Source organism: Spirosoma arboris (assembly GCF_009754945.1).
Lineage (GTDB): Bacteria > Bacteroidota > Bacteroidia > Cytophagales > Spirosomataceae > Spirosoma > Spirosoma arboris.
On the sequence record NZ_WPIN01000030.1, the window covers coordinates 1 to 57,671 of the forward strand.

A 57,671-nucleotide genomic window follows, 5' to 3' on the forward strand; every position below is an offset into this window, starting at 1 on the left:
TGGGCTGGCTACAGCTGAGTACGGTAGTGCCACTGATGGCCACAGTGGGGGCTACGCCACTGCCGGTAACCGTCTTGGACGCTATGGCTTTACAGGTGCCCGACGTCATAGTCACTGAGTAGGTGCCCGCGGTGGTGACCGTTAGGGCAGCGGTGGTGGCCCCAGTACTCCACTTGTAGGTGGGTGCAGGGGCGGTGGTGCTGGCGGTGAGGGTCAGACTGGGCTGGCTACAACTGAGTACGGTAGTGCCACTGATAGCCACGGTGGGGGCTACGCCACTGCCGGTAATAGTTTTAGCCGCCGTGGTCTTGCATCCTCCCGACGTCATGGTCACCGAGTAGGTGCCTGCGGTGGTGACACTCAGGGCAGCGGTGGTGGCCCCAGTACTCCACTTGTAGGTGGGTGAGGGGGCGGTGGTACTGGCCGTGAGGGTCAGAGTGGGCTGGCTACAGCTGAGTACGGTAGTGCCACTGATGGCCACGGTGGGGGCTACGCCACTGCCGGTAACCGTCTTGGACGCGGTGGCTTTACAGGTGCCCGACGTCATGGTCACTGAGTAGGTGCCTGCGGTGGTGACACTCAGGGCAGCGGTGGTGGCCCCGGTACTCCACTTGTAGGTGGGGGAGGGGGCGGTGGTACTGGCGGTGAGGGTCAGAGTGGGCTGGCTACAACTCAGTACGGTAGTACCACTGATAGCCACGGTGCAGGATCCCCCATCAACTGTCAATGAGTAATCTTCTGCTTCGCCATAGTTATAAGTTCCGCAAGGGTTATCTGGAACATTCTTGTATGATACAATGACACGCATTGGTAGTGGCCCTGAAGCAATATTGGGGATAGTAATACTACCTGAAAATGATCCTGCAACATAAGAAGGGGTATAGAAAACTCGTTCGGTAGCTTCATAAGATCCATTTCGATTCGCATCAAGCCAGATAGCAACTCCTTCGGTCCATTGGGTACTTAGTAGGTTACCGGTGAAGGAATAGGTCTGGCCAGCAGCTACAGTCGTAGTGCCAGTGAAAGCACCATAGCCATTTGGCGAACAACCTGAATTGTCGCTAAGAGTGACTCCGTTAAGGACTAATTTATTCAATCCATCATTATCACTACATCCCGTAGAGAAGGTTGGATGGCAGGTAAATGTCGGGGTAGTAATAGAGATTATTGAACTGATATTACTGCTGCTGTTTGACGGTTTGACCCGGTAATAGTAAGTAGTAGTAGCTCCTGCTTTTGTATCTGCAAATGTTGTAACATTAGGCCCAACTCCGCCAATGGGAACAAAACCCGTTGTTGGTAAAGTAGAACGTTCAATGAAATAACCCATCTCATTGGACGCATTATCCTGCCAGGTCAGACTGACGGTATTTGTGGAGGAATTAAAGCTGGCAGCTAAATTACTGGCAACAGGAACGTTTGTAGATGGGTAAGTTAATGAATAAGCGGTATGGCTCTGACGAAGTGCTAATCCGCCCTGCATGCGATCGTACTGCCCTGCGGTGAAATCATGTATACAGGGGAAGTAATAAGACATTAGATTGGTAATGGAAGGATTGAACGGTACTCCAGTTGCATCTACTGCGGTACCATTATAGGTAGGACATCCGTTAATATTTATCGTAGAATTTCCCGACATACCATATGGGTCAGCAGGTGTATCGCAAAGTAAATCGCCTGCTATCGTACAGTTGGCACCAGCACCACGAGTAACTAGTTCACTTGTCGTACCAGAGCCATTATTATTGCCAAAAGTGTGAATCAAATTAAATGTATGCCCTAGTTCGTGAGGAACGACCCGATGGGCCAAGTCAAGCTCAGTTTCTGGGGCACCAACCAGAATAAAAGAACGGGTTGAATACTGGGCGTTAGCAGGATAGTAAGCATAGCCTCCCCAACCCTCAGACGAATGATTAACATAGTACTGATTGAGTGCATTGGAGACATCATGACCACTGGCAACACTCGATTCGATACTACTAGTGTAATTGGTGTACCAAGTGGTGTTATCAACATAATCAAAAGAGGTACCCGCAAAATAGTATTGAATACCGCTTCCGTTTTGCATATGGTAGCTGTTAGTTATAGCAATAATGTTATTAATGCTACTCAAGCTATAACCACCCGAGCCATCACTTTGGCGCAAAATATGGGGACGTATAGGTACATACGTAATCCCGCTAATGGCTTCACCTCGGGCTCGTTTGATTTGCAGCGCAAAAGCCATCTCACTTTCTACAGCCTTGCGTTGTGCATCGGGTATATCAAGTGTACCACAATTGAGGTTTCCGGGCTTATCTGACTTCAGAATTGGCGATGCTTTAACTTGCTCTTGCTTTTTGGTATTCTGTGCCAGAGACGGCGCTTGGAAGCAGAGCGAAAGCCCAACTAGGGCTGCCCATTTTAGAGAGAACTTGGTCATGAATAAATGTGTAAAAGTGTATGATAGAAGGCATTATTTGAATTCTCTTTGAAAGCTCCACCAGCGTTACCGTCCCAGCTAAAGGCTTGCTGCCAGGACTAATAATGTCGTATTGGTGCTAGATTCGTGCATTAATCTTCAGTCTTTGGGCGCCCTACTTAGATGATGGGTACCCAAGACTGAGGTATACTACTTATCTTCCTGAGGTTTGTAAATAGACCTACATTGATCGAACTTCTACGAAGTAACGTAGGGCTAATGCGACACGTTGAGTATCGAATAGTTTCCACGATTCAGATTCGTAGAAACTTGTCTATCCAGAAAAGTCGTTGAGTGGATTTACTCCAGATTGGCTGAAACCTATTATATCGCCAAGATGACGATTAGTTGTATTAGAAACCTAAACGGGTAAATGCAATACCAATCCAGGAAAACTCTAAATAGCTAACTTTATCTTAATAGGAAATAAGTATAAAAGTGCCTTTGTACTATTTAATAATGCCGAATAGGACATTTATTTATTTGCAAATAAAGTCGATTATTAATTAATAAGTTAATTATTGATTAAAAGGTATATACTACTATTTTACATAGTTTCATTTATTTATCTTCATAATATAACATAAGCCACTAAATTCCTAGTCTTAAATTGGAGAGTTGTATTGAAATGGGATTAATTCGTCATTTTTGCTTATAATGCTGCTAGCAAGTAACTAGCTAAGTTGGAGGAATGTAAGATCATACTGATCTTAAAGCGGTGACCTATAAGTGCGGTTACTTTAAACATAAAAAGACCTCCCTTCTGGCTTTGGGATTGTGGTGATGCCCAAAGCTAAGAAAGGAAGTCCTTTTTATAGTTCTTTAAAATTCAAGAAAACGCCTGTTTCTCGTAAAGCACAATTTATGATCAGGCAATTACAGCTCGCCTATGAATAATGGCTTCACGGTCGGGACTAGTCGAGATAAAATTGATGGGTAAACCTAGTGTATCTTCCAGGAAATAAACATAAGTAGCTAGTTCGGCAGGTACCTCATCGAATGATCGAATATTTGTCAGATCAGCTTGCCAGCCTTTAAATGATTGATAGATGGGTGTTACCGCCGTATCGCATAAATCATAGGGCATCTGCTCTGTCGTAGTGCCATCGGGTAGCTGATAGTGAGTACATACCTTAATTTCGTCGAAGATGTTTAGTACATCGACCTTCATCATGACCAATTGTGTAACACCATTAATCATAATGGCATATTTCAGGGCAGGAAGGTCGAGCCAGCCACATCGGCGCGGACGACCCGTTGTAGCACCAAACTCGCGACCTTCTGCCCGGATGCGCTCACCCGTTTCATCGGAGAGTTCCGTAGGGAAGGGACCACTACCTACCCGGGTACAGTAGGCTTTGAAAATACCGTATACTTCACCAATCTGACGGGGAGCAACGCCCAGACCTGTACAGGCCCCGGCAGTCATTGTACTGGAAGAGGTTACGAATGGATACGAGCCGAAGTCGATGTCGAGCAGTGAACCTTGTGCACCTTCTGCCAGGATTTTCTTGCCGCTTTGTATCGCATCATTTACCGCATATTCACTGTCAGTCAGTTGGAATTGTTTCATGAACTCCACTGCGCCAAAGAACTCGGCTTCGGCCTGAGGTAGTACCGATGCGTAATCGAAGTTGTTCTGTTCCAGAATAACTTTATGAATCGCAACTAATTTGTCGTATTTCGCCCGAAAGCTGGGTGACTCAACATCGCCAACACGCAGACCCAGTCGAGCAACTTTATCCTGATATGTTGGACCAATACCACGGAGCGTCGATCCAATTTTCGACTCACCTTTTGCCTGTTCGTAGGCTGCATCCAATAGGCGATGAGTTGGTATAATGATGGATGCTTTGCGGGAGATCTGTAGATTCTGCGTTAAGGAAAGGTTATACTTCGCCAGTCCGTCGATTTCTTTTTTAAACACAATCGGGTCGAGTACTACGCCATTGCCGATGATGTTGAGAATATCGTCGCGAAAAATACCAGACGGAATCTGGTGTAGTACGTGCTTTAAGCCATTGAATTCGAGTGTGTGTCCAGCATTTGGGCCACCCTGAAAGCGGGCTACTACCTGATACTGAGGAGCAAGCACGTCCACAATTTTACCTTTTCCTTCGTCGCCCCACTGGAGGCCTAATAAAACATCGATCATTCTGAATGAGCCGCAAATGCGGTTATAGTTATACTGATTCTCTACTCTGAGTGAAATTTACATCCGGCTTCGGCCATATCGTCCGAAATGTGAATGCCGTTGGCCCTGGCCCATGCGCGTTCAGATGCTCAAGTCGTTCTTTCGCTTCCTCAACCGTTGGCACATGACCAGTCGGAACCCACCACAGTACTGTCATCATCTGATTTGGTTTCTCAAACCACTTTCGGCGACCTTTCATCACCTCGATATGCATGCTTCTGAAAACAAAGTTCTGCAACGTTTCTGCTGATTCCCAAACCAACATATTGACAATAATCCGGTCATCCTCAAACGGACGTAGGCTGGTGGCGTTGTTCCCATCGCCTGTTAATCGCCATATAAACCCATTGCTTTGTTCGGCGAGTTGATTAATTGCATCGAGTTGCACCACAAAATCAACCATAATTGGGTGGTTGATATCGGGAGCCAGCATCCGAGAAATATTCAGTTGAGCCAGCGGCATAAGGAGTTACAAATTACGATGTATGAGTTACGATTTTTACTGACGCGTGAGTAATCATACTTCGTAACTAGTACATCGTAAATCAATTTATTCTTCCATTGTCACTGCTACACTCTGTGTTTCGTCTGTAGTTTCCTGCTTGTTTTCGCAGAAATCGCGGGCACAGGAGCCGTAAAAGATCAATGAGTGGTGCATCACGTTGAATTTCAGCATGTCCCCTACCATATTCTGAATGTTCTGAACACGGGGGTCACAGAATTCCATCACTTTGTGGCAGTCGGTACAAATCAGGTGGTCATGCTGACGGTAACCATACGATTTCTCGTATTGTGCCAGATTTCGGCCAAACTGATGCTTGGTCACTAAGTCACAATCAACCAGTACGTCTAAGGTATTATAGACCGTTGCCCGGCTAACCCGATACTTCTTATTTTTCATGGAGATATACAACTCATCCACATCGAAGTGGTCTTTCCGGTTGTAAATCTCTTCAAGAATGGCAAAACGTTCAGGCGTTTTTCTTAGGCCCTTTCGTTCGAGATAAGCCCGAAAAATCATCTGGGCAGCCTCTAAATTTGTTTGTGTCGGCGCAGGCATATCCGGTTCCGATTAGGTGAAAGTACAAAGGTAAGTAAGTTTCAGGTTCAAGGTTTCATGTTTACTGAATAGAACATGAAACCTTGAACCTGAAACGGATTAAGAGTCGAATCGAACCACTTCAAATACGCCCTGAACGCGCTCTAGTTTATGCATCAGGATTTCGAGGTGGCTGGTGTCATGGACGTAGAGTCGAATGTTGCCTTCAAAAATGCCGTCTTTCGAATCAATGGCTACGGAGCGCATATTAATGTGCAGTTCGTTACTGATGACCCGCGTAACATCATTAATCAAGCCTACCCGATCGGTACCGGTTATTCGAAGCCCAGCCAGAAATGCCAGTTCTTTCTGGGATGTCCATTTGGCCTTGATAATACGGTTACCATGATTCGACATCAATTCAACGGCATTGGGGCAGGTAACCCGGTGAATTTTAATGCCTTCATTGATGGTGACAAACCCAAAAACATCGTCGCCCGAAATAGGATTGCAGCACTTCGATAACGTATAGTCGATTTTATCCATGTCCTCACCAATGAGGAGCATATCGGCATCGGCTCGTTCGCCATGAATCTTTTTGAGTTCTTTGACAAACGCCTTTGCATCCGGAAGCGCATCCGTATTAAGTTTATTCGTGCGATTTTCTTTCGCTTCCTTATCTGACTTGAATTTCTTGAGTTCACCAACGTCGATATGGCCTTTTCCAATCCGGTAGAAGAAATCATCCGTTGTCTTCGAGCCAAAATAAGCCCGTAGCTGGTTGATCACCTCATTGGTCATTTCGATTCGAAGTAAGCGCAATTTTTTGTTGACCAGTTCGCGGCCATCGGTTATGTATCGCTTATTCTCTTCCTTGATTAAGTCTTTAATCTTGGTCTTCGCTTTCGACGTAACGACAAATCGTAGCCAGTCTTCGTTAGGTTTTTGCCGGTTCGACGTAATGACTTCCACCTGATCTCCATTTTGCAGGACGTAACTTAGGGGCACAAGCGTATTGTTGACTTTTGCCGCCATGCACCGTGCGCCAATCTGGGTATGGATATCGAAAGCAAAATCGAGAGCGGTTGCTCCACGTTGTAACACCTGAAGATCGCCTTTGGGCGTAAAGACAAAGACTTCTTCGCTATACAGATTGCTTCTGAAATCATCAACAAACTCAATGGCTGCTTTTTTATCGCCACTTCCCGCCGACTCAATCATATCGCGAACCTGGCTAATCCAGGCTTCTATACCAGCGCCTGTCTGCGTATCGTTCCCTTTGTATTTCCAGTGAGCCGCGTAGCCTTTTTCTGCAATTTCATTCATCCGCTCAGTACGGATCTGAACTTCTACCCACTGCCCTAAACGACTCATTACGGTTGTATGAAGCGATTCATATCCATTCGTACGCGGGGTGCTGATCCAGTCTTTCAACCGATCGGGATTCGGTTTGTAGTGATCCGTCACGATGGAATAAGCTCGCCAGCAGGCGGCCTTCTCTTCATCGGGCGGAACATCTAAAATAATGCGAACGGCAAACAAATCGTAAATTTCCTCGAATGGCTTTTTCGATTTGTTCAATTTCGTCCAGATCGAGTAGATGGACTTTGGTCGACCTTTAATTACATATTTAATGCCCGTTTCGGCGAGATCTTTTTCGATTGGCTCGATAAATCGACCAATAAACCGGTCGCGGGCGAGTCGGGTTTCGCGCAATTTCTTGGCGATGTCCTTATAAGCCTCTGGTTCAACGTGTTTAAGATACAGGTCTTCCAGCTCCGACTTAATCGAATACAAACCCAACCGGTGGGCTAGGGGCGCGTAAATGTAAATCGTTTCGGAGGCAATTTTCAATTGCTTATCGCGGGGCATCGATTCCAGCGTACGCATATTGTGAAGCCGGTCGGCAAGCTTAATCAGAATGACTCGTACATCATCTGATAGTGTTAGCAGCATCTTCCGGAAATTCTCGGCCTGCTGTGAGGAACCGTATTCAAAATAACCCGAAATCTTGGTCAGACCATCAATAATCCGGGCTACTTTAGGCCCGAAGGCCCGATCAATATCGGCAATTGTGGTGTCGGTATCTTCAACTACATCATGTAAAAGAGCAGCTACGATACTGGTAGTTCCTAAGCCAATTTCTTCAACAGCAATCTGTGCAACGGCCAGCGGATGGTAAATATAGGGCTCTCCCGACCGGCGACGCATGTTTTTATGAGCCTCGGCTGAAGTATTGAACGCCTTTTTAATCAGTTTAGCGTCATCCCCTTTGAGCATTGGCTTGGCCGCCCGTAGTAATCGCCGGTAGCGTTTCAGGATTTCCTGCCGTTCCAGTTCTAAATCAATTATGGGCTCGGTGTCGGATTGACGTTCGACTGCATTCATCATAGGGGGTGTCTTTGGTTGGGCATTGCCCATCAGTTGTACTCTACTACCAAGATAACAAAATAATAATCGAAAAATGAGCTAAGATTAGCTAAAAATAAAACCTTCTATAAATTTTCTTGGTGAGTTAAAAACTTTTCGTACTTTTGCACCCTCGAAAGGGAGTAAACAAGTTGTAATGTTGTCTAGTTAAGCGTTGAGGGTTCTGCCGGAAGGCTTTATAACTAGAGAACGTAAGAAGTTTATAACCCAAAAGCCCGCGGGCGTGGCGAAATTGGTAGACGTGCCAGACTTAGGATCTGGTGCCGCAAGGCATGGGGGTTCGAGTCCCTCCGCCCGTACAAAGTTTTGAATGAGTGATTGAGTGAATGAGTGAATTGTATTTTGTCGCATTGACTAACATTCGCTCAATTTCTCATTCGCTCATTCTCCATTTTAAACCGATACAAACGTGGATATTACGCTCGAAAAAGCCAGCGATACCAATGCTTCGCTGAAGATTACCCTGACTCCAGCCGACTACAAGCCAGAAGTAGATAAAAAACTCAAAGACTACGGTCGTAAGGTTCAGTTAAAGGGTTTCCGACCTGGCCACGTTCCGGCTTCTCTTGTGCAGAAAATGTACGGCAAGAGCATTCTGGTCGATGAGATCAACTCAATGCTGAGCAAGACCGTTAGTGACTATATCCGCGAAAACAAACTGCAGGTTGTAGGCGATCCAATTCCTGATCGTGATTCAGCTGATGCTATCGACTGGGATAACCAAACCGATTTTGCATTCAGCTATACGCTGGGCCTGGCCTCAGAATTTGATATTGATTTCGGTGATCTGCCATCTGTAAATCAGTATGAAATTCAGGCTGGCGAAGCGGAAATAGATTCAACGATTGCTGATTTGCAAGAGCGTTTTCACGCCCATGCCCATGGCGAAGAAGTTGGCGACGGTGATACCATTTATGGCGAACTGAAGCAGACAAATGGTGAATTCTCTGCCAAAACTGCCTTCCCGATGAACCAGATGGCTGAGGATGCCAAAGGTCAGTTTGTGGGTAAGAAAAAAGGAGAAGTCGTTACGTTCATTCTGGAACAGGCATTCCCTGACGAAAAATCTCGCGCCAATGCTACCGGCGTGAAAAAAGAAGAAGCCGCTGATTTGGCCGGTGAGTTCACTTTTGAAATTGACGACATCACCCGACATGAGCCGGCTGAATTGAATCAGGAATTTTTTGATAAAGTACTGGGTGTAGGTGCCGTTGAAAACGAAGAACAGTTCCGTACAAAAGTAGCCGAAATCATCCGGAGCAATTATAGCCGTGAGTCGGATCAGCTGTTGCGCTTAGACATTGAGAAGACACTAATTGAGAATACGCCGATTTTGCTGCCCGACGAGTTTCTGAAAAACTGGTTGATGGAAGTAAACGAAGGTAAGTTTACTCCCGAGCAGATCGAAGAGCAGTACGACGACTTCACAAAGTCGGTTAAACTGCAACTCATCAAAAACAAAATAGCTGATAAAGCTGACATTAAAGTTGACTTTGAAGAAGTACTGAACGCAACTCGCCAGATGGTGCGCGAGCAGTTTGGCTTCGCAGGTAGCGAAGATGAGGAGATGAACAAAACCATCGACCGCATCGCTCGTAACTACTTGATGGATGAAAAGAATAACGGCCAGAACTACACCAGTACGTTCAACCGGGTGTTTGACGATAAAGTGATTGGTTACGCTAAAACGCAACTAACTACAGTGTCGCAGGACATTACAGTAGATGAGTTTAAAGCGTTAGTTGAAAATCGGTAATTGATTTTCAGAGATAAAACAAATTGGCCCGGTCTAGCTAGACCGGGCCAATTTGTTTTTAATTGAGATGTGTTAAAAATGGCTCGGCTTCCTCAATAGCCCGGCCTAGCTGGCGCTTTAAATAAATTCGCTGATCATCAATGTACAGGGCAAGCTCGCCATCGAATTCGCCCGTAAAAAAATAGCCATTTGCAAAATAGCCTGTCCCCTGATTAAAGTAGCGATTTAAGCGTTGGGTAGTCAATTGATCCGATAAATCGGCAACCGACTTCGGCAGGCAAGCACGCATCCATTCTACCAGCGATGTGATGTCCTGAATCTTACCCGTAACGCCAACGCCCTCGTAAAAATCAATTCGGTGGCCCAGTTCCGACGATTGATTTAACAATTCGTCGCTGACCATAATCAATTCAGCGAAGGCTACTTTCCAGGAGTTATCATCGACCGACTTCAGATCAAACACAGGAGATTTTAGTAACTGATGCACCCGGTTTAGGCGCTGCTTAGTTTGATCTGCAGCGTATTGCATGGCTGAAGTTTTCATGGGAAAAGAGTCGGCCATTAGGGGCGTCTGTCTTGTATTAGACCTGTTCGGATTGATTTATCCGGCTTTTGGCCCTGAACGATGACTGGACGAAACGTCCGGTCGGATAGAGTGCCCCAACCAATCTGTTGGATCAGCCTAATGAGTTGACTAGTGAATATTTGAATCATTTTTTGTCGCTATTAGCAGGTTTATATAAGCGTGTATTTCTGTGGTAGGTTGATGAATACAAAAGTTCCAATCTGTAATTATTGGTTTGCTAATCCACTGATCGTATGGACGCCCTCCTGAATGTCAACGTCTAAGCTCTTGCCTACCCATTGATGAAGATCGATACCATTTAAATTGAGCGCATTCAGGCTTATACCTTTTTCCAGCAGTGTTCCTCGCTGAATACGGACTGGAACGCGGGTTATAAAGCCATCTCTGGTTTGGGTAAACAGATAATTAAAAATAATTGTCATGATGGGGTCAGTTAGCAGCGTATTATTAGATCATGACTGCTCTAAAGGCAATCGACCAAATTGAGGAATCAGGTCTGATCGTTTAGCTGCTTGCTCTTCGGTTAAGAATAAGATGGTTCTGGGCATACCCTTGGCAATGTAAGGCTTCTTACTAGCTTCGACTTGCTGATGTGCCGCGCGTTGACGTTCCTGGGCTGTTAACTTTGGCGTATAACTCATGGTGCTTATTTTTTACCTTTTGACGGAGATTTGGCTGGTAATGAGTCTAAAGTTGATGCTGATTCACGCTGTTCGTATTTAGGTACTTTAGGGGCGCCATGTACTTTGGGAGTTTTGGTTGCCACTTTTTTGTTCTGATTGTTAGCCATGATTAAACTGATTTAAGAGCGTGAAATTGCAAGTGACTGAATGGGTAAGGAGAAGGCGAATCAATGTAATTCGGCGTACCTCAATCTGATTGGAGAAGAAAGTAGAGGCTAGTAAAACTGCCAGATAGAGAAGGGGAGTGATACGCGCGACGGATTGCGTAAGTTGTTCCTTGTTCCAAAGTGCATTGGGATAATCATCCATTAGAATGGGCATTTTACTGCCTATAAGCAAGCACACAACAAGGGTTATTCTATCTCAACACGCTTTTCGGCAAAATGATTATAAATAGTTGAAATTCTTATTCTTACATCCATTATTCATCAGGTAGATGGGTCAGTGTGTTGGTGTAAGTCAGTGTAGTTTCAGCAAGGCCAGCTGTGCCTGTCAACGGAGCTGCACTCGCAGGAGTAGATGTACAAGCAAGTGGAATATGGCCTTCGGTAGCCAGCATGCCCGAAGTAGGGTCAAGGCCAATCCAGCCAGCACCGGGTATGTATACTTCTGCCCAGGCATGCAAGGCAAGTGAATTGCGTTCTTCTGGATTAGCTGCCTCCTCCTCTGTTTTCTCCATTCCTACCTGAGCCAGGTAGCCGGAAACAAAACGAGCTGCTAAACCCAGGTGGCGCAGAATCTGTACAACTAACCAGCCCGAATCACGACAGGAGCCTATGGCTAGTTCTAAAGTTTCTTCGGGTGTTTGAACACCGGGTTCCATTCGGATACTGTAAGCTATATCCTGATTAACGCGCTTGTTCAGCTTAATGAGAAAGTCAATGGTATTTTGTTTCGTCTGATCGATCTGTTGTAACCATTGGGTCAAATAGGGGCCTTGTTCTTCGACCTCCAAGTAGGGCATGAGGTCTTTTTTTAGCTGATCCTCATACACAAACGGGAAGGATTCAGCGTAGGTATCCAGAAAAAAATCGAAGGGGTTTACGGGTTCTAGTCTGGCAATAATCTCTACCTCAATGGACATCATCTGCATCGATTCGCCAAAATCGACTCGGGCAATAAAATTGCCGAACGGGTCCTGTTGCCAGTGCAATATATGATTCGCTGGTTGAATTGTCAGCGAATACGACTCAATGATAGCCGGGCAGTGCGCTGCCGGTTTAAGCCGAATAAAATGGGGAGATAAAAAAACCGGCCGATCGTAGTCGTACTGGGTATGATGATGAATAGCGACACGTACGGCCATGATGACTTGAGTAGTTAAGCAAATTCAGATCCTCTTGCACTGTGATTAATTCAATAGAATCCACGGAATCAAGAGGATCTAAATTTGCCTAATTACTTAGACTTTTTCAAACACTAGTCGGTAGTGTTCCATCGTTTCATTTTGAAAGCAAACCCGGTTCGGACTCACTCTGAATACGGCGATTAAGTCCTGAAAAGGTTTATTCGTTAATAATTTAGGGAGTAGCGATGCATAGAGCCAATACTTCTCTAGGTTGAATGCCCGGAACCGCTTGCGCCATTGACCAATGGTTTCGATATAATCGAGTCGTCCGCTACTTTGCGAGATGAGTTTAAAATACGGCTTGGCATTGCGGATGACCTGCTCAGGTCCGTAGGGTAGCCACGAACCTGGGAACTGAGCAATCATGAGTGCCAATGCGTATGAAGGAGAGTCTTTAGGGGCATCCAGACTGATTTCTTCGAAGGGAATCATGTTTTTCCCGAATACCATTGTCTGCATGTAGAAACGACCACCTACCGGAAGCAGATCGTTGAGTTTTGTAAAGAAATCAGCATATACCTGATCCTGCTGACCAGCCTGATATTGCTCAACTGAGCAGAAGTGCTCCATACCGCCAATACAACTAACTGCATCGAACGTGCCATAATCGGCAGGGGTAATCTGTCGGCAATCTTTAATATCAACTTCCAGGCCGTTTGCGCGGCAGGCTTCGGCCTGCCCTTTGGAAAGAGTCACGCCACGACCAATAGCGCCACGACCTTTAACGAAGGTCAGGAAAGGTCCCCAACCACAGCCCATATCGAGAATACGCGTTCCTTTGCCTACACGCAGACTGTCGGCAATAAATGTATGTTTCTGACGCTGTGCCTCTTCCAGTGTCATGGAGAAATCTCCGTTATACATGGCCCCGCTATAATCGCCGGTTTCTCCCACGCTTAGGCGAAAAATTTTATCGATTGTGGTGTATGTGAAATCGAGGTCTTGTTGTGAGGCCATAAATCAATGAGAAAATTTGGGTATAGGTAAGTTAAGAAATGGATTTACCGAAAGGCGTACCGCTTTAGCTAGATAGAATACGTTTGGGCGCGTGATTTGTGCGCGTTAAGGCTGGTACTGGTACTTGCACAGGTGCAACCTCACCCTGCCGACCCAGTTTTTGTAGGAGTCGAAAATGCGAAGAAAGAGCTGATCCAAAACTTTCGTTTTCCAGATAGGGCAGGCCAAATTCGTGAGCTGTCTCCTTAACAATGTTTGTAATGGCCGGGTAATGGATATGGCAAACTTTAGGGAACAAGTGGTGTTCAATCTGACGATTTAAGCCTCCGCAAAGAAAAGCGGCCATAGCACTACGAGGAGCAAAATTGGCCGTTGTATGCATTTGGTGAATAGCCCAGGCATTCTGGATATCTCCCTGCTCATTTGGTAGAGGAAAGTCAGTACCTTCAACAGCATGAGCTAGCTGAAAGACAAGTCCTAACACTAACCCCTCGGCCAGGTGCATCAGAACAAAGCCAATTAATATTTGCCACCAGGCCAAATCAAGTACCAGAAAAGGCAATACCAGAAAAAAGAAGTAATAGGTCGCTTTAGAAACAAATAGCTTGATATACTCGCTACGGGGATGGCATGAGTTGTCATGATGACCAATCTGACTCTTGAAAAATTTAACATAATCCTTCCGAAACACCCAAGAGAGTGACGCCAGAGCATACAATGGGAACGTATACCACTGCTGGTAACGATGCCAGGGGCGAAGCTCTTCCTGCGGATCTAAACGTACGAGTCCTGGAGCAAGATCAATATCTTCGTCGTGACCGGGTATATTGGTATAGGTATGATGGACGACGTTGTGCGTAATTTTCCAGATATACGGATTCGCTCCCAAGAGATAAAAGCTGTTGCCCAACAGTCGATTAACCCAACTATGAGATGAGAATGCACCGTGCAAACCATCGTGGGAAACGTTGAAGCCAATGAACGCAGCGAACATGCCTAGTACAATCGCCATACCAAGCATTGGCCATAGCGCAAATTGGTTTGACATAATCAAGCAGTAGAGTAATGCATAGCCGACTAAAAAGAAGCTGGCCTTTGCCCACATCGCTCCATTAGCATGTGGCGACAGTGCTCTATCGTGGAAATAGGCGTCAACTCGTTTACGGACCGTTGAATAGAACTGTGATCGATTTGTATCCTTAAACTTTAATGGGGTTCGCATTAATAAATCAATTAAATAGTTGACCGACTTCTTGAAGTTGATTCAGAATCGGTAAGGCTAGTCGGCCCTTTTTGGATAATTTATACTCTACACGCGGAGGCATTTCTGCATATGCCTTTCGTTTCATAACGCCCAGTGCTACCAGTGCTTTTAATTCGCCAGCCAGCACTTTTTCGCTGATGCCGGGCAGTAACTCACTGAGCTGAGTATACCGAAGCGTTTGCTCTCCCAAAAGCAGGATAATATACAATCTCCATTTTCCGCAAATCATGGCCAGGGCTTTGTTAATCAGGCGGAGGTCCGGGTTTTTGGATTGCTCATTGGGGTTAGTTGGCATAGCTGTCGCTAATCAATTGAACCGAATGGGCGTAATTGTCCAAGGCAATGATGTCGGGAAAACCGTAGATCTGTATGATAAGGGTAATAGATAAAAATGAAAAAGAAGACTGGACTATGAATTGAGAGAGGTTAACCTATCTGGAAAACCATGTTGAGTAGAGCAAACTTCTGCAAGATATACAATACTATCGTTCCTCAAACCAACTGTTAAAAACTTAACGAATAAAGAGGAAAGCAATTATAGTGTCCACTATACTATATTTTTGGTAACTGGCTTACAAACTGGTTAGTTTTTGTGCGATTTTATCTAACCCAAAGAAAATCAGTGCTAAACTATATATACATACGCTGAATTATTATTTTTAGATTCTTTCAAAAAGAGTAATGCTCTATCGGTTTTTCCGCTTGCGCAAGTGGAAAAACCGATAGAGCATTATCATAGTAGTAGTTGGCCATTGGAAACGCCTGGCCTATTGATACTGGATATACATTGGCTTGGGCGTTAGCGCCAGTACTTCTTCGGGGGTCATGATGCGAGAACCTGGTTTGCGAAAGTCATTGTCATAAAACAGCTTGAACCCGGTGTATTGTACTGGCTCCTTCTGGATGTAATCGTGGTAAGAGTCCTTTTTTAGGACTGGTGGTCCCCAGCCATCCATATCCATCACAATCTGGACATTAGGATCGAGTTTGATGTTCTTGTAATTTTTAATCATTCCCTGAGTGAAGCGGTGAACGACTAATATTTTAGGCGGCAAGTTGTTGTCCTTCACAACCTTGCTTAGAAATTGCACGGCCTGATTTACATCAGCAGCATCATAGGAACCAATCTTGGTGCCTGGTTTCGCACCGGTTACCATCGAAAATTCAGGGTCGATACCAAGATGCACAAAAGGCAGCTTGAGGTATTTTTTCAAAAATTCCATTTCAGGCCCTAGTGGAGCATGACCCCGCTGAATGTCAAGAAACACAATCGATTTATGGTCGTTGCCCCACTTTATAACCTTTTTGATGGTTTTGTCGGACATGCGCATTCGATAGCCACCATCTTTGCCTGGAGCACCCTGGGCCGATATAGAGACTAAATGTAAAGCTGACTGAATGGGGGTTACAGGGTCAGCTTTTTGCCAGTTTTTAATTTCATTGTCCAGCCGCTGCAACATTTCGTCTTTCGGGTATTTTCCCAGTATCCCCATTTTTTTGGAGTGTGGGTTTCCATAATAGGCGAAAATGCGGTATTTGGGCAGAAGTGGACCAGCAGGAGGAGCAAAGGTCAGCGAATCGAGGGTGGAGTCTCCTGTACTGACGGCACGAGTTGAAGCAATCGGCTCAGTTGAGGGTTTGCCGGAAGAATCGGATGTAGCTGTGGGTGATTTCGCACTGGCTTCGGTAGTAAGTTTTCCAGTTTTTGACGAATCGTCCTGCTTGGATTGCGAAGAACAGCCGGTAAGCTGACAAACCGCTAATAAAGAGAGCGCGGCTAAAGAAAAGCGCATACTATAAAGATGAGTTAAAAGATGATTCGCAAAAAAAGGGTTAGACTCCAGGGGAAGGAGTGTTAACCCTACGATGCAAGTATAGAATCTTATTATAACTTTTCAAAGTACTAATTCGCCCAGACCCTGACGAACAATAGAGAAATCGTCGTCGGTAGCGTCCACAATCGTCGACGGTATATTCCCCCCGTATCCCCCGTCTATCACCATATCAACCTGATTCTGGAATTTCTCGAAAATCAATTCTGGATCGGTCGAATACTCGATTATTTCATCCTCATCCCGAATTGATGTCGTGATAATCGGGTTGCCGAGTTGGTGTACAATCTGACGTGGAATGTCGTTGTCTGGTACACGAATACCCACCGTTTTCTTGTTGGTATTGAGTAACTTAGGTACATTGTTCGTGGCCTGAAGAATGAAGGTAAATGGGCCGGGGAGCAGGCTTTTCATCAGCTTAAATGCCTGATTGCTCACACGCGCATAATCGGCAATGTGGCTTAAGTCGTAGCATATAAACGAGAAATCGTTTTTCGTGGGTTTAATGCCTTTAATGCGTGCTACTCGCTCAACTGCCCGGGCATTATGAATATCGCAACCCATTCCATAAATGGTATCGGTTGGATAGATAATCACTGCTCCATCGCGCAGGGCTTTTACAATATGGTCAATCCGGCGTGGGTCAGGATTTTTCGGATAAAGCTTAATAAATTCAGCAGACATAGTAAACTATAAACAAAAAACTAGCCTAACCGGTTTCGGCGATTGCTGATTGTGCGCCATTTATGATAGCTTCGATATACACTATTGACCGGCACATGCAGACGGCATAGAACAAGAATAAACTGGGTTCGTACATTGGGCGGAGCAATTTGACGAAGAAGATGGCCGAATTGTGCAGCTAGTTTAAATTGCTCGGTGTAAAACGCTTTCCGAATAAACGTTTGGATTCGGAAAGCTAAGGCCTGGAATTCATCGGGAGTGGCACAAAGCTTAAATGCTTTCTGGCAGACAATCAGCGTCGAGGGCAATAGACTGTTGTTAGGCAACACTATTTGTGTTGATAGCGCGTTGGGCAGTTGCCGTTTTTGGGTGAGTACTTCGTCGAGATAGGCATATCGATAGTGCCGTGAGGACCGTACCCAGAAATCGAAATCTTCGTAGCTAAGCATTTCATCGTAACCGCCAAGTTCGTGCAGTACGTCCCGGCGCATCATCATGGTGGGTGTACAAATGAAGTAAGCTTCCAGAATATACTTAAAGACAGCTCCGGTTGGTACAGTAACGCAGGAATGACCTTTTCTGTCGATGGCATAATGATAGCCAGTTTCCTGACCATTTGCATCGATATAAGCCGCATTAGAAAATACAACTCCATAATCATCTGGCAATTGCTCAAAAGCCGCGACCTGCTTGGTTATACGACTGGGAAGTAGCACATCATCGGCAGAAAGATCAATGATATAACTGCCTCGAGCCAGCGCCAACCCTTGATTGAACGCCCGATTCAAACCCAGATTGACTTCATTTTGAATGAATCGAATAGTTGGGTAGAGTTGGATAAAGTCGTTAATACGCTCGACCGAGTGATCTGTACTCCCGTTATCAATTACGATTAATTCAATAGTTGGATAATCCTGCTCTATGACCGATTGGAGGGCCTTTACAACATAGTTTTGGTGGTTGTAACAAATAAATATGACGGTTACCCAGGGTTTTGATTGATTTTGGCAAGGATTTAGCGGTGATGGGTCCAACTTGGAGGCCAAAGAAGTCATAAAAAAAAAGTAACAATTGCTGCCGAAGTTGAATCTTGATTGAACGGTCTGATTGCTAGTATATTATGCGGCAGATGATAAGTTACCAAATTTATTAAGCGTTTAATTTAGTAGAATTATTTCACCTACGGTGTAAAATTGGCACGCTTTTGGAGATTTCTGCAACGAACGCGTTTCGACCGTGCCATTTTTGGTCTCTGGCTGAAGCGTGTGCTTTTACATTTATGGGTTAGGTTTTGCAAACGTCATCTCAAGTTTCTGAGGTGGCGTTTGTTGTTTTAGCTGCTACACTGGGGTGTTTATCTCCTTCGAGATTGTAGAGCGAAACATTCATTTCAAACCCAAGAATGAGTAGTAACGAGATCAGGTTGATCCAGATCATCAACGCAATCAACGTACCGATCGACCCATATACTTTATTATAAGACCCGAAATTGGAGACGTAAAACGAAAAACCGAAGGTAGTGAGTACAATCAGAACCGATGCCGTAATGGCTCCTGGCATGATAAATACCCATTTCATATTCACATTCGGCCCAAAACGGTAGATGATCGAAACGGTTCCTACAAACACGGCAAAAACAACTAGATACCGTCCGATGGCCAGCAAGTTGATGAAAACAACATTGTTTAGAATACCAAAATGAAGGAGGTAATCGCTCACAATACCACCGATAATTAAGACAACAATAGCCAGGATTAAGGCGAAGGCCAGCGTAAATGTCAAGCCAATGGCAATTGCGCGAATTTTTAAGAAACTACGCCTTTCTGCTGAATGGTATGAGGAGTTAAAAGCCTGCATAAGGGCTACTAGTCCACTTGTAGCAGAATATAAGGCCAGAAAAAAGCCGAAGGATAATACGCCACTCCGTGGTCGGCTGATGATGTCCTGAATCGTAGTATCTACTGAACTGAAGGTGTCGCCCGGTAATAGCTCCCGGAAAAACTTCATGATCTGCGCCTGAAGATCAGGAATGAAGCTGATGTAGGGAATTAAAGTGAAGAAGAAAATGACGGTTGGAAAAACGGCCAGAATAAGACTGTAGGATACTGAAGCGGCCCGTTCACTAGTGTCGTTGTCTGTAATCTGGAAAAGCATCCGCTTTAAAAACGAATACCATGTCGTTCTGGAATTGAACGGATGATTATCATGCAGCCAAACCCGAACACGTCTTAACGCTTTAAAACCTAATAGCTTGTCGAACATAGTGGTTGCATTCGTAGAAAAGTTGGTAATTCGTAAGTGAGTAAGTGAAGTGGCTGACGTATGACTAGTACCGTCGCCGGTTCTCTTGTGCGTTCAGCACTTATGCACTTACAACTTACTCACTTACTTACTTTTTAACCTACTGCTCAAAGAAAGGTTTGGCAGCTTCAACCAGTTCGGGCGGGGCCGCACAGGGACGACCTGTTTCTGTGCGAACAAATACGAGTGTTGTCTGGCCCGTGTTCAGTAGTTGTCCATCCTGATTGAAAATCTCATAATCGAACATCAGCCGGGTTTTGGGTAGCTGCGGAATGGTAACCCGAATGGTAAGCAGATCATCGTATTTAGCCGGGCGAATAAACCGGGAGTTGAGATCATAGACTGGCATCGAAATGCCATCGTCTTCCATTTTCTTATAGGTTAGTCCTAAGTGGCGAAGAGCCTCAACTCGTCCAATTTCATAGAATCGGGCGTAATTGCCGTAATACACAATGCCCATCTGGTCAGTGTCGTAATACCGTACCCGAATATTCGTAACGTCGTGAATAATCATAGGAGCAATCAGTTGTACGTGATAAGTTGGTAAGTTGTAAGTGGCTGACGCAAGAGAAACTTACAACTTACCAACTTATCACGTACTCACTTTTTATTTCATAATCTTCATGCGTGTCAATGCCTGCTGATATAGTCGGGCATTGGCCAGGTGTTCGGCATGCGTTTTCGAGAATGTGTGGTAACCGTTGAAACGGGCGTCGACCACAAAATAAAGATAGTCGTGCTTCTCAGCGTTCAGAACAGCATCAATAGTGGCTGGGGCCGGAAGATTGATAGGACCTGGGGGCAAACCAGCATACCGATAGGTATTATACGGAGAATCGACGGTTAACTGCTTATTCAATAGCCGACGGATGGTAAAATCATGCAGGGCGAAAATTACGGTTGGGTCAGCTTCCAGTTTGATGCCCTGTTTCAGACGATTTAAGTAAACGCCTGCTACACGGGGTTGCTCGTCACGTTTATTAGTTTCGGCAGCCACGACAGAGGCCAGAACCTGAACCTGGGTTTGGGTCATGTTCAGCGCTTTTGCTTTTGCCTGACGGTCGGGCGTCCAGAATTTCTTGTATTCGGTACCCATCCGTTCCAGAAACGCTTCTGGCTTGATAGTCCAGAAAAACTCATAGGTATTCGGCAGAAACAGACAGACAATAGTTGTCGTATCGAAGCCGAACTTCTGGCAAGTAGCTGGATCATTGAGGAGCTTACCGAGTGCCTCGGAACCAAATTCGAATTTGCTGCCGAGCCGCTGAATGAGATCACTTTTTTGCCGCATACTGTTGAAAGTCACCGGCATCGCATCCTGACTACCACTACGAAGTTTGACCAGCGCTTCGCGGTTTCCCATACGGGGCTTTATTTCGTAACGACCTTCTTTAACGAATTCAGGATACTTCATCATTTTGGCCAGAAACCGGAATGATGTTTCGTCGTTGATAACCTTATGCGTCTTTAGCGTATCCATGACCGACTCAAACGTAGCTCCCCGTGGAATCAGCAATGCAAACGTTTTATCATTATCGTTTACCTGAAGATTTGGGCTCCTGAAAACCTGCCAGAAATAAAACGTAAACGTCGTTAGCAGGATAGAGACAGTAAGGAAAAGGGCAATTTTTAAATTACGAGACATAATAAATGATGAATGATAAATGATGAATTATGATCGGGCTGGCGTTTCAGAAATGAATGACATGGAAATAATTCATCATTTATCATTATCATCGCACCGGCGACCCGGTCATAATTCATTCCGCAAATTTACGCCAAAACACAACTAATCTGCCTACCGAACATGAAGTCAGCATTATCACTTATACTACTTTTTGGATTGATAGCTTCTTGCCGGACGCAGGTCGATAGTCCACGTTCCATGAACCCTGCAGCAGCTGTACGTCAGAAAGCGATTGATGAAATTCGGGAAACTGACCAAAATTTCAGCATTATGTCTGAAAAACAAGGTATGCCCAAAGCATTTACGACCTATGCTGCCGACGATGTTATTAAGCTTAATGACGGCGCAGCCCCGACTGTTGGTTTTGATTCACTTCGGGCGCAAATGAGCCGTCAACCAGCCAATGGTCCCGTTTTAACCTGGCAAGTGCTCAAAGCTGATGCCGCGACATCGGGCGATTTAGGATATACGTTCGGCCAATGGATGCTAACGAAAAAAGATAATAGTGGGAAGCGAAGTGCTGAATATGGTGTCTATGTGACAGTCTGGAAACGTCAGCGCAATGGTCAATGGCGATTTGTAGTCGACAGTGGCAACAGTACACCCGAACCGAAGTAATCATCAGAGGCATATTTTTTTGACAGGATTATTTCTGCTCTTAAATCCTGTTTTATCCTGTCAATCCTGTCAAAAAAAACAAAAATGAATTTGTAAATTTGAGCGAACCAAATCCAGTCACTTTGGACGTTCGTTCACTTTTTATTCGACGCAGCCCCAGCGGCCCCTCTCTTTACACGCTCTCCTTCTGGTTACTTTCGGTCAGTAACTTCCTGTTTTCGGCCAGTTTTTCGATGATGATTCCTGAATTGCCAGCCTATTTGGAGAAAATGGGAGGGAGGGAATATGTTGGACTGATTATCGCGCTGTTTACCCTCACGGCTGGTGTATCGCGGCCGTTTAGCGGAAAAATTACGGATACGGTTGGGCGTGTACCAGTAATGGCCTTTGGCTCTATTGTGTGTTTTGTTTGCGGATTACTCTACCCGTATCTCCTCACAGTCTGGGGTTTTCTGACGCTCCGACTCATTCATGGATTCTCAACGGGCACAAAACCCACGGCTACCTCCGCTTATGTAGCCGACGTTGTTCCGGCCAACCGCCGGGGTGAGGCAATGGGTATGCTGGGCCTGTTTACGGCAATGGGTATGTCACTTGGACCAGCCATTGGGAGTTGGTTAGCCACCGATTTCTCTATGAACGTTATGTTCTGGACGTCGTCAGCTTTTGCCCTAATGTCGATCGGTATCCTGCTCCGAATGCCCGAAACACTGGCAACTACGCAGCCTTTCCGATTTGGCCTGCTCCGTCTGAAAAAAGACGAAATTTTTGATAAGAGTGCCATTCCTCCGTTTCTCGTTCTGTTATTACAATCGTTCTCGTCGGGGGTTATTCTGACGGTGATCTCTACGTTTAGCGCATCACTTGGTGTTACCAACAAGGGCCTGTTTTTTACGGTCTACACGGTTGCTTCCTTGGCTATCAGGTTGGTATTTAGTCGGACGTCAGATCGCTATGGTCGCATCCCGGTACTGTTTATTTCGACGATAGTGCTGGCTTTTTCGATGGTACTCTTAATCCTGACCGATTCTACCTTCTTATTCTGGACGGCTGCCGTTTTCTATGGCATGTCGTGGGGAATGAACTCGCCGACGGTAACTGCCTGGACTGCTGATCTAAGTGACGAGAAAACACGGGGAAGGGCAATGGCAACTATGTACATCGCTCTCGAAGCGGGGATTGGCCTAGGTGCTTTGGGAGCAGGTTGGGTCCTTAACCACTTTGCTGGCGAAGCAGGAATAGATGCCTCCTTTGCGGTTTCGGGCATACTGGCGCTGGTAGCGGTTGTGTATCTAGGCTGGTTATGGCGGAAAGGCTTACAACAACAGCCTCATCAGATTAACGAAGCCGATGAAGTGGCGTTATTGGACGGCGAACCCTAATGGAAGATATTGAACTGAAAATTCGTCCCTTGGTTGATGCATTGAACAAAACCGGACTGGTTCGTACGTTTTCGAGTTGTGAAGGCCATTTTTCGCCTGACGAACAAACACTCGTTGACCGAAATCACGCCGAAGTACGGTTTGTTCCTTGCGACGATGTTGCGGTCAATGAAGTCGAGAATTTATTGACTTATGTTTTAACCCGTTTCAAAGCCAGGCATGGTTTGATACCTATAAAGGTGACAGCTTACAAGCTATACACGCCCATTGACGACGAAATCATCGAAGAAACCTTCGTCCTTGAACTCCGGCCTTTCAACCGATTTGATTCGCCTGATCGGAAGCGAGCTGATATTGATTGGGCCATTGAGCAGGTGGTAGCGTGGGTGGAAGCCCACGCTACAATTATTACAAAATAAACTGGCTCAAATCCCGATTTTTTACCAACCCATTTAGGCGCTCACTGACTAATTCTTTGGTAATAACCACTTGAGCATTCGCGCCAATAACGTCAGGTATGTCGAACATGAAGTCGTTCATGAGATGACTCAAGACTGTTTGTAATCGACGGGCACCGATATTTTCGACATCACTGTTTACTTCGAAGGCGATCCGAGCCAATTCGCGGAGGGCGTCATCCTGAAATGTCAGACCAACGTTTTCGGCTTGTAGCATCGCTTCGTATTGCTTGGTCAGCGCGTTTTTTGGTTCTTTTAAAATTTGGTAGAAATCATCTTCCGACAGGCTTTGCAGTTCGACCCGAATGGGGAAACGTCCCTGTAATTCAGGGATCAAATCGCTGGGTTTGGCAACGTGGAAAGCACCGGCAGCAATGAACAGAATATGGTCGGTATGAATAACCCCGTATTTGGTATTCACCGCACTGCCTTCTACAATGGGAAGCAGATCGCGTTGTACACCCTCACGGCTGACATCGGGTCCACCACCGCCATTGCCCGAACGGGCTGAGGCTACTTTATCGATCTCATCAATGAAGATAATGCCGGCGTCTTCGGCTTTTCGGATAGCTTCTTCTTTCACCTCGTCCATGTCGATAAGCTTAGCCGCTTCCTCTTCCAGCATGATTTTACGGGCTTCGGCAATACTCACTTTGCGTTTTTTGCCCCGTTTGGGCATCATACCGCCAATCATCTCCTGAATATTCATCATCGACAGATCGTCGACTGAGCCACCCATAATCCCAATGTTGGGTGTTTGGGCTTGATGCACATCGATCTCGATCTTTCGATCATCCATTTCGCCCGAGCGGATTTTTTCTCGGAACCGTTCGCGAGTGCGCTCGTTTAGCTCGGCATCAGCGTCTTTTTTCTCATTCTCGAAGCCAAGCTGACCATTGGTAGGCTTAACGGGCGGAATCAAAATATCAAGAATAGCATCTTCTACCAATTGCTGGGCTTTGGCCTGTACGGCTTCTTTTTTGGAGGCCCTTACCATATTGACAGCTTGCTCAACCAGGTCGCGGACCATGCTTTCGACATCGCGACCTACATAGCCGACTTCCGTAAACTTCGAGGCTTCCACTTTAATAAAAGGAGCATCGGCCAGTTTCGCTAATCGACGGGCGATTTCGGTTTTGCCAACGCCGGTTGCGCCGATCATCAGGATATTATTAGGCGTAATTTCACGCTGCATATCAGCTGCACTATTCATTCGGCGCCAGCGATTACGAAGTGCAATGGCTACATTACGTTTAGCATCTTTTTGGCCGATAATGTACTGATCCAACTCGGCAACAATCTGCCGGGGAGTAAGGTCTTTGAGTGAGTGGGTCATTGAAAAAAACGGAGCGTGTTGTGCGCCCCTGTTAAAGAAACACAGGAAATGAGAAAATGTGCGAAAGGAAGTGGATTTTTTGGTTGAGGGGAATCAGGATTCCAGCACATATTCACCCTGCCGAATACACGCGCAGCCCTATAATGCCAATTCCGATTAGCGTCATGAAAAAAATCTCCGTGAAGGACCAGTTCGTTTTAAACACAAAAATGTCAACGGCTTTAATCAAGACTAGGGCCATTGCTGTCCAAACGGCAAAGGCCGTTGGTGTCGGGATCTGCTTAATGGCCTTGGAGAAAAAATAAATGTTTGCTACGCCAAACACAATGTACCCAATAAATGGAAGCAGAATGGGTAAGCCTATCGAAGGTGTATAAAATGTGTTCCAGCGTAGTGTTTTCAATGCGCTGAAAGTCATGTATTTAACGGAATACGTCCAGGCAGTTTCAAACGAAGCTGCCACGAATAGAAAAAACCAGGCTTGCAAAATCAGTTAACGTTTTGATGTTCCATAGGGGCCGACTTCGTGAGTTTTTTAACCCGTTTTCTAAAGCGATTTAACAGGGCTGGCCGTAGGTTGTAATATCGGGAAAACCATTTGTATTTCAGCAAACTGCGTTCGTCAAACCGTTTTACTGAAAAGGCATGTTGCAAAAAATAGTCTTTGGGATAGTCGTAATAGAGCCCCCAGTTTTCAGGTTTGTTGCCGGGGCTATGCGTGGGGTCGTAGGCGGTACCAAGTAGATAGTCGAAGAATGAAAACTTAGTGCCGAAGTTAGCATGAAAGACTTCCTGGTAATTCGCATGGTGCCACAAATGAAGGTGTGGACTATTGAATATATACCGCAATGGTCCTAGATTGACACGAATATTCGCATGAATAAACATCCCAAACATCGCATCTAATAGCGCTTTTATAGGTATCACCGCCGGGTCGGCACCGAGCAGAATAATAGGAGCAAACTCAATGGTTTGGTTGATGATGATCTCAATGACGTGTGAACGCGAGCCCGCCAGAAAATCGACTTCTTTGTTAGAATGATGCGCTTCGTGGGTCCGCCAGAGCCATTTATTGGCGTGTTGAAAACGATGGAACAGGTAAATGTAGAGGTCGTGAGTAAACAGGAAAAACAGCACCTGCACCCATACAGGCCAACCCCGCACAAACTGCCAGTCCGACCAGTCGAAGTGCGTTTGTAGGGGGGCAATAATATAATCGAAAATCAGGATTTTGAGAAAGTAACTCTGGATGATGGTATACCAAACCAGATCAACCCAAAATCCTTCTCGAAACAGGGAAAGACCTTTTCGATAAGGCGCAACCCGCTCCCAGATCAGGATGATGACGATCCAGACCACCAGTATAGAGGTCGTGATACGCAGTAATTCCGCCTGCGGCATAGTTTATGAAGGATTGTTGATGATACGGTCAGGTGTCGCTCTGTCGCATGATTAGTCAAATATATCATACGCACCGTATCATTCTAAAAAAATTGGCTACAGTTCTACCTAAACAGTATAGGCTGCATTGATATTGACCCGGAGTCGTTTCATTGGCCCTAGTTCGGACTCATATACTTTTTTAATACCGTCGCCGAGGGCAAGTTCAGCATCCCGAATGTCGCGTACCAGACGTTGTAAGCCCTGTGGCTCAACAGAGGCAGCATGATCGGAGCCCCACATGGCGCGGTCGAGTGTAAAGTGACGTTCGACAAACGTTGCACCTAGCGTCACGGCAGCCACAGAGGTAGCCAGGCCTGTTTCATGACCAGAGTATCCAATCGGAATGGTTGGATAGGAGGCTTGTAATGCAGGAATCATACGTAAGTTCAACTCTTCTGGTTTGCATGGATAAGCTGAAGTCGAGTGGGCTACCAGAAGCGGATAATCGGCATCGAATTCGGTAACCAGCGCGATGGCTTCCTCAATTTCAGCCAGGGTAGACATACCTGTAGAAAGCATGAGGGGACGTCCGGTATGCAGGATTTTCTCAATCAGGCCCAGGTCGGTCAACGACGCCGACGCCAGTTTATAGAGACAGGGATCAAATGCTTCCAGAAAATCAACCGATTCTACGTCCCAGGCTGAGGCAAACCAGTCGATACCTACTTCGCGACAGTACTGGTCAATGGCGTTGTACTCGAGCATGCCAAATTCAGTCTTGCGCTTGTAATCGATGTAGGTCATGCGGCCCCAGGGGGTATCGCGCATGATGTTCCATTGATCGCGGGGAACACAGATTTCGGGTGTTCGCTTCTGGAATTTTACGGCATCAGCTTTGGCTAAGACGGCTTCATCAATTAATTTTTTTGCAAGATCGAGCGATCCATTGTGGTTAATTCCAATCTCGGCAATAATGTAGCTGGGCTGTCCAGCGCCAATTTTTCGGCCGGTGTTAAGTGTGATGGTTTTCATAAATTGATTGAATTTGAGTGGGTTGACTAGAAATTAATTGTCTGGCATCAATAATAAATTCGGCTACTTCGCGCAGGCAGCCTTCGCCCCCTTTCGTGTCGCAGCAGTAATCGACAATCGCTTTGTTTTGGCGGGCAGCATCGGCAGGACAGGCAGAAAATCCTACTGCCTGCTGGATTTCCAGATCGTTGACATCATCGCCAATGAAGGCCACTTCCGATGCATCGAGGCCAGTGCGAGTCAGGATGTCGGACAGAAGCGAGAGTTTGTCCTTACAACCCAAGTGGAGTTCGGTAATTTTTAGTTTAGCAGCTCTGGCTACTACTGATGGTGAGGTTTCTCCCGTCATGATGCCCGTATCGACATTTGCCAGTTTACGGAGCCGTTCTACGCCCATACCATCGCGGATATTAAATTTCTTCAATACCTCACCGTTTTCGCCGTAATAAACGCCCGCATCGGTCAATACACCGTCGCAATCAGTCAGAAGTAGCTTAATGCGAGCCGCTTTTTCGAGTAAGTTTTGATCCAAGTTAGTTTGTGGTTTTCGGCTTACAGTTCCTACAAATGGCCTGTATTCCCAAGTTTTGTACTGATAAATAATTTTGTAAAATCATTCATCATTCATCATTCATCATTCATCATTACATCGCCGTCCAGCCCCCATCTACGACCAGGTTGGCTCCTGACATATAGGCGGACGCATCGCTGGCCAGAAAAACAATAGCGCCTTGATAATCATCGGGTTGTGCCATGCGTCCAAGAACAGTTCTGGCGGAATAATTCCGGATGAAAAACTCGTTCTGGCTGTTTTCCACCCCCCCCGGCGATAACGTATTGACCCGGACACCTTTCTGACCCCAATAGGCTGCCAGAAATCGGGTAAAATTGACAACTGCGCCTTTAGTCGCTGGGTAAGCCGCTGTTTTATAGAAGGTTTGCTCGCCTGCTTCGTTTCGGTAAATGCTTTGATCGGGGCCAACAAGGCCATAGGTCGAGGCTACATTAATAATGCTCCCTTTACCCTGTTGTGCCATAACACTCCCGAATACCTGCGAACACAAAAACACACCCGTCACGTTGACGTCCAGCGATGCCCTAAACTGCGCGACCGGAAAGTTCTCAAAAGCTGTCAATTCCAACGCCAATGCTGGATTCTCGACGGCTTCGTTCAGGGCTGCATTGTTCACCAGAATGTCAATTCGACCATAGCGGTCCAGGATTTGATCCCGGATCTGTTTCACAACAGATTCGTTTGTTACATCGAGGCTAACTCCCAGATGAGCCTTGCCCAGTTCATCGGCAAAATCCTTGGCGGCCGTTTCGTTCAGGTCGGCGACAACCACCTTGGCGCCAGCATCGGCTAATGCCCGACAGTGGTTGCGACCAATGAGCCCAACTGCACCCGTTACGATGGCAACCCGGTCGGAAAGAGAAAATGTGTCAAGCATAAAGTTGAATTACGAATTGAGGGTTACGAATTACGATTTGTAAGCGTGTGTCAACAGTCAATCATAATTCGTAACTCGAACAACCTAAATGAGTTACGCTGTCACTTTTGGTTTGATGTTGTAATTGCTGGTCTTGCGGAATACGGCTTCGAGCACTTCGCCATGCAGATACGATTTCACGTTTCCACTTTCAATCGCTTCTTTCAGAATCGGCAGCACATCGCGATAAGCTGAGAGTGCGTAGGCAATGTCCTCGTCGGAGTGGCTGAAACACATGTTGTGAAAGCCTGCCCACAAAATGCCCCGTTTGATCATTTCCTGCTGCATCAGCGTTTTGAGTTCCAGCCCATTACCCGCTTCTGCTGCGAATGTTACCATCGACCGACAGTTGTAGCCAATGCACTTCGTGAGGTGCGCCATACCTAATTCGGTGGCGAGCTGATTATAACCGTCTTTGAGTAAACCACCCTTTTCGTTGAGATAGGCCGGTACGTTCTTGTCGCGGAGTTCTTTAATGGTAGCAATACAAGCTGCCAGCGAAAGTGCCTCTCCACCAAATGTTGTATAGCTAAAGACTTCATGGTCAAATAATTCCATGACATCCGCACGGCCAGTCAGCAGTGCTATTGGCATTCCGTTGGCGCAGGCTTTGGAGTAAACCGCGAGGTCGGGCTTAACAGAAAAGTATTCCTGTGCACCACCAAGGGCAATACGGAAACCAGTCCACATCTCGTCGAAAATCAGAAGCGTACCGTTTTGTCGGCAGACTTCGGCTAATTCTTCCAGGAAGCCAGGTTTGGGTGCTTCGAAGATGAACGGCTCCAGAATCAGGGCGGCAACGGTTTCGTCGAGGGCAGCTCGGATACTGTCAATATCGTTATACTCAAAGGTGTACGTCATATCCTGAATGGCCTCAGGAATGCCAGCGTTACGACTTGTTACACCAATGTACCAGTCGTGCCAGCCATGATAACCACAACAGAATACCTTGTCGCGACCCGTAAACGCCCTTGCTACTCGAATAGCCGCCGAGCAGACGTCGGCCCCGGTTTTGCTGATCTTGACCGCTTCAGCATTGGGAACAACTTCCCGAATCAACTCCGCCAATTCGACTTCAAGTGGATGCATCAACGAAAAGGTTATGCCCTTGTTGAGCTGCTGGCGGATGGCCTCGTCCACAACAGGATAGCAGTAGCCCAGCGAAATGGGACCAATGGCCGCGTTAAAGTCGAGGTACTCATTCCCGTCTACATCCCAAACGTGCGAGCCTTTACCACGATCCAGATATTTGGGAGCTACACCCTTCGTGAATTGCCCCGGTCCTTTGGCAAGGGTTTGGGTAATGGGTTTCTGAACGGTGAGCGCCCGTTCGTAATACTGATCCGACACCGTGATGTCGGGGTAGGTTTCGTTAAATTGGATACCGTTCATAAAATGATGAATTATGAATGATGAATGATACGTGAAGGATGTATAATCGAATTTCCAGTCATCATTTATCATTGTCTATTAGTCGGCTAAATCCCCGACTAATAGGTTGATAATACTTTGGGCTAACTGTTGACCAGTGAATCCTTCATGTTCCAATACTTCGTTCAAACGGGCTGGTTTGAACCATTTTTCCCGTAAAGCAAACGGATGAACATTTGCCGTTTTACGGTATTTGAGGAGCGTTTCGGCGACGATGCTATAGAGTCCACCCGTTAGAAAATGATCTTCGATGGTGACTACTAAATCTGAGTTAGCACAGACCTCCAGAATAACGGCTTCGTCTATAGGTTTCAGACTGCGCATATTAACAAGCCCTACCGAATGCCCGGCATGGCGTAGTTGATGGGCTGCTATTAACGCCTGTTCAAAGAGCATACCGTATACCAAGATGGTCACGTCAGATCCCGTCGATATGACTTCGGCCTGCCCGATTTCGAAAGGCTGGGTATGATGATACGTGGCTGGGCGGGTATTGATCCGAACATACGATGGAGCGGATGATGCCCAGATGGTTGGCAGCATCTGGAGTAAATCCTGTTCATCGGCCGGGCAGAAAACCTGCATATGCGGGATGCCGCGCATGAGCGAAACGTCTTCGATAGCCTGGTGCGTCGGGCCATTCCCATCGGAGAGAAAACCAGGAACAAAACTGCTCAGCTTTACAGGCAGGTTGCCAATACCAAGATCGGTACGGACGAATTCGTAGGCACGCATGGACAAAAAAGCCGCAAGCGCATGAACGACCGGGGTTCGTCCGCGTAGCGCTAGCCCCGCAGCGGCCCCAATCATACACTGTTCCGTAATACCCGTGTCAATAAATCGATTGCCGAGATTGGCTGGCATGTTGCGCACTAACGCCCGATTTTCGGCGGTCATCACCACCACGCGTTCATCAGCGAGGGCAGTTTGGGTTAGTAATTCTTCGTACGTCATGATTTTATGTATGACGTATGATGTATGATATAGGAGGTACTGAACTAACTAGAATACATCCTATATCATACATCATACATAACTAATTATCTTACTACCAGTGTTTCCGATTCTAAAGTGGCTGCATGTTCGCCATGGAGTTCGCCAAGCAGCGCATCGACTTCATCGTGCGTGAAATTGCAGAACCATCGGTCGGCGCGGGCTTCGATACTGGGCAGTCCCTTGCCACGGCGCGTGTCGGCAATCAGCACGTTAAGCTTATCTTTCTGAAATGGGAAACTTGTCAGTGCATCTTCTAAAGCGGTAAAGTCGTGCCCATCAACCCGCTTAACGGCTGCCCCAAAAGCCGCGAATTTATCGGGCAATGGCTCCAACGGAATCAGCTCTTCGGTTGGCATGTTAGCCTGAAAAAAATTGCGGTCGACCACAAACAACAGGTTATCTAGTTTGTAGGCGTTGGCAACCAGGATGGCTTCCCATACAGACCCTTCATTTAATTCACCATCGCCCAGAATGCAGACAACCTTATTGGGCGATCCCCCTATTTTACAATCCAGAGCTACGCCCAACGCCACCGATGGCAGATGACCCAGCGACCCGGAATGAAACTCAATGCCCGGCACGTTCACGTTTGGGTGCCAGTAAATGGAATCATTCGGCGAAAGATGATGCTGGAGTCGTTCGGCAGGCATCCACCCCAGTTCTACGAAAGTGCCATAGAGCGCTGGAACGTCGTGACCTTTCGACAAAAACAGATAATCGCGGCTGGAATCCCTCAGATTATTTTTGTTGACGTTCAAAAATTGCTTGTAGAGATAGACTACCAGATCGGTTGCCGATAAAGACGCGCCGGTGAAACAGCCTCCATCGGTAGAGAGCCGAATAATGTGTTCACGGACGTTCAGTGCCGTTTTTTGTAAATCGTTCAGTACTTCGTTAGTCATGCACAAATTGGGTTAACTGCTTAACTTGTTTGGTCTGTTCTGCTGAAACGGTATGGAGTTCGGCCAGGTGATGGCGATACCAGTTGACGCCTGCAAAATCTGCGTTGATCTGGTAGATTTCGGGTTTCTGGCGAAGGAGTGTCAGAATATCATCGCACGAAAAATCGGGCTTGGTTGGATATAGTTCTTCGTAAACAGTTCGAATGAATTCGTAATCGTCCTGGTAGTCGATGGTGAATCGATGGCTCATTGAGTAGTCTAATCCCGTTGACCAGCTCACGTTTCCGATGCGAAACGTATCGGGCGCAGAATCCCAGATATACGGTGTGGTATGTTCGCGTTCGAGAGGTTTCGTTGCTTCGGCCCAGGCACGATACAAACAGGCACGCGTCATCACCTCAACATCGTTGCCATCGGGCCAGGTAGCCGGATGGAGATTACTCACGAAATCATACTGGCCGGGACTGTCCAGAAAAAATTGCAGCGTCTGGTCTACAATACGCGGATCGATGAGCGGACAGTCAGAAGGGATTTTGACGGCTACATCGGCATTCCATTGCTCGGCAATCTGATAGTGACGATCCAGACAGTCGCTCAGACTTCCACGGTAAATCGGTACGTTTTCTGTGTGGCAGAACTGCTCAATTACGTCGTCGGTAGGGTCGGTTGATGTGGCTACTACAGTAGTAAATGGCGTTTGGCAATACCGTAGTCGTTCAAGCATCCGCGCCAGTAGCGGTTGATTCAGCAGGGGAAGCATCACCTTGCCAGGTAATCGACTTGACGACATGCGAGCCTGGACAATAACAACAATGGTTGAGTAACTCATAACGTAAAAAAGACTCAACGTAACAACTAGCTCTATTTGATTGCGCTAGTTACAGCGAAAGATGTTCCCGGTCGCTTAGCACAGACCGGTATCGATACGATTTAACAAATTCTTTACGTGGCCCCGTGAACGCAACGAAATCACGACAGATACGGGCGATGTTTTCGGCGGAGGTCCCGTTGTTCTGAAGTGGGGTCAATTGCCGGAGTTCGTCCAGATTGAAATACGAGGAAACCGGTTTCCCCAGCGCCATACCAACATAGACTACGGTTGAATACTGCGTGACGAGTTCGGCGCAGTTCGCGATCATTTCATTCGTATTGCCCTGCTGAAAAATCAGGGTATCGGACGGGGCAATCTGCCGAATTTCAGCTTCGGCCCGCTCCCAAACTTCGTTAGGATGAAGTTTGAACAGCAACTGGCGACCTTTGGCCAACTCAATGGCTTCCCGGATAAAGGCGGGTCGATCTTCGGTACGAAATGTTTCCCGGATATCGGAAGTCGCTACCATGACGTAGTCACGGTGTGGGAAGTCGTTGGTTAGGAACTTCTTGACATTGTCGAAGTTAGGCATGCCCGTGACTAAAATCTTTTGCGCATCGGTGCCCATTTTCGTGAAAAACGATTTGTACCCTTCCGACGCTACGCAATAGACATCACACAGATTCGAAGAGCCATTGAGCGACGTTCCCACGCTGAAGTAACGCGGTAGACGTAAGGCTTTAACGGCTTTGGTCAACCAGGTAACCTCGTCGATCATGCCTTCCTGAACCCACAAGCTTTTTGTAGCCTGAATGGCACCCGGAACAATCAAATCTGAACAAACGACGACCAGATCGTAGCGATTTTGGACCGCCCGATAGTCGATATTTAGCTGAAACGACCGCAGATACGCTTCGGCATCAGCCCGAAATTTACCCGCAAGAATGGTATGATCCAGCCAACCCTGATGAATACCCCAGTTGATGAGCCTGGAGTCGGCATAGAATTGACTAAACCAGCAGTCATACTCATCGGACAGTAGCGCCGAGATCTGATGCATCTGCGAGGTTTGATTAACTGACCCTACAATAAAAAGTACCTTCTTTTTCATAGCAGTAAGCCGCTAAAAATCGAATTTCATTCGAAAACGTATCCCGTATCCCTGTGGAGCCAGCGGATTCTCCAGATAGGTTAGCCGCTTAATTAGATCCACGCGCAGCACTTTGAAAATGTTCGCAATTCCAACACTGGCTTCAACATAAGGACGTGATCCTAGCGCAAATGTGACTGGGTTGCCAGTTTGATCCGTTGGTAACTTAAGAAGCCCTCCCGATTGACCAGTTACCAGGTTTTCCGGACTGGGTCGGTTTTCAGAACGGAGCCCGCCCCAAAGACTTTTTATGGTAACGACTTCGCGTAATTTGAGTTTTTTGATAAGGGGTATCTTGTTGAAAATAAACCCATTGAAATAGTGGTCAGCAAAAATGGCCCCATAATGATCGCTGACGAATTCCAGAAAATTCATCATGTTATAGGCTTCCGGCTGGTAAGAGTAGGTCTGATTGGCGCGATGAATAGTCAACAACGGAAACGGTACTCGCCCGAACGTTTGCCCGCCTTCTATTGACACGTCGGTATAGCCAATGGGGGAGATATAGAACCGCTTATTGGCATAAGCTATTAACCGCTGGAAATTATATTGGCCACCCAGTGGGCCTTTCACCCCAGCCGTGAACCGGACCTGAATAATCGGGTATTTGTTGACAATAGGAATTCGGTAGTTTTTGCCCTGATAAAACTGTTGGTGAGGAGCATATCGAAGCCCTGCCGTTAGCTCGGTACTCGTAACATTCGGAATCAGGATTGTTCCTCCATCAGACGACGACTGCTCGAAGGTGAGCGCTCCGGCTGGTGTTTGCTCAATCCGCTTAACGTTCAGGTTAAACGTCAGGCCATTTTTTGATTCATTCAAGTAATCGAGATTGATTACCTGATTATAAGTTCGGCGGTTGTTTGGCCCACGCTTGAATGACAACAGGAAATTGTCTTCCTGAACAAACTGTAACTCCTGCCCCGGAATTTTCAATTCGTTCTGGACACTGACCTGAATGTGTTTGATGGGATATGTGTAGGTATTATGATCGGTGAGGGAGAATGTTGCCGAAGCAAAATACTTGAACCGTTTATCGCGAAAACCGTAAGCACCATAGGTCTCGAATGCCATCCGATCGCTAAAGCTAGCTGTCGTTCGACCTCCCACGCGCAACCGAAACCCTTCGACGGGGTTGAAACTGTAGAATGTACTGACCGGCCCGATTTCAAAAGGACCTATTGGTTTATAGCCTTCCAGTAGAAACATGGCTGTGTTCATGAATTTCTGAAAAACCGGCACTTTTTTTACGCTATCGACCATCGCATAAATGCCCTGTTCTTTTCCTGATAGGGGTTGATGACGGGCTTCTGCCCAAAACGTATCGGGGCGATTTTGAGCGTCTTTGTCGACATCGGTAGACAAGCCTGTAAAGCGGCTGAGGTCAATAGGCTGATTTAACAGATAATCTCGGTAAGATACGCTTCGCTGGCCGAACAGGCCCATCCCGTTTTCTTTCTTGAGCAGATTGAACTCAATAGCCAGCTCGTCTTTAGTGAGCATCAATCCCTGATTCTGCACAAAATCGTATTCCTGAGCGAGTCGCATATCGGTTACGAAATTGATATTGATGTCTTTGGAAAAGCCCATCACAATTTTCCGAATCGCATAGCTCGAATCGAGTGCCACACTCATCGTACCCTGAAACAGTAAATCCGTTTTGTTGCGGGGCGAAAACCCCAGATTGACACAGCGAACGCCTTTAATATCTGTCGAATCAATGATGACATATTTATAAAACTGAGGAGCCAGGGGAGCCGTAGGCCCCAGAAACTGGTTCGATAACAGCATGATATTGTTATCGTAGACATTGACATCCTGGTAGAGTGTTTCCAGATAAACTTTGATACCATTGTTGTCAACGTAATTCCCCAAGCCCGTCATTTTCTCGCCTTCAACAATCTCCTTTTTTCGCTCTGGATTGCGACTGTAGAGAACATTCGAGACGGCTTCTTTCAAGTAAATAGGCAAGTTTACTTTGCCCGTTACCTGAGAGGTATCGAGGTAATTAAAAACGAAGTCGAATTTTTTGAGTGAGCGCCGATTGCGGAATTTTTCTGAGATGTTACTCAGGTCAAATTCAATCTTTTCGTATTTGTTGTATTGATAAAACGAAAACGATTCCTTTCGATTCTGCGATTTGTGAGCGATTACCTTTTCGATTAAAGCCACCGCCGGATTGTCTTTATTCCGATACCGTTCGCGCTTACCCCGAACCGTCACTTCCGACAGGCTTTTCTGTTGGGGCTGTAGACGAAAGTTTAGTACAATGACTTTTTGTGAACCATCGATGGTGATGGTTTTCGATTCGGGTGCATAGCCCACAAATGAAGCTCGGAGCGTTACAGTGCCCGGAGCCAGTTCCAACGCATAGGCCCCGTTGAGATCTGACTGGGTACCTGTTGTTGAGCCAGTAACCAAAACGTTTGAGAACTCGACAGCTTCATTTGTGCGGGCATTCAGTACTTTTCCCCGAACTACTACTTTCTGCCCATAGAGGTGAGTAGTAGTTATGGTCAATAAAATAGTGAAAGCCAGTCGTAAAAGGCTGGTAATGAACGAGAGAGAGGGGGTAGGTATACCCCGGTCAGACGATTCCGTGTAGTTGTCGTCCATAAGCAAAAGCAGGCAATGAATGGGAAGCCAATCCTGAATTAAACAAGTAAACTCAGTTGACTAAGGCACATACAGCGGAATTCAGAAAAAAGTTTTCCATAAATAATCTATAACTTTAAATTCTTGTTTAAAATAAACGTTTACTTGGTTTTGTACAAAGGAATAGCGCTCAAAGCCAACTTATCGGTAAATTTTTTTAGCTTCATTTGGTCCGATAATTGACTTATAAGGTCGGTATTGGTAGACAAAACCAGGCTTTGCAACAGCTCGACTTCAGTTAGTTTTGCACGATCAGAACCCGAAGCACGGCTGTTGCATTAAAATTCTAGTGAACTTCACTTTACTTCATAATCATTAATCGCACGTAGCATGAATCTTAGTCGACTACTTATTTTTAGTCTTTGCATTGCCACCGCCCAGGCCCAGTCGCCCATTAATTTAATTCCCCAGCCAGTGAGTGTACAGCCACAGCCTGGCGTGTTTACCCTTACGAAAGCAACAACCATTCACTACAATCAGGCCGATGGACGGGTAGTTGCTGATATGCTCAGTCAGCAGTTGAACACGCCAACGGGCTTTGGGTTGGTGGCAAAATCAGGTAAAACCGGTAAAATCCAACTGAATCTGACCGAAACGCCTAATGCACAACTGGGTCAGGAAGGTTATATACTTGACGCGTCGCCTAAGGGAGTGGTCATTACGGCCAACCGCCCAGCTGGACTGTTTTATGGGATGCAAACGCTGACCCAGCTGTTGCCGAAAGAAATTGAAGGGAAGATTGTAACAACAAAAACCTGGACTGTACCAGCTGTTAAGATTACCGATTATCCGCGCTTCGGCTGGCGGGGAATCATGTTCGACGTAAGCCGTCATTTCTTCACAAAAGTGGAGGTGAAACAGTACATCGACCAACTGGCCAAACTGAAATACAACACCTTTCACTGGCACCTGACTGACGACAATGGCTGGCGGATTGAAATCAAATCATTGCCAAAGCTCACTTCTGTAGGTGCCTGGCGTGTGGCACGAGCCGGACACTATGGCGACCGGGCCGAGCCCAAACCAGGTGAACCGACGCCCTATGGTGGATTTTATACACAGGACGATATTCGGGAGGTTATTGCCTATGCTCAGGCGCGCAATGTGACGATTGTTCCTGAAATTGATGTGCCCGGCCACAGCATGGCAGCCCTGGCAGCTTATCCTGAATTGAGTTGTACAAAAGCCATTGTCAGCGTCAATCCTGGAACGGCATTTTCGGATTGGTATGGCAACGGAACGTTTAAAATGAAGGTGGAAAATACACTGAATCCGTCTGATGAGAAAGTGTATGAGTTTTTAGACAAAGTATTTACCGAGGTAGCTGCTCTCTTCCCGAGCCCATTCATCCACGTTGGGGGCGATGAATGCTACAAAGGTTACTGGGCGAATGACCCTGGTTGCCAGGCGTTGATGAAGCAGTTGAATATCCGGCACGTTGAAGATTTACAGGGTTATTTTATGAATCGGGTCGAGAAGATTCTAACGGCTAAAGGCAAGAAATTACTCGGTTGGGATGAAATTCTGGAGGGCGGTATTTCGCCGGGTGCTACGTTAATGAGCTGGCGGGGAATCAAATATGGGATCGAAGCAGCCCATGCCGGTCATAATGTGGTGATGACCCCCACAACCTTTGCGTATCTAGATTATAATCAGGGAGATCCAACCATCGATCCGCCAATTTATGCTTCTCTTCGAACCCGCACGAGTTATAGTTTTGAGCCTGTTCCGGATGGCGTTGATGCTAAATATATTCTGGGTGGACAGGGGAATCTCTGGACGGAGCAAATACCAACCTTGCGTTATGCTGAATACATGACTTATCCACGTGCCTGGGCTTTATCGGAGGTTTATTGGTCGCCGAAGGAAGTTAAAAACTGGCCCAACTTTGTACAGCGTATGGAAACACATTTTGACCGGGCCGATGTCGCAGAAATCAACTATTCGCGGGCGGTTTACGATGCCATTATCAAAACGAGCATGAAAGATGGCAAACTGCGGCTTGAGTTGGAAGGCGAAATTCCGGGACTGGATATCTATTACACGATTGACGATACCATGCCCGATCAGTTCTCGACCCACTACAGCCAGCCCGTAGATCTACCCGATGGTAACGTTAACCTTCGCGTAATTACGTATCGTGCCGGAAAGCCTATAGGCCACTTGATTACACTCACGCGCGATGCGCTGCAGAAGCGGGTGGGGCGTTAATGGGTTTGGTTTTTTTGTCATCCCGGAGCATGAGGGATGACAAAAAAACAGCCTAGATTTTTTTATAAAAGGGGAGTTGAAATAGCCGCAATAGTTGGGTTACTTCAACCAGCGATCTAAGTCAATTCGCAAGGATAATTGACTGGTTCCGGCGGTGGGGACAGATGTAAATCGGGCGTATGTTAGTTGGAACCCCTTCGCCTGCACCGATGCTCCGAAAGAAATACCAGCTCCCGCTCCGCTGGTTGTCAACTTACCTTCCTGGTGTTTCTGGTGGTTGTAGCCTACTAATAAATTCACATTTCGATGAACCAGCAGTTCGACGCCGACATTGAGGTGCCGGGCTATTTTCTCGGTCACACTGGTGGTTTGGGGAATCGGATTGCCGCTCAGATCGTAGCGGATGTTCAGATTTGGGTCATTATAACTAATATCGAAGCGCTGAAGGTGGTGGGCTGTCAGCGTCAGGCGAATAGGCGCGTGCTCTGGCTTAATCGTTACGCCTGCTTGTAAATCGAACGGTAAGTCAGCATCGAGCGAACCGTAATTTTTAATCAAATACCCCACATTTTTAGCCACTAACCCAAACGTGAGATCCCTCTTGGGGTGTCGCCAAACTCCGCCTAAATCAGCCAGCACACCAAAAGCCGAGTACATTTCGATACTTGATCCAACTGCTTTGATTGTTGCTCCGAGCGTAAAATTGCCTTCTGTGCGAGCGTGAGTAATACTCAATGCATAATCATTGGCCGAGAAAGTGCCGATGGTATTGCCAACAGGGTCGGTCATGGTAAACTGTCCATAACTCAAATACTGCAGACCAGCCGCCCATCCAGAATGCCGGCCCGGTACTTTAGATTGTATCGGCAAGCCATACTGTAACGTGTAGTATTTGGCAGCTGCCAGATAAGGCATCAGACTGATGGCTAATTGATTGTCTCTAACCGAATCAGCCAGAGCAGGATTATTGAGATGGTACGAACCGTCGGGGCTTGTAGCCGTGGCGACCTGTCCACCCAGGGCTGCTACACGGGCATGCGTAGGCAGATCGAGAAATGAAAAAATGCGCTGCCCGCTCAGTGGCTGAGCGATCGTCAGAACCGGCCAAAGGAAGGCCAAAAGCAACGCAATGAAACAGGCTTTCAAGCAGAAATTGTTCGCAGTTTGTTACAAAGAAAGCCATTTTAGCCCAGCGAACGCATAACCTGCAACATTCCAAGCTAAAACGATGCGCAACTGACTCAGAACGAATACCCAAACTTAATGCCGTATGACAGGCTAATGGTAGGATGTGGCGTATACGAAAATGGATCAACCAGACTGATTCCGTTCGATTGAAAATAATACAATCCCCCCGGCACTGATGATCGATCAAGCGTACTCCAGCGCACACCAAGTCCACCATAGAAATCGGCTAAAAACCGCTTGTCGGGTGACAATGGAAACTGTCGCCCAAATTTCAGGTGACCCGCCCAAACCCGCTTTGCTATAGGTGACGAATAGAGCTGATAATATTGGCATGGGCCAGTTTCGCAGCCAATACCAACAGTACCATTTTCGTACGCATTTTTTTGTAAATAAAGCCCCTCCAGCGCCATATACGACCCAATTGGTCCACCGTGCCAGTAATACCGCCACTCGGCTCGACCGCGCCAGATTTCATTATCTGAATACCGCGAGCTTGTTGAGTTTCGCCAAAGGTTCATTGCTTGGGGGCCATATCCAAACTCAGCCTGAATGGACTGATGTTGACCAAGAAGTCGTTCTATCCCAAACTGAACCGTATTGTTGGGATCAAACAAACTGAGTGGCGCAAACTTAACGACCCAGCGCTGGCTTTGCTCCGCGTCGAGAGAGGGGAGTGGTAGGGGTTTTACAGATTGGGCCAACACTATCGATACACCCCCAAAAAATAGAGCGATTAAACCGATCAGACGAACGTTTTTCATGGCTGAACGGGGATTGTACTGAGGAGTTTCAATTGCTTGAGATCGGCGTAACTGTACTCGAAAATTCCTTTCGGCCCTGTAACGATCAGTAGTTTTTTTGCCGGGATCACGTCATAGGTTTTCGTATCATAGAAATAGTTCAACTCCCGCACATTGGTCGGATCGCTGATGTCCATTACCCGCAACCCATAGTCTCCCTCGCCAACGAACAACAGCGTGCTATCAGCGCCCAGGCCGCGCGGGTTGGTCATTGGATAGCTTCGCAGCAATTTTGGATTGGCTAAATTGCTGATGTCAATGACGTCGAGACTATTGGTCGTCACCGATTGATTTCGGCAATTAGTGCCGCTTCGAAGGGTTACATACGCGTAATTACCCTGAACAACCACTGGATCGCAGCTTAGAATATGCGTATAGATGCCAACCGATTTGGGTGCATTGGGCTGGTTAATATCATAGATATACATGCCCGTCTGCGTGCCAATAAATAGGTTATTCTGATAGGGGAATATAGTCTCGACGCCGAAGCCAAGTATCGTTTTATTCCCTTTTTTAGGATCGCTGCTAGACGAAATGTCATACGCCTGCAAAGCAGTATTGCTAACCGTATAGAGCGTGTTTCCGCTGACAGTGAAGCGAGCCGTTGAGCCACCTGTGCCCGAGCCTGGCGATGGCGCATCGCTACTCGATGCACTGGAGCAGGCGGTAAGCAGGCAGAGAACTAAAATTGAGGAAATAATTGATCGCATGGTGTTTGTGGATTTGAAGCTTGTAGAGGCTATCGGTAACACATCGGATTCTCGATAGCGGCTTTTTCCCAGCGAATGACTGCCCCCTTGTTAGGGTCAGGGCATTCGAAGCGTACATTGGTGGCTATTGGGTAGGTTGAATACTCAAATGCATTTTCGATACGCTTCACAAGCCGGACGTTAAGTGGATTCGCGATGTTGAGCGCGACCAGATCCGTTACATTGTCGGCATAAAGAATACTGTCTTTTATCGCCAATTCCTGGTTACCTAAAATAGCAATGAAAGCCAGTTGCACGGGCTTCTCCGGATCGCTATTGTCCATGACATGAATACCGCTACCCACGTCATTAATGAACAGATACTTATCCTTAATGTAAATTTTGCCTACGTTTTTAAGCGGTTGTGGAGCCAGTGTCTGGACCGTTCGAATATCGGCGTAGGACGCATAAACGGGCCGATAAATGTCGCCGGTAGTGGGTGGACTGGGTGCATAAGGACGACCGCAACCGTCGAAGAATACACATATGGCCAATAAAATGAATGCAGGCAGAAGTCGATTCATAGCCAAAATTAGTTGATAGCCTAAGGACACAAAATCAATCCAGGCCGTTGGAATCCGTAAGAAAAATTAACTTTGTCTATACTTGATTTCACGAAGCCATATTATATGCAACCGGAAGCCCATCCAGAGACTAATCAGGCCAATTCCCCCAAATTATCTAAAACAGAAATTCTGGCTCATAAAAATGCCGAAGCCGAACTGGGTGGTGGACAGAAACGCATTGACGCTCAGCATAAAAAAGGGAAACTGACCGCTCGGGAACGCATTGCGCTTCTGGTAGACGAAGGCTCATTTGAAGAAATTGGGAAGTTCGTCATGCACCGCACCCGCGACTTCGGGATGGATAAAGAGCATTACCTTGGCGATGGCGTTGTAACGGGTTATGGGACGGTAGATGGGCGATTAGTGTACGTTTTTGCGCAGGATTTTACGGTTTTCGGGGGAGCCTTATCGGAAACCCACGCCGAAAAAATATGCAAGCTGATGGATCTGGCTATGCAAAACGGCGCGCCCTTAATTGGTCTGAACGATTCGGGTGGTGCCCGGATTCAGGAAGGGGTATTGTCGCTGGCGGGTTATGCCGATATTTTTTACCGTAATACTCGGGCTTCAGGCGTGATTCCGCAATTGTCGGCCATAATGGGGCCGTGTGCGGGTGGGGCCGTTTATAGCCCGGCCATCACCGACTTTATTTTCATGGTCGAGAACACGAGCTACATGTTCGTAACGGGGCCAAACGTAGTAAAGACAGTTACGCACGAAACCGTTACAGCAGAAGAATTGGGCGGAGCGAGCACGCATAGTACTAAGTCTGGCGTAACGCATTTTTCCTGCGCTAATGAACTGGCTTGTATTCAGTCGATTAAACAGATTCTTAGCTATATTCCGCAGAACTGCGAAGACGAGCCGCCTAGGCTGGCCTATGAGCCATCCGATGAGTCGCGACCTGCCCTGAACACTTTAATCCCTGATAACCCGAACCAACCCTACGATATGCGGGAGGTGATCGACGAGCTGGTGGACGTGGGCAGTTTCATGGAAGTTCACAAGAATTTCGCGGAGAATATTGTCGTAGGATTTGCCCGAATTGGGGGGCGGAGTATTGGCATTGTGGGTAATCAACCGGCAGTGCTGGCGGGTGTACTTGACATAAATGCCAGTACGAAAGCAGCCCGTTTTGTGCGTTTCTGCGATTGCTTTAATGTCCCTTTGCTCGTGCTCGAAGACGTTCCCGGTTTTCTACCCGGCACTGATCAGGAGTGGAATGGTATCATTACCAACGGGGCTAAACTGCTCTTTGCCTTCTGCGAAGCGACCGTACCCCGCGTGACGGTCATTACGCGTAAAGCCTATGGCGGTGCCTACGACGTGATGAATTCCAAACACATCGGCGCTGACCTGAACTATGCCTGGCCATCGGCCGAGATTGCCGTAATGGGAGCCAGTGGCGCTGCCGAGATTATTTTCAAGCGCGAAATTGCCGAAGCAGAAGATCCACAAGCCAAGTTGCAGGAGAAAGTACTGGATTATACTGAGAAGTTCGCCAACCCATACCGGGCCGCGCATCGAGGCTATATCGACGAGGTCATCATGCCCGCCCAGACCCGCCAGAAACTCATCCGGTCGTTCAGTATGCTGGAAAATAAAGTGGCCACAATGCCGAAGAAAAAGCACGGGAATATTCCATTGTAACATATCCTTCTTGCGCTTTCATTAATACCTTATGAAGATAACTTTACTAACAGGTAGCTTTTTCGCTCTACTTATAGCTGCTCAGGCGCAGCAACGTCCTACGCTGACAACCAATCAGTATGAGCAGGCACAGCGATTTCTTGGCTCAAACGTTGAGCAATTTGTTGATCATAGCAGTGTGCGCCCTAACTGGCTATCTGGCGACCGGTTCTGGTATCGCGATTTAAATCCTAAGGGTAGCGAATTTATCCTGGTTGACCCATCTAAAGGAACTCGGTCGGCTGCGTTTGATCACCAAAAACTGGCCGAAGCTCTCACGAAAGCAACTGGCAAGACCTATGAGGCCACCAGATTGCCATTTCAGCAGTTTAGCTACTCGCCCGATAATGCATCGATTATACTTCAGGCAGATGGCAAACAGTGGAAATATGAGTTGCTATCAGGTCAGCTGACGGCCGACGCATCTGTGGTACCACCAATGTCGAGCACTGAAACGCGACCATCACGAAACGGTGGAGGCAATGAAGTCCTGTCTCCCGATAAAAAACAGGCGGCTTACATCAAAGACTATAATTTGTGGGTTCGAAATCTGCAAACCAGTACGAAAACGCAGCTTACTACCGATGGTATAAAAGACTTTGGGTACGCTACTGATAATGCGGGCTGGAAATCAAGCGACCGACCTATACTAGCGTGGTCGCCTGATTCGAAGAAAATTGCCACGTTTAAACAGGATCAGCGTAATGTGAGTGATATGTATCTGGTAACGACTAACGTTGGGAAACCTACCTTAAAACAATGGAAGTATCCGTTACCGGGCGATAAAGACATTGCTACCATTCAACGGGTCATTATCAATGTAGATGAACCCAAGGTGATTTCGTTGCAGATTCCTCCTGATCCTCACCGTGCTACCCTAAGTGATGATATCGCCAGCAGTGGAACGTTCGACGATGTAAACTGGACCGAAGATGGAACAAAGTTGGCATTCGTGTCTACCTCGCGCGACCACAAACAGGAAAAAATTCGCCTGGCCGATGCCGCAACGGGTGCTGTGCGAGACGTTTTTGAAGAAACAGTCTCTACGCAATATGAATCAGGATGGGGTGCCATCAACTGGCGATACCTGAATAAGACTAATGAATTTATCTGGTTCTCGGAGCGTGACAACTGGGGTCATTTATATTTATACGATGCCACAACGGGAAAGTTAAAAAACCAGATTACCAAGGGCGACTGGGTGGTAACGAAACTGCTAAAAGTGGATGAAACGAAACGCCTGTTATACTTCATGGTGAACGGTCGACAGGCTTCCAACCCGTATTTTAGTCAGTTTTGCCAAATTGGATTTGATGGAAAACAGTTTACGGTACTCACTCCTGAAGAAGGCAATCATCAGATAACTATTTCTCCTTCAGGTGCTTATTTTATTGATAGTTACTCAAAACCAAATGTGCCGTCGGTTACCGTAATACGGTCGTTAAACGGGAAACTGATTACCAATCTTGAAAAAACGGATGTTTCCCGGCTAGTGGCTACCGGCTGGAAACCCCCGATTCCAATTACGGTAAAAGCGCACGATGGTAAGACTGATATATATGGGCTGCTATACACACCTACTCAGCTTGATGCTGGCAAGAAATACCCGATAATTGATTATATCTATCCAGGCCCTCAGGGAGGAAGTGTGGGTAGCTGGTCGTTTTCGGCTGCCAGGGGGGATCATCAGGCGTTGGCTGAACTTGGGTTTATTGTCGTTCAACTGGAAGGAACGAGTAATCCGCTACGTTCCAAAAGTTTCCATGATATGAGCTATGGAAATATGGCCGACAATACATTGGCCGATCAAATAACGGGCATTCGGCAATTGGCGCAAACATACTCGTATATCGATACGACTCGGGTGGGTATATGGGGGCACTCAGGTGGAGGTTTCGCCACCGCTACAGCTATGTTCCGTTACCCTGATTTCTTCAAAGTAGGTATTTCCGAATCAGGTAACCACGACAATCGCAACTACGAGGACGATTGGGGCGAACGGTATAATGGATTGACATCAGCTTCCGATTACGCTGCTCAGGCCAACCAGACCTATGCCAAAAATCTGAAGGGTAAACTGATGCTCGCTCACGGCATGATGGATGATAATGTGCCTCCTTATAATACCTTGCTGGTCGTTGAAGCGCTGGAGAAAGCCAACAAAGATTATGATTTGATTGTGTTTCCGAATAGTGCGCATGGATATGGCAGCTACACGCCCTACATGACCCGTCGGCGCTGGGATTATTTTGTGAAAAACCTATTGGGAGCTGAACCGCCGAAGGAATTTCAGATAGAAACCAAGCCCGACTCACGCAGTAGCGTTCGATAAGCAGAAAACCGTAATTCTATACAACCGTATGGCAACTCCAACACCTGAAAGACCGGGCAGCTTATTAAGAACCGTACTTATTGGGCTGCTAATTATTTTTAGTCTGGCGCTGATCGTCGGAACATTGACAGTCATGTTTCCGTGAGTGTAATCGGCGGTAAGAGTAATGCCATATCTCAAAAGATATGGCATTACTGGCTATCCCTTAATTGCATCTAGAATAACAGCACAGGCTTCCCGAATCTGTTCCTCTGTAATAATCAAGGGCGGTGCTATCCGCATCGAGTTGTTGCAGAATAGAAACCAATCGGTAATGACTCCTTTGTCAATAGCCCGGTCGATGACGGGTTTTAATACCTCGAACGAGTCAAATTCAACGGCCAGCATCAGCCCTTTGCCGCGCACCTCCCGAATAGCTGGGTGTTTTAACAATTGTCGGAATAATTGTCCTTTAGCTTCGGCCTGTTCATGCAGTTTCTGTTCCTGAATCACCTGAAGCGTAGCCAGCGAGGCCGCACAAGAAACCGGATGCCCGCCAAACGTAGTGATATGCCCTAAAATTGGGTTGTTTTTGAATACGCTCATGATCGCTGCCGAGCTAATAAACGCACCAATCGGCATACCACCTCCCATGCCTTTGGCACATAGCAGAATATCGGGTATCGTACTCACGGCTTCAAATGCCCAGAATGTCCCGGTTCGACCAAAACCTGTCTGAATTTCGTCAAAAATTAACAAAGCACCCACGTCGGTGCAGCGTTGCCGGAGGGCCTGGAAGTAGGCCACATCGGCTAAACGGACGCCCGCTTCACCCGCTACCACTTCTATAATAACGGCCGCTGTTCGCGACGTGATCCGTTCAATATCGTCCAGCTTTCCGTGCCGAATGTGCCGAATATCGGGTAGGAGGGGGCGGTAGTTTTGCTTGAAATTCTCATCGCCGGAGAGCGAAAGCGACCCTTGTGTAGAGCCGTGGTACGCATTGAGGCAACTGATAAATTCGGTACGACCCGTATAACGTTTCGCCAGCTTCATGGCTCCTTCAACCGCTTCGGTGCCAGAGTTGGTGAAATAGACATTATCTAAGCCAGCAGGTAACGTTTGTACCAGTGCGTGAGCCAGTTGGGTTTGAGGGGTTTGGATATATTCGCCATAGACCATCAGGTGAAGATACTTATCCAACTGGTTCTGAATGGCTTCTAATACATGTGGATGTCGATGTCCGACATTGCTCACGCCAATGCCCGAAATCAGATCCATGTACGGTTTGTGATCGCCTTGTCTGAAAAGATAAATGCCTTCGGCTCGCTCAATTTCCAACCCTAACGGGAAATCGGAGGTCTGGGCTATATGCTGAAAAAATAACTGGCGGTGAGTAACCGTTTGCATGATAAAACTTTCAGTGGTACTTCTCAGATCCTAACACCCTCGGCTAGTAAGTTAGCAAATAGATGTTATGTACTGAAAAGCAATAAGTTAATACTGTTGTTCTGAAAACTAGTAAAACAATGGGTTAACCCATCGCTTATTTACTATCTAAAAACGGGTCAAAGTTACGTCATTCCTGCGGGTCTTCTCCCTGATTAATAATGATTGGATTTGGATTGATTTCTTCGGGTGGCGTATGCTGATAAAGCATAAACTGTTCAGTTGGCGCGAAACAGATATCGACCTGTTCGATGAATTTACCGGAGCCTTCCGGATATTCGATTTCGACTTTTTTTGGGTAATTAGCGACCGTTAAGTATTCCGTAGTTAGCTCCCCGTTATCTCCATATAACGTCGATTCGATTGAGAAGCCGAACGGCATTTTCTTGATGTACCTATCATCAACCCACACGATCATTCGCAGAAATGCCCGTTCCCTCGTAAAGTCTTCATAGACTAAGTGGCGAATTCGATATTTGGGTTCGAACATGATGCCATTCGATTCCATTTCGGGTTTCATATATTTTAGATGTATGCTATATTTGACTTGAAATGTAAGGCGAAAAGACAACAAAAAAAAGCTTGACCTGTTCCCATAGTATGTGAAATTCTCAACCTTCCGCTAATTCTCCAATTGGCGAACTTATACTGGCTGAATCCAGACTACAGGCCCTGACGGCTGGGCAACGTGTTGATTTGGTTAGTCAGGAGTTTACCCAGTTTCGACAACTGCTCTGGGAATATATCGAGTTGTCCAATGATCCCAATTCGCACGTGACCGCCTGGAATACGGTCGATATCTACGGTAAAGTTGGTTTGGCAGAGTATCAGGCCACTGGAAATCCCGAAGCCCTTGAGCGGCTCAAGAATGCAGTGAAAGAGGCCCTGAACCTATTATAAAAAAACGCTGGCCTCAACTGAAGCCAGCGTTTCCGCTTCTATCCACACTACTCATGGCCCGTAGGCGCATGAAGTATCTATTACAACTTAGTTGTTTGTTGTCGGGAAAATGACTGTTACCAGTGCCTTTCTTAAAGCTGTAGCCTTCTCATCATCCAGCAGAAATTTGTATTCAATCTGTCCGTCATCGAGTAGCGTTCTGGTTCCTTGTAAGACTTCAATTTCCATAAAAGGGAAAACTCGCTCTTTCATAATCTGCTCACATACGGGAGTTAACGTCATGGTTGTTTGGTGCGGGCCAATCGGTTGCCGGTTGTGATCCAAATCACAGGTCATATTTATGTGATTTATCATGTCAGTCGCGTTCAAATAGTAGTTTAATTGTTGCGATCAGCACGCCGACGACGATGCCGAATAGGCCGCTTACTGTTTGTTTGCCCTGATAAGTGAGTGGCCTGGCGTGATAACAGATTAGCAGGATACAGATGCAGCACACGATTAGTGATAGGGGATACTGTTTGATGAGTGAGTAGTTGTGGAACATAGGGTCAGGTTGTAAGAAATGATTGAGGTTAAATCTGTCATAAAAGCGAGTCAACGCAACGAGACACCAGTAATTCCATCGTCGGGGGTGGGTTGGCATTACCGATCTGCTTTTGCTGGTCAGACTTGTTTCCAAGGATCGTATAATCTAAAGGAAAACCCTGCGCTCTGGCCGTTTCTTTGGGTTGCAGCATGCGAAAATAGCAATCCTCAATGGCGGGCCTGGTGTCGATCAAAGCTATACTATCCCGAGTGGGTACCGTTGAGCAGGCTTCAAAAACCTGATTGGCCTGAGGCTGGCCATGATAAGGGAGCATAACCAGACTACTCGTTCGCATTGAGGAGACTGTTGCAAGCGGATCGGTAACGTGTTGTGCTTTGCTCTGCCCGCGATGAATCGGCATAAAGCTCGTCACTACTCCACTATGCCCGCTGGTCATAACTGTATCAGCGGCTTCGGTCTGTGCGTTTCTTGGGCGAGCGGTACCATGAATGGGAATAATAAGAGACATACTATTGCGCTGACCCGTAATGGTTGGTAGGGCATCAGTCATTTCGCGGGCGGGCGTACTTTTACGATTCGGTACGATAAACGAGTTGGGAGGAATTAATAGCATTTCCTGATTCGCGGAGGTCTGCGTATGAATTACTTCCGTCAGTGAGCGGGCTGGTGAGCTATCCCGATTCGCTAATAGATAAGGTTGCGGACTCACAAAGGCCATACTCTCCTGCGTGGTCTGTGTCGGGAAAACATCGCCAAAACCATACGTACGATCCGTTCGTGAATGCGAAAACGACATATCGAACATATAGGGCGAAAATAGATAGCTAGCATTCCGGGCGCAGATGGTTTGTAGGTAATCCTGCTCCGCCGATCTAACCCGGTTGCCGCTGGGATTAGCCTGATCCAATAGGGTTGGTTGGAGACCATACTTATCTAAACCGTATTGGATACGCGCCATCGTATTCGGACTCAGCGGCTTTTTACGGTCGCCGATGCGCTGCATCGGCAGCGATAAATCCAGTGCGTTCAGTGCTGCATAATAAAACGGCACAACGGGGTCCATGCAGACGCTACAGCGATAAATGTACTGGGTTTTATACTTACCATCCCGGCGTCCATTCTTCCAGCTCTGATAAGCCTCGACGGTACCGCATTTGACACACGGAGCCTTTGGGCGGATATCCAAATCAGGTTTTTTATTCCCCTTTTTCCAGAAAACGATATAGATTCGGTCACGTGACTGCGGGGCAAACTTTCGGCCTGACATATCATGGGCGAACATGGCATTCAGATATACACATTCGTGTAGATAGCCTAGTGCATGCATCGTCTTGAGCCACGGGTCGAATAATTCCCACATCCGAACATCGACAACGTTTTCCACGATGACGAATTCGTACCGATGAATTTCGGCAAAGCGAGGAACGTCCCACATGGTGGCCCGGCTTCGAATAGCCGAGGGGTCAAATGCTTTATTCTGAAAGATTTCCTGTTGATGTAGGTTTTTCCGCTTTTGCCCCTTCGCTAGTGAATGGTTGGTACATTCGGGCGAGGCAATTAACCCCGTCGTCGATCGGTAGCGGGCCGGATGGGTTTCGGAAATGTCGGCACAATCATGGTGGGTATTGGGGTGGTTGGTATTGTGACTTTCAATGGCTAGTTTCCAGTGATTCAGCGCGTATTGGACGTGCGTACCGGCAACATTGCGGGCTCCTTCTGAGCTGCCACCGCAACCACAAAACATATCAGTTAATGTAATCATAATTTTTAAGCAGCTTCCTGGTTGTTAATGGTATCAAATAGGGTCGGTATGGCCTGTTTTCGCTCGACCTGCTGACAATACTTAACACCGGGTTTGAAGTAATCATAATTCAACTCACAACCCCAGCCGCGCCGATCCATCAGCAAGGCCTGATACGGGACCGACATGAGTCCGCCAAACGCATCGCCAACCAGATCTCCCGGATTCGAATAGCGATCAATCAGCCGGCGGACAATATCAAGAGGCAGGGGACACAAGTGTTTCTGTTCACGTCGTTGGCCCTGATTGGTATTCAGGGAGCGCATGCGAACCACGTCAGCCCAAACATCAGGATGCCAGCTTTGCGGATCAACAGCCATAAAATCAGTGGGTAGATTACCGGCTTTACCCAACGCTTCAGCGATGGCCACATGCCGATCAAAGTCATAAACCGTATGGGCTGATTCGGCGCGCAGGAGCTTCATGGCGTATTGAAGGTCATGCGTGGCTATTTCTGACGGTGTCAGCAACCTGTCACCTGATGATCGCCAAAAGCTATGCGCATCAATCTGCCATTTGGCAAGTGAGTACGCTTCAGGGGTTTTAGTGACGGGCTCATCGGCGTAGGCATTGGATTGGTCGGATGGTAGTTTGCGAAACAGCAATATCTTTTCCGGCACACCGACGCTCATCTTAGTGCCATCAATTAACATTTCACTATAACCCAGTCGGTAAGTTCCATTGTTCTCCTTCACCACATCCGTTGGAATGGTGATCTCTCCGCAGTAGACAAAGCCATGCTGTTGAAAACACCTGACGGTATCGTGCGAGAATGGATAAATCGAGTACATGCCCAGGCCGGAAAAATTACCAGGCAGAACACGATCTTTTACGTGTACGGCGTAAATGCGGCCCGGTTTGAGTGTACGTAACATGTTGGGTACCAGAAAGCCCATTTGGTGAAAAAAGGCTTCATTCGATGCATTGTGGCCGAAATCGTTGTAGTTAGCTGAGTATTCGTACTGAATGCTGAAGGGAATGCTGGTTATTCCCAAATCAAAATAATTGTCGGGTAGGCGCTCATGCTCCAGTACCGTGTCGTTGTGGACGCAGGTAAACCGGTCGCCTTTTACTTCAATCCGGTCAACGCCCATTGCCCGGCGCATGGCGATCGTCGCGTCACCCGAAAGGCCGTACCGACCAATGATTTCTCGCATATTGGCCAGCAATCGGTCATGCTGTTTCCATTTCCGTAGAAGTGTTCGTCGAATATGATCCTCCGCATCGGTATAAATAATATGGATGTGACAAACCTTGGTTTGGCCAAACCGAACGATTCGAAAAATGGATTGGATAAACTCGTTAAACTTGTAGTTTATGCCCAGAAAAATAGCCTGGTGGCAATGGCGTTGAAAGTTGCAACCCTGTCCAGCAATCTCTGGCTTCGTGGCCAGGATGGGGTATTTACCATTGGCAAAATCAATGAGCAGCTTTTCTTTCAGATCGTCTTTCTGGGTGCCATAGACGGTCTTAACGTTCGCCCGATCGGTATTTTTCTCGATTAGCTTACGTTCATCTTCGAGATGATGCCAGATCAGGTAGTGACCGGGATCATTTTCAATGATGCTGGCTGCCTTGTTCCACCGCAACTGCATACTGCTCGACTTTTCTTTAGCCGCCGGCGCAAGTCCGATCGCCGAATCCTTATAGATTTGGAGTTGACCGTCACGACCGACAATTTCAACTTCCTTCGAGGTATCAACCAGGTGCCAATGAATTTGCATTTCCGGCAAATCGTACCCCTCATCACTGTAACCCAGATCGGAGGGCTTATTGACGAACAGCGCCCAGGTACTAACCCACAGCCAGAACTCCTCTTCCTTGTGGGGTAGTAGCGTTAAGTTGTCCGCCTTCTCACTATTGCGCTGGAAGAACCGGGTTTTAGCCTGACCAACGTCCATAATGCCCAGAAAGGAGGCATAGTTGAGTAGTTCGATAAACTCGTTTGGCGAGGGTGTCGCCGTGGCCACGTACCGCGAGGGTACCGACTGAAACCGTTCGTTAAATTCGATGTAGGTTTTCGAGCCCAGCGACCTGAGACAAGAGGCTTCATCCAGACAAACGCACTGGTACCGGCTCAGGTCGATATTGCCATCCCGGATGCGTTCGTAGTTGGTCAGGTGGTAGGGTGTTGTAGTCAGTACGGCATCCGCTTCTGTTTTGATGTACTCTACCGTCATTCCTAGAGCAAGTCCATCAAATTCAACAAACTCCTGACGAACACCAAGTGGGCAAATGATCAAACACGGCTTTCCCGATCGCAAATATTCCTGACGGCAAATCTCTAATTGTATCCGCGTTTTACCCAGACCAAAACCGGCGAAAATGGCCCTCTGTCCACCATATAGTGCCCAGACTGTGCAGTCGCGTTGGTGTGGAAATAGTGACTCGTGTAAGTCTTCTGGCTTGACAACAAAGCCCGACCTGGGAGCGGCAACAACTTTGCTTTCTATAAATTTTTGATAGTTACTCATGATTAGTCCGAAAAGCCGATAGTTCGGCAGGTTGCAGGATTGGTCAGGACGGGTTTGGCTTTACCGTCCGCGTCGAGTATTGGTCTGAACTCCTCATCAAGCAGCGTTACGAATACCCTCGTTTTGCCATCGTTACATTCGAATGGCTTGTCTTTATGGTACCAAAGCGCAAGTTTGCCAGAGCCTGTCTGAATGAGTAGGCCTGAATTGGCGTGTCGGCTCATAGCTTAGAATAATAGGAATTGACCTTTTTTATTAGCGCTTACTTCGGGTTCTGGCTTAATTACAGGCTTAACTTCTGGCTTGATGGCAAGCTGTTCTGTTTTGATCGGCGGCAGCACCAGTGGCTTTAATGGCTTTTCCGGCCGGGCCGGCTCCTTTGCCCGAATCGTGGTACCATCGATTTCGAGGCCAAACCATTGCAATGAGCGGGGGTGTACGTTATGACCACAGCCGCAGTGATAGGCCAACTGCAAGGTGTGATAGCCCTGTCCATTCGAGTAAAACGAGAGCTTTGATGAGCAATTCGTTACAAACAGCAGGGGTGTTAATTCAAGGCCGACTACTTTATTTGCTCCAAACGGCTGAATCGTTGTCGTCGCAATCAGGGTACCTAGTTCGGGAGTGATGATGGTCAGTTTGTCGCCCTCCGTGAAAGTCTGACCGGCTAGCAGGAAGGTTCGGCCAGTTGGTTTTTCAATCACTTCAACGGGCTTTGGTTCTGGTAAACTAAGCTTATCAATATCATTCCGTAGGAGTTTCTCCGCATCCCATTCGGGCAGAATGACATTGATGAACAGTTTACCACCCCAGCTATAGGATTCTGAATAGAGATGAATAGACAGGTGGTTAATAAATTCAAAAAATAATCCCTTATAGAGGTTTTTTTGCAGGGATTGTGTTTTGAGTTTATGCAGTGGAATACCCCATTTGACTAACGCTTTGTCACTTTTTACCGTGTTCTCAAGCAGTGCAGCATCAATGAGTTGGTGAAGTTTTCCATGCGCGGGGCCACCTTCAGGGATGATCACCCGCATTTCGTTACCACTGTCGTCACATTCACTAATCAGACCAACCAGTAGTTTTGGCAAACTGAGGGCACTGGCCTTATCAACGGCCTGATTCCGGCGATACGCCTTATTCAGTTTCTGGACAGGTTCTAGAATCTGTCGAATCGTTAGTTCCTGGGCATCTGACTCGTAAGGCTTATAGATAAAGACGGCGACTTTGCCATCATCGATTAGCTTCATCGATACCAGTTTTAGGGTACGACCCATTAATATCGTTGCCTGATCAGCCCAACGATTCAGGTCGTTCGTCATGATTCGATTGTACCACTCAACGGTGTCCGAGAGCGAATAACCAGCGACTAAACGCATCATTGGCGTTGGCGCATAGTCAAGCAACCAATCAAGAATCTTTCGATGTAAATCTGAAGGAAGGATAGTGTCAGCGCTCATACCTATAATGCTTCTATCAATTCCACCTGTTGTTTTACAAAGGCATCCCAGCCATCATACAGCTGCTTTAAATACTCAATCGATTCTGGCTGGAGATTCATTGGTCGCGGCTTCTCAAATACCGTCAACAGATGCTTTTTAAGGGCTTTCTTGTCGGGTGCCAAGCGCTGAGACCGTTCTCTATCCTGCGCTTTTTTGAGTTTATCGGCGGCTTTCTCTTTCGCTATTCGCTCGGCTTCCTGATCGGCAGCAGCTTTAACTTTGGCCTTTGCATCGATGAGCAGATCCGTAAATTGCCCGTCGGTCATATCGATGACATCATCATTGCCAAACTTAAAGAAGTGGGACAGCTTGAACCAGGGACCAGTCACTTCAAAGCCAGCCTTAACTAATTGCGGTGACCGGCTGTCGAGAATCATCTTCCGACGGTCAGCCTCTAATTGCTTACGGGCATCGTCTAGTTGTTTTTGAGCGGCTTTCTGTTGATCTGCAATGACCTTTAAACGATCAGCTTCTTCTTTATTCTTGCGGGCAGTTTCGGCCTGCTCAGCGGCAATGCGAGCCGTTTCCTGCTTCTGCTGCTCTTTAATCTGGGCAAGACGAATCTCTTCTGTTTTTCTGATTTCTTCAATTAGCTCAGCGGTTGGCGAATACTCTTCGTCGGAAAGGGCTCGGATATCGTCAACCAAAATGCTCAACTCGCCGAAATGAAAGTAATCCCCTTCCGGGTTGTAGGCAAAACCAGCCTTCACTAACTGTTCGTGTCGGCTCTGGTAGCGCATTCGCTGTTCAAGGGCTTTCGCTTCAGCAATGCGTTGGCGCTCCTGATTATAAGTTTTCTCCTGTTTCTCCAGGTGATCTTCAATCGTTTCCAGCAGGGCCGTAATGCGCTTGGCTTCCCCATTGACGCTCCGTTGCCAGGTCAGCGCATCTTCATTCAGTTCTTTGCGTTTTTTATCAACACCTACCCGCGAATCTTTGACGATCTGACGAGCTTCATAGACCTGTTTATACCCTTCCTTATCGTCGGGCCCGTTAATAACGAGTGGCATAAATTTGATGCGCATCTCTTCGATGGCGGCATCCGTTACGGAAAACTTAATGGGTTTGGTGTCAGCCGTCGGCACCACGGCAGCGTTATGTACTTCTTCAGTTTCGGTGATGGCTTCGGTAGTCATTCTTGTTCAGGAGTTAAAAACAATTCGATCTTTTTAAGGAGTAGCGGTACCCGGCTCGGTTTGAGAATGTGTATTCCGGTCTGGCGACTAAGTTCATAGATGATACCGCTGGGCTTATGACATTTGCGTTGAAAGAGCACCTTACCCGTTTCATTGACAGTCAGGATTCGGCCATCGAAATAGATGACGGTATAGCGACCGGGATCATCGCCATGATCGAGTACTTCGCATCCGCAGACAGCCATTAGGACCAATCTTTATAGGCCAGAAACCCCTCATTCTCAAAAACCTTAAAATTTCGATCCTTCGCCGTGACCACTACGACGATGGGCGGCTCGTTATCATAGCCAGATAGTAGGGTAGATAGGGTGCGGGGTTCGTCATCTGGGCCCCATTCCTCCATTTTTTTAATGGTTGCTTTCAGGCGGGAAGCTTCATCATCCAAAGTTTTGACTGCCTGATCATAATCTGCACACTCTTTGTCGAAGGCTTTGGCCTCATCAACTGAGCGGAAAATATTGCGAGGAACATCAGGATAACTAGTCTCAATTTCCTTAAGCCGTTGACTGAAAACGACGAACTGTAGAGCTAATGGAAGGGCTGCTTTCACCCGGTCTTGCGTGCTCATAGTGCTCATATAAATGGGTAGTTAAGCCCACTGACTTTGATTGCCAGTGGGCAGGTGGAAGAATGGCTTAGGATTCCTGACCGTCTCGGGGTTGATCAAGGAATAATTCAGCAGGCGCAGAGGGATCGCCCGTAGGTTGATAGGCGCTGTTTTTGTCGTTAAGCCGCGAACCGACAAACGGATTGAAGTAATTCATGGCCGTCTTAATATTTGCCACATCTGTCAGCGTCTCCTGTCGGAAAATGGGAACGTCCAACGCAAAGTCAGTCAGGAGCTTCGTTTCGGTAGCATCGGCCATTGTATAGCTGAACGTTGCGATGTAATAGACACCCTTGGGTTGGATTTTGGTGTTCTCCTTCTTTTCGGGAATGGCCCTGATGATCACGTCAGCAAGGGTCAGGTCGTCGTAATAGAGAGGTTCGATGAGCCGGAAGATATTATCGACGCTGTAGCCATGAAAGAGCACGGCGCTAACGCAGTTCTTATCGTCGATAAAGAACATCTCCGCCCAGTTCTTGGTACCCATATTCAGAATATTATCGGTGAATATGCGCCAGGCAATGGGCTGAAACGTAAGCGTTTTAAACGAGGTTTTAGCATCACCATTAATATTGAACGAGCCGTCTTTGGCATCGAAGCGAATCTGTTTGGGGTGACCTTCGAGATACTTGAATTTGCTGACGGGCTGGCCGTCTTGGTCAAGGCCAGCGTGATAGGATTTAAGCGACGCCTGTTGATCGGCGGTTAACTCTTCGCGGGGAAATGCAACTTTTGCCATGATGGTAAATGGGAAGTAATTGAAAAGTAAATCGGAGAGAAAAATTGACCCGGTCTTTCCCGCCGGGCCATCGGGT

56 protein-coding genes and 1 tRNA gene are annotated in these 57,671 nt (G+C 46.9%); 9 read left to right on the top strand and 48 right to left on the bottom strand.

The genetic code is table 11. The annotated features are described in order from the left end of the window. From GO755_RS38715 to GO755_RS38735, 5 genes are all read right to left on the bottom strand, one after another. On the bottom strand, positions 1–2,422 hold a 2,422-nt coding region (locus GO755_RS38715), incomplete at its 3' end, for a GEVED domain-containing protein (RefSeq protein ID WP_157590812.1). 907 nt (positions 2,423–3,329) lie between these two features. Continuing rightward, positions 3,330–4,616, bottom strand: coding sequence for an adenylosuccinate synthase (locus tag GO755_RS38720; protein ID WP_157590813.1), 1,287 nt, complete (start codon positions 4,614–4,616; stop codon positions 3,330–3,332). Between the two features lie 28 nt (positions 4,617–4,644). Then, positions 4,645–5,118: a DUF3291 domain-containing protein gene (locus tag GO755_RS38725; RefSeq protein ID WP_157590814.1), complete on the bottom strand. Its 474-nt coding sequence runs from the start codon at positions 5,116–5,118 to the stop codon at positions 4,645–4,647. A gap of 87 nt (positions 5,119–5,205) precedes the next feature. Next, complete coding sequence (locus tag GO755_RS38730; protein WP_157590815.1) at positions 5,206–5,715, bottom strand: Fur family transcriptional regulator; 510 nt, start codon at positions 5,713–5,715, stop codon at positions 5,206–5,208. Between the two features lie 99 nt (positions 5,716–5,814). After that, a complete protein-coding gene (locus GO755_RS38735) occupies positions 5,815–8,085 on the bottom strand; it encodes a RelA/SpoT family protein (protein WP_157590816.1) in 2,271 nt (756 codons plus the stop codon). Positions 8,086–8,341: 256 nt separating this feature from the next. Between GO755_RS38735 and GO755_RS38740 the strand changes: the two genes are divergently transcribed. Together GO755_RS38740 and tig are read left to right on the top strand one after the other, a co-directional pair. After that, a tRNA-Leu gene (locus GO755_RS38740) sits at positions 8,342–8,423 on the top strand. A gap of 110 nt (positions 8,424–8,533) precedes the next feature. Next, on the top strand, positions 8,534–9,880 hold the full coding sequence (tig, locus tag GO755_RS38745) for a trigger factor (RefSeq protein ID WP_317166045.1): 1,347 nt from the start codon (positions 8,534–8,536) through the stop codon (positions 9,878–9,880). 58 nt (positions 9,881–9,938) lie between these two features. On the opposite strand, the gene GO755_RS38750 is transcribed toward tig, so the two are convergent. The 15 genes from GO755_RS38750 to mltG form a co-directional block, all read right to left on the bottom strand. After that, the gene (locus tag GO755_RS38750) at positions 9,939–10,409 is read right to left on the bottom strand and encodes a hypothetical protein (protein ID WP_157590817.1); all 471 of its coding nucleotides are present in this window, start codon (positions 10,407–10,409) and stop codon (positions 9,939–9,941) included. 263 nt (positions 10,410–10,672) lie between these two features. Continuing rightward, positions 10,673–10,888, bottom strand: coding sequence for a hypothetical protein (locus tag GO755_RS38755; RefSeq protein ID WP_157590818.1), 216 nt, complete (start codon positions 10,886–10,888; stop codon positions 10,673–10,675). Positions 10,889–10,918: 30 nt separating this feature from the next. Beyond that, on the bottom strand, positions 10,919–11,107 hold the full coding sequence (locus tag GO755_RS38760) for a hypothetical protein (protein WP_157590819.1): 189 nt from the start codon (positions 11,105–11,107) through the stop codon (positions 10,919–10,921). A gap of 5 nt (positions 11,108–11,112) precedes the next feature. Further along, a complete protein-coding gene (locus tag GO755_RS41120) occupies positions 11,113–11,256 on the bottom strand; it encodes a hypothetical protein (RefSeq protein ID WP_198175060.1) in 144 nt (47 codons plus the stop codon). Then, positions 11,249–11,470 (bottom strand): hypothetical protein, encoded by a 222-nt coding sequence (locus GO755_RS38765; RefSeq protein WP_227687273.1) that lies wholly within the window; start codon positions 11,468–11,470, stop codon positions 11,249–11,251. Before GO755_RS38765 ends, GO755_RS41120 begins: the two co-directional genes overlap by 8 nt. Positions 11,471–11,570: 100 nt before the next feature. Continuing rightward, positions 11,571–12,455, bottom strand: coding sequence for a transglutaminase family protein (locus tag GO755_RS38770; protein ID WP_157590821.1), 885 nt, complete (start codon positions 12,453–12,455; stop codon positions 11,571–11,573). A gap of 96 nt (positions 12,456–12,551) precedes the next feature. Beyond that, a complete protein-coding gene (locus GO755_RS38775; RefSeq protein WP_157590822.1) occupies positions 12,552–13,454 on the bottom strand; it encodes an SAM-dependent methyltransferase in 903 nt (300 codons plus the stop codon). A gap of 64 nt (positions 13,455–13,518) precedes the next feature. Continuing rightward, positions 13,519–14,676, bottom strand: coding sequence for a fatty acid desaturase family protein (locus GO755_RS38780; RefSeq protein WP_157590823.1), 1,158 nt, complete (start codon positions 14,674–14,676; stop codon positions 13,519–13,521). A 7-nt stretch (positions 14,677–14,683) separates the two neighbouring features. After that, positions 14,684–15,013, bottom strand: a complete 330-nt coding sequence (locus GO755_RS38785) for a winged helix-turn-helix transcriptional regulator (protein ID WP_157590824.1) — start codon at positions 15,011–15,013, stop codon at positions 14,684–14,686. Between the two features lie 472 nt (positions 15,014–15,485). Then, positions 15,486–16,511, bottom strand: coding sequence for a hypothetical protein (locus GO755_RS38790; RefSeq protein WP_198175061.1), 1,026 nt, complete (start codon positions 16,509–16,511; stop codon positions 15,486–15,488). A 102-nt stretch (positions 16,512–16,613) separates the two neighbouring features. Next, entirely contained in the window at positions 16,614–17,234 is a 621-nt protein-coding gene (locus tag GO755_RS38795) for an L-threonylcarbamoyladenylate synthase (RefSeq protein WP_157590825.1), read from the bottom strand. Positions 17,235–17,254: 20 nt separating this feature from the next. Continuing rightward, positions 17,255–18,289 carry a glycosyltransferase gene (locus GO755_RS38800; protein WP_157590826.1) on the bottom strand — a complete coding sequence of 345 codons (1,035 nt, stop codon included), beginning with the start codon at positions 18,287–18,289 and terminating at the stop codon, positions 17,255–17,257. 250 nt (positions 18,290–18,539) lie between these two features. Further along, entirely contained in the window at positions 18,540–19,496 is a 957-nt protein-coding gene (locus GO755_RS38805; protein ID WP_157590827.1) for a YihY/virulence factor BrkB family protein, read from the bottom strand. A 139-nt stretch (positions 19,497–19,635) separates the two neighbouring features. Then, complete coding sequence (locus tag GO755_RS38810) at positions 19,636–20,049, bottom strand: acyl-CoA thioesterase (RefSeq protein ID WP_157590828.1); 414 nt, start codon at positions 20,047–20,049, stop codon at positions 19,636–19,638. Between the two features lie 93 nt (positions 20,050–20,142). Then, positions 20,143–21,180, bottom strand: coding sequence for an endolytic transglycosylase MltG (gene mltG / locus GO755_RS38815; protein ID WP_157590829.1), 1,038 nt, complete (start codon positions 21,178–21,180; stop codon positions 20,143–20,145). Between the two features lie 162 nt (positions 21,181–21,342). Between mltG and GO755_RS38820 the strand changes: the two genes are divergently transcribed. The 3 genes from GO755_RS38820 (at position 21,343) to GO755_RS38830 (ending at position 23,641) form a co-directional block, all read left to right on the top strand. After that, on the top strand, positions 21,343–21,840 hold the full coding sequence (locus tag GO755_RS38820) for a YybH family protein (protein WP_227687274.1): 498 nt from the start codon (positions 21,343–21,345) through the stop codon (positions 21,838–21,840). Between the two features lie 122 nt (positions 21,841–21,962). Further along, entirely contained in the window at positions 21,963–23,222 is a 1,260-nt protein-coding gene (locus tag GO755_RS38825; RefSeq protein WP_157590830.1) for an MFS transporter, read from the top strand. Then, on the top strand, positions 23,222–23,641 hold the full coding sequence (locus tag GO755_RS38830) for a hypothetical protein (protein ID WP_157590831.1): 420 nt from the start codon (positions 23,222–23,224) through the stop codon (positions 23,639–23,641). Before GO755_RS38825 ends, GO755_RS38830 begins: the two co-directional genes overlap by 1 nt. On the opposite strand, the gene hslU is transcribed toward GO755_RS38830, so the two are convergent. The 12 genes from hslU to GO755_RS38890 form a co-directional block, all read right to left on the bottom strand. Continuing rightward, entirely contained in the window at positions 23,631–25,016 is a 1,386-nt protein-coding gene (gene hslU / locus GO755_RS38835; RefSeq protein WP_157590832.1) for an ATP-dependent protease ATPase subunit HslU, read from the bottom strand. The genes GO755_RS38830 and hslU overlap by 11 nt on opposite strands. 112 nt (positions 25,017–25,128) lie before the next feature. Continuing rightward, complete coding sequence (locus GO755_RS38840) at positions 25,129–25,503, bottom strand: DMT family transporter (RefSeq protein WP_157590833.1); 375 nt, start codon at positions 25,501–25,503, stop codon at positions 25,129–25,131. 2 nt (positions 25,504–25,505) lie between these two features. After that, on the bottom strand, positions 25,506–26,417 hold the full coding sequence (locus GO755_RS38845) for a sterol desaturase family protein (protein WP_157590834.1): 912 nt from the start codon (positions 26,415–26,417) through the stop codon (positions 25,506–25,508). Positions 26,418–26,525: 108 nt separating this feature from the next. Next, positions 26,526–27,431: an N-acetylneuraminate synthase family protein gene (locus GO755_RS38850; RefSeq protein WP_157590835.1), complete on the bottom strand. Its 906-nt coding sequence runs from the start codon at positions 27,429–27,431 to the stop codon at positions 26,526–26,528. Beyond that, on the bottom strand, positions 27,412–27,963 hold the full coding sequence (locus GO755_RS38855; RefSeq protein WP_157590836.1) for a KdsC family phosphatase: 552 nt from the start codon (positions 27,961–27,963) through the stop codon (positions 27,412–27,414). Before GO755_RS38855 ends, GO755_RS38850 begins: the two co-directional genes overlap by 20 nt. A 112-nt stretch (positions 27,964–28,075) precedes the next feature. After that, positions 28,076–28,882, bottom strand: a complete 807-nt coding sequence (locus tag GO755_RS38860; RefSeq protein WP_157590837.1) for an SDR family oxidoreductase — start codon at positions 28,880–28,882, stop codon at positions 28,076–28,078. Positions 28,883–28,975: 93 nt separating this feature from the next. Further along, positions 28,976–30,313, bottom strand: a complete 1,338-nt coding sequence (locus GO755_RS38865; protein WP_157590838.1) for an aminotransferase class III-fold pyridoxal phosphate-dependent enzyme — start codon at positions 30,311–30,313, stop codon at positions 28,976–28,978. 78 nt (positions 30,314–30,391) lie between these two features. Beyond that, positions 30,392–31,306 carry a transketolase family protein gene (locus GO755_RS38870; RefSeq protein WP_157590839.1) on the bottom strand — a complete coding sequence of 305 codons (915 nt, stop codon included), beginning with the start codon at positions 31,304–31,306 and terminating at the stop codon, positions 30,392–30,394. An 86-nt stretch (positions 31,307–31,392) separates the two neighbouring features. After that, entirely contained in the window at positions 31,393–32,250 is an 858-nt protein-coding gene (locus GO755_RS38875; protein WP_157590840.1) for a transketolase, read from the bottom strand. Continuing rightward, positions 32,243–33,079: a cytidylyltransferase domain-containing protein gene (locus GO755_RS38880; RefSeq protein ID WP_157590841.1), complete on the bottom strand. Its 837-nt coding sequence runs from the start codon at positions 33,077–33,079 to the stop codon at positions 32,243–32,245. Before GO755_RS38880 ends, GO755_RS38875 begins: the two co-directional genes overlap by 8 nt. Before the next feature lie 49 nt (positions 33,080–33,128). After that, positions 33,129–34,172, bottom strand: coding sequence for a hypothetical protein (locus GO755_RS38885; protein ID WP_157590842.1), 1,044 nt, complete (start codon positions 34,170–34,172; stop codon positions 33,129–33,131). 12 nt (positions 34,173–34,184) lie between these two features. Then, positions 34,185–36,827 (bottom strand): DUF5686 and carboxypeptidase-like regulatory domain-containing protein, encoded by a 2,643-nt coding sequence (locus GO755_RS38890; RefSeq protein ID WP_157590843.1) that lies wholly within the window; start codon positions 36,825–36,827, stop codon positions 34,185–34,187. Between the two features lie 369 nt (positions 36,828–37,196). Between GO755_RS38890 and GO755_RS38895 the strand changes: the two genes are divergently transcribed. Next, positions 37,197–39,077, top strand: coding sequence for a beta-N-acetylhexosaminidase (locus GO755_RS38895; protein WP_157590844.1), 1,881 nt, complete (start codon positions 37,197–37,199; stop codon positions 39,075–39,077). A 99-nt stretch (positions 39,078–39,176) separates the two neighbouring features. On the opposite strand, the gene porQ is transcribed toward GO755_RS38895, so the two are convergent. The 4 genes from porQ to GO755_RS38915 all read right to left on the bottom strand — a co-directional run bounded on the left by porQ (position 39,177) and on the right by GO755_RS38915 (position 42,338). Beyond that, positions 39,177–40,223, bottom strand: a complete 1,047-nt coding sequence (gene porQ, locus GO755_RS38900; RefSeq protein ID WP_157590845.1) for a type IX secretion system protein PorQ — start codon at positions 40,221–40,223, stop codon at positions 39,177–39,179. 95 nt (positions 40,224–40,318) lie between these two features. Continuing rightward, on the bottom strand, positions 40,319–41,026 hold the full coding sequence (locus GO755_RS38905; protein WP_157590846.1) for a DUF3575 domain-containing protein: 708 nt from the start codon (positions 41,024–41,026) through the stop codon (positions 40,319–40,321). Continuing rightward, positions 41,023–41,775, bottom strand: a complete 753-nt coding sequence (locus GO755_RS38910) for an LVIVD repeat-containing protein (protein WP_157590847.1) — start codon at positions 41,773–41,775, stop codon at positions 41,023–41,025. The genes GO755_RS38905 and GO755_RS38910 overlap by 4 nt, the downstream gene beginning before the upstream one ends. Positions 41,776–41,804: 29 nt before the next feature. Continuing rightward, on the bottom strand, positions 41,805–42,338 hold the full coding sequence (locus tag GO755_RS38915; protein WP_157590848.1) for an LVIVD repeat-containing protein: 534 nt from the start codon (positions 42,336–42,338) through the stop codon (positions 41,805–41,807). Between the two features lie 105 nt (positions 42,339–42,443). Here GO755_RS38915 and GO755_RS38920 point away from each other — a divergent pair, with 105 nt between their 5' ends. Together GO755_RS38920 and GO755_RS38925 are read left to right on the top strand one after the other, a co-directional pair. After that, on the top strand, positions 42,444–44,030 hold the full coding sequence (locus tag GO755_RS38920) for an acyl-CoA carboxylase subunit beta (RefSeq protein WP_157590849.1): 1,587 nt from the start codon (positions 42,444–42,446) through the stop codon (positions 44,028–44,030). Between the two features lie 31 nt (positions 44,031–44,061). Further along, positions 44,062–46,401 carry a S9 family peptidase gene (locus GO755_RS38925; RefSeq protein ID WP_157590850.1) on the top strand — a complete coding sequence of 780 codons (2,340 nt, stop codon included), beginning with the start codon at positions 44,062–44,064 and terminating at the stop codon, positions 46,399–46,401. A gap of 198 nt (positions 46,402–46,599) precedes the next feature. On the opposite strand, the gene GO755_RS38930 is transcribed toward GO755_RS38925, so the two are convergent. Together GO755_RS38930 and GO755_RS38935 are read right to left on the bottom strand one after the other, a co-directional pair. After that, entirely contained in the window at positions 46,600–47,790 is a 1,191-nt protein-coding gene (locus tag GO755_RS38930; RefSeq protein WP_157590851.1) for an aspartate aminotransferase family protein, read from the bottom strand. Positions 47,791–47,959: 169 nt separating this feature from the next. Continuing rightward, positions 47,960–48,349 (bottom strand): hypothetical protein, encoded by a 390-nt coding sequence (locus tag GO755_RS38935; RefSeq protein WP_157590852.1) that lies wholly within the window; start codon positions 48,347–48,349, stop codon positions 47,960–47,962. 176 nt (positions 48,350–48,525) lie between these two features. On the opposite strand from GO755_RS38935, the gene GO755_RS38940 reads away from it, so the two are divergent. Beyond that, positions 48,526–48,729 carry a hypothetical protein gene (locus GO755_RS38940; RefSeq protein ID WP_157590853.1) on the top strand — a complete coding sequence of 68 codons (204 nt, stop codon included), beginning with the start codon at positions 48,526–48,528 and terminating at the stop codon, positions 48,727–48,729. Positions 48,730–48,816: 87 nt separating this feature from the next. On the opposite strand, the gene GO755_RS38945 is transcribed toward GO755_RS38940, so the two are convergent. The 10 genes from GO755_RS38945 to GO755_RS38990 form a co-directional block, all read right to left on the bottom strand. Beyond that, a complete protein-coding gene (locus GO755_RS38945) occupies positions 48,817–49,083 on the bottom strand; it encodes a hypothetical protein (RefSeq protein WP_157590854.1) in 267 nt (88 codons plus the stop codon). A 1-nt stretch (position 49,084) separates the two neighbouring features. After that, positions 49,085–49,273 (bottom strand): hypothetical protein, encoded by a 189-nt coding sequence (locus GO755_RS38950; protein ID WP_157590855.1) that lies wholly within the window; start codon positions 49,271–49,273, stop codon positions 49,085–49,087. A 37-nt stretch (positions 49,274–49,310) separates the two neighbouring features. Next, entirely contained in the window at positions 49,311–51,038 is a 1,728-nt protein-coding gene (locus GO755_RS38955; protein ID WP_157590856.1) for a DNA cytosine methyltransferase, read from the bottom strand. A 5-nt stretch (positions 51,039–51,043) separates the two neighbouring features. After that, positions 51,044–53,551, bottom strand: a complete 2,508-nt coding sequence (locus GO755_RS38960; protein WP_157590857.1) for a DNA methyltransferase — start codon at positions 53,549–53,551, stop codon at positions 51,044–51,046. 2 nt (positions 53,552–53,553) lie between these two features. Further along, positions 53,554–53,775, bottom strand: coding sequence for a hypothetical protein (locus tag GO755_RS38965; protein WP_157590858.1), 222 nt, complete (start codon positions 53,773–53,775; stop codon positions 53,554–53,556). 3 nt (positions 53,776–53,778) lie between these two features. Then, positions 53,779–55,011 carry a hypothetical protein gene (locus GO755_RS38970; RefSeq protein ID WP_157590859.1) on the bottom strand — a complete coding sequence of 411 codons (1,233 nt, stop codon included), beginning with the start codon at positions 55,009–55,011 and terminating at the stop codon, positions 53,779–53,781. A 2-nt stretch (positions 55,012–55,013) separates the two neighbouring features. Then, positions 55,014–56,189: a hypothetical protein gene (locus GO755_RS38975; RefSeq protein WP_157590860.1), complete on the bottom strand. Its 1,176-nt coding sequence runs from the start codon at positions 56,187–56,189 to the stop codon at positions 55,014–55,016. Further along, entirely contained in the window at positions 56,186–56,434 is a 249-nt protein-coding gene (locus GO755_RS38980) for a hypothetical protein (protein ID WP_157590861.1), read from the bottom strand. The genes GO755_RS38975 and GO755_RS38980 overlap by 4 nt, the downstream gene beginning before the upstream one ends. Then, positions 56,434–56,817 (bottom strand): hypothetical protein, encoded by a 384-nt coding sequence (locus tag GO755_RS38985; protein WP_157590862.1) that lies wholly within the window; start codon positions 56,815–56,817, stop codon positions 56,434–56,436. Before GO755_RS38985 ends, GO755_RS38980 begins: the two co-directional genes overlap by 1 nt. Before the next feature lie 67 nt (positions 56,818–56,884). Then, positions 56,885–57,595 (bottom strand): hypothetical protein, encoded by a 711-nt coding sequence (locus GO755_RS38990; protein ID WP_157590863.1) that lies wholly within the window; start codon positions 57,593–57,595, stop codon positions 56,885–56,887. Positions 57,596–57,671: the final 76 nt, after the last annotated feature.

Coding starts and splice junctions, on each gene's coding strand:
- GO755_RS38865 (WP_157590838.1), bottom strand. CDS start 30,313: ATGAACGGTATCCAATTTAACGAAACCTACCCCGACATCACGGTGTCG.
- GO755_RS38885 (WP_157590842.1), bottom strand. CDS start 34,172: ATGAAAAAGAAGGTACTTTTTATTGTAGGGTCAGTTAATCAAACCTCG.
- GO755_RS38920 (WP_157590849.1), top strand. CDS start 42,444: ATGCAACCGGAAGCCCATCCAGAGACTAATCAGGCCAATTCCCCCAAA.
- GO755_RS38850 (WP_157590835.1), bottom strand. CDS start 27,431: ATGAAAACCATCACACTTAACACCGGCCGAAAAATTGGCGCTGGACAG.
- GO755_RS38725 (WP_157590814.1), bottom strand. CDS start 5,118: ATGCCGCTGGCTCAACTGAATATTTCTCGGATGCTGGCTCCCGATATC.
- GO755_RS38915 (WP_157590848.1), bottom strand. CDS start 42,338: ATGAATCGACTTCTGCCTGCATTCATTTTATTGGCCATATGTGTATTC.
- GO755_RS38730 (WP_157590815.1), bottom strand. CDS start 5,715: ATGCCTGCGCCGACACAAACAAATTTAGAGGCTGCCCAGATGATTTTT.
- GO755_RS38960 (WP_157590857.1), bottom strand. CDS start 53,551: ATGAGTAACTATCAAAAATTTATAGAAAGCAAAGTTGTTGCCGCTCCC.
- hslU (WP_157590832.1), bottom strand. CDS start 25,016: ATGACCCACTCACTCAAAGACCTTACTCCCCGGCAGATTGTTGCCGAG.
- GO755_RS38975 (WP_157590860.1), bottom strand. CDS start 56,189: ATGACTACCGAAGCCATCACCGAAACTGAAGAAGTACATAACGCTGCC.
- GO755_RS38775 (WP_157590822.1), bottom strand. CDS start 13,454: ATGGCCTCACAACAAGACCTCGATTTCACATACACCACAATCGATAAA.
- GO755_RS38990 (WP_157590863.1), bottom strand. CDS start 57,595: ATGGCAAAAGTTGCATTTCCCCGCGAAGAGTTAACCGCCGATCAACAG.
- GO755_RS38760 (WP_157590819.1), bottom strand. CDS start 11,107: ATGAGTTATACGCCAAAGTTAACAGCCCAGGAACGTCAACGCGCGGCA.
- GO755_RS38955 (WP_157590856.1), bottom strand. CDS start 51,038: ATGATTACATTAACTGATATGTTTTGTGGTTGCGGTGGCAGCTCAGAA.
- GO755_RS38880 (WP_157590841.1), bottom strand. CDS start 33,079: ATGAGTTACTCAACCATTGTTGTTATTGTCCAGGCTCGCATGTCGTCA.
- GO755_RS38765 (WP_227687273.1), bottom strand. CDS start 11,470: ATGCCCATTCTAATGGATGATTATCCCAATGCACTTTGGAACAAGGAA.
- GO755_RS38905 (WP_157590846.1), bottom strand. CDS start 41,026: ATGAAAAACGTTCGTCTGATCGGTTTAATCGCTCTATTTTTTGGGGGT.
- GO755_RS38805 (WP_157590827.1), bottom strand. CDS start 19,496: ATGTTCGACAAGCTATTAGGTTTTAAAGCGTTAAGACGTGTTCGGGTT.
- GO755_RS38800 (WP_157590826.1), bottom strand. CDS start 18,289: ATGACTTCTTTGGCCTCCAAGTTGGACCCATCACCGCTAAATCCTTGC.
- GO755_RS38925 (WP_157590850.1), top strand. CDS start 44,062: ATGAAGATAACTTTACTAACAGGTAGCTTTTTCGCTCTACTTATAGCT.
- GO755_RS38935 (WP_157590852.1), bottom strand. CDS start 48,349: ATGAAACCCGAAATGGAATCGAATGGCATCATGTTCGAACCCAAATAT.
- GO755_RS38820 (WP_227687274.1), top strand. CDS start 21,343: ATGAAGTCAGCATTATCACTTATACTACTTTTTGGATTGATAGCTTCT.
- GO755_RS38780 (WP_157590823.1), bottom strand. CDS start 14,676: ATGCGAACCCCATTAAAGTTTAAGGATACAAATCGATCACAGTTCTAT.
- GO755_RS38930 (WP_157590851.1), bottom strand. CDS start 47,790: ATGCAAACGGTTACTCACCGCCAGTTATTTTTTCAGCATATAGCCCAG.
- GO755_RS38785 (WP_157590824.1), bottom strand. CDS start 15,013: ATGCCAACTAACCCCAATGAGCAATCCAAAAACCCGGACCTCCGCCTG.
- GO755_RS38795 (WP_157590825.1), bottom strand. CDS start 17,234: ATGTCTGCTGAATTTATTAAGCTTTATCCGAAAAATCCTGACCCACGC.
- GO755_RS38950 (WP_157590855.1), bottom strand. CDS start 49,273: ATGTTCCACAACTACTCACTCATCAAACAGTATCCCCTATCACTAATC.
- GO755_RS41120 (WP_198175060.1), bottom strand. CDS start 11,256: ATGGCTAACAATCAGAACAAAAAAGTGGCAACCAAAACTCCCAAAGTA.
- GO755_RS38845 (WP_157590834.1), bottom strand. CDS start 26,417: ATGCCGCAGGCGGAATTACTGCGTATCACGACCTCTATACTGGTGGTC.
- GO755_RS38770 (WP_157590821.1), bottom strand. CDS start 12,455: ATGGCCGTACGTGTCGCTATTCATCATCATACCCAGTACGACTACGAT.
- GO755_RS38965 (WP_157590858.1), bottom strand. CDS start 53,775: ATGAGCCGACACGCCAATTCAGGCCTACTCATTCAGACAGGCTCTGGC.
- GO755_RS38790 (WP_198175061.1), bottom strand. CDS start 16,511: ATGCGCTTTTCTTTAGCCGCGCTCTCTTTATTAGCGGTTTGTCAGCTT.
- GO755_RS38755 (WP_157590818.1), bottom strand. CDS start 10,888: ATGACAATTATTTTTAATTATCTGTTTACCCAAACCAGAGATGGCTTT.
- GO755_RS38980 (WP_157590861.1), bottom strand. CDS start 56,434: ATGGCTGTCTGCGGATGCGAAGTACTCGATCATGGCGATGATCCCGGT.
- GO755_RS38870 (WP_157590839.1), bottom strand. CDS start 31,306: ATGACGTACGAAGAATTACTAACCCAAACTGCCCTCGCTGATGAACGC.
- GO755_RS38810 (WP_157590828.1), bottom strand. CDS start 20,049: ATGATTATTCACGACGTTACGAATATTCGGGTACGGTATTACGACACT.
- GO755_RS38830 (WP_157590831.1), top strand. CDS start 23,222: ATGGAAGATATTGAACTGAAAATTCGTCCCTTGGTTGATGCATTGAAC.
- GO755_RS38750 (WP_157590817.1), bottom strand. CDS start 10,409: ATGCAATACGCTGCAGATCAAACTAAGCAGCGCCTAAACCGGGTGCAT.
- GO755_RS38910 (WP_157590847.1), bottom strand. CDS start 41,775: ATGCGATCAATTATTTCCTCAATTTTAGTTCTCTGCCTGCTTACCGCC.
- GO755_RS38720 (WP_157590813.1), bottom strand. CDS start 4,616: ATGATCGATGTTTTATTAGGCCTCCAGTGGGGCGACGAAGGAAAAGGT.
- GO755_RS38875 (WP_157590840.1), bottom strand. CDS start 32,250: ATGACTAACGAAGTACTGAACGATTTACAAAAAACGGCACTGAACGTC.
- GO755_RS38890 (WP_157590843.1), bottom strand. CDS start 36,827: ATGGACGACAACTACACGGAATCGTCTGACCGGGGTATACCTACCCCC.
- mltG (WP_157590829.1), bottom strand. CDS start 21,180: ATGTCTCGTAATTTAAAAATTGCCCTTTTCCTTACTGTCTCTATCCTG.
- GO755_RS38945 (WP_157590854.1), bottom strand. CDS start 49,083: ATGATAAATCACATAAATATGACCTGTGATTTGGATCACAACCGGCAA.
- GO755_RS38735 (WP_157590816.1), bottom strand. CDS start 8,085: ATGATGAATGCAGTCGAACGTCAATCCGACACCGAGCCCATAATTGAT.
- GO755_RS38985 (WP_157590862.1), bottom strand. CDS start 56,817: ATGAGCACGCAAGACCGGGTGAAAGCAGCCCTTCCATTAGCTCTACAG.
- GO755_RS38860 (WP_157590837.1), bottom strand. CDS start 28,882: ATGCTTGACACATTTTCTCTTTCCGACCGGGTTGCCATCGTAACGGGT.
- GO755_RS38895 (WP_157590844.1), top strand. CDS start 37,197: ATGAATCTTAGTCGACTACTTATTTTTAGTCTTTGCATTGCCACCGCC.
- GO755_RS38970 (WP_157590859.1), bottom strand. CDS start 55,011: ATGAGCGCTGACACTATCCTTCCTTCAGATTTACATCGAAAGATTCTT.